This window comes from Cerasicoccus sp. TK19100 (assembly GCF_027257155.1).
In the GTDB taxonomy this organism is placed as follows: Bacteria; Verrucomicrobiota; Verrucomicrobiia; order Opitutales; family Cerasicoccaceae; genus Cerasicoccus; species Cerasicoccus fimbriatus.
Genome location: NZ_JAPWDU010000001.1, coordinates 1 through 57,671 on the forward strand (window position 1 = coordinate 1; position 57,671 = coordinate 57,671).

The following is a 57,671-nucleotide window of genomic DNA, read 5'->3' on the forward strand; positions in this document are numbered from 1 at the left end:
CCGCCCGGGCTCCAGTCGAGCAGCCAATGCGCTCCAGGGCGACGTCGAGCCAGCCCGGCTTCGGAAAATGACGCTTCCTGCGACGTGTTAGTTCTACCATTCTCGGAAGCATCATTTTCCTAAATAATGCCAAAAAAGGAAGACAGAAGGGCGACGCTCCGTCGTCGCCGTGCGCTGGAGTCAGCATTTGCCCAATGGGCAAATCTATCGGTCCAGGCTTCGACAAGCTCAGCCCGGGGCAGGATGCTGACGGCGGTGACGAAGCACCGCCCTCCAGTGATATTCACGCCCTATTAAGGCTTACCTCCCCCAGCGCTCCAGCGCCAGCCCATCCGGGCGCGTGTGCGGCAGGTAGAAATTGAGCGGGCTCTCGGCATCGCCGAGTAACTGGCGCTGAAATTCATCGGCCTGTGCGAGTAGCGCTTCGTCCTGCGCGCTGAAATCGATCGGGCGGAGGTATTGCCAGCAATAGCCGTAGTAAAGGTTCTTGCGGGATACCGTAGAATAGTTCGGGCCGACGGCGTGCAGGACGCGGTTCTCGAAAATGACAGCGTCGCCAGGCTTGAGCTTTACCTCAATTGCGCCGTTGGGCTCGTCATCCACCGAGGGCGCTGCACCACCGTAACGGTGGCTACCGGGGACGACTCGCAGCGCGCCGGCGTCAGGGATGGTCGTGTCTGTCAGGAAATAGCCGATCTTGGTGTAGAGCCAGGGCTCGATGCCGTGGACGCCAGCCGGGCGCGGGTTGGGTCCGTCGCGATGCCAGTCAATCTGCTTGTGACTGCGGGCGGTGTTGGGCGGCGAGGGCGGGCGGATAAACATGTGGCTTGTTGTGAGCGTGATTGCGGGCCCCATCAGGTCTAGGATCAGCGGAAATGCCGAGGGGTGCGTCAACAGCGCGAGCAGCTCGGGAGCAAAGGTGACGGCGTTACGCAGCTCGAGTGGGTCACCCGGGTTGCGCGTGCCCTTGAAATGCTCAGCCAGCGTGGCGTCTGCGCGGTCGACCACGGCGAGGTATTGCTCCACTTCGGCAGCGCTCAAGGCCTGCGGAATCACGAAGAATCCATTGCGCTCGAAGGCGTCTTTTTGCTCTTGAGTGAGGGCATGGCAGCCGGGCAGGGGCGCGGGCGAGTTGGTGGCGGGGGTGGGGGGATTTGAAGTTTCAATCATGCCGGTATTCTAGCGTATCTCGCCGATTTCTACCTTGAAGAACTTTCGCTCATACCTTTAAAAATCAAAGCTATATGGCTGAGCGCGTTACTGAGTTTTCCCGTCTGCTGGATCGTGTGGCCCGTGCAACGGGCAGTGTGGTCAACTTTGCAGACCTGCGGGGAGTCTCTTTGCGATTGCCAGAATTGCAACTGCGCGGCGAGCAGTTCTACCACTATGGTTCCTTTTGCCTGCATGCGAAATTCCATAACCGCAATGTCGACTGTGCGCAGAACAAGGAAAAATCAAAGCAGCGGGCCGCAGCGCAAAACAGCCCGTTCTGGGGTTGCTGTCCCTATGGTTTGTGGGACCTCGCCTACCCGGCGACATGGAATGGCGCGCTGGTGGGCATTTTTTACTTGGGGCATTTTCGGGGCGAGGAGCCGCTTAAGCCCGTGGCGGGCAAGGCGTTTTCGGGCCCCTTGCCGCCGCGAATCACCGATGAAAAGCGCGACGAGTTGCTCCGCTACGGGGACTTTTTAACCGACTATCTACGACTCGTGCTGGATGAGTCTCTCGGCGAACTGGAGGGGCTCGACCGCGGGCAGTCACTGGTTTTTTACCGCGATGCGACCAGCCAATACATCGCGTTTCACTACCACGAGCCGATCAACCTGCAAACCTTTGCGACAAGCCTGGGGCTGCACCCCAATTACCTGGGCCAGCAGATCAAGCAGGCGCACGGCCGGACTTTCTCCCAACTGCTCAGCCAATATCGCATCGAGCGCGCGCGGACGCTGCTGCGCTCTACTCAAAAGACCGTTACCGAGATCGCCTTTGAGTGCGGCTTTCGGGACTCGAACTACTTCAGCACGGTGTTCCGTGTGGCTGAAGGTGTGGCCCCGCGGGCGTATCGCGGGCAGGGGTGAGTCCGCCTAACGCGCTGAAAATCGTTGCTTGCCCCGCGCCGCACGTGCGCCACACTGGGCCGTTTCAAAATTTTGAGCCATGTCCGATCTAGCCAAAGCTTACGAACCGAAAGCCGTTGAAGAAAAGTGGTACGCCCAGTGGGAAGAATCCGGGTGCTTTAAGGGTGTCCTGCCCGAAAAGGAAGGCGTCGAGCCTCACTCGATCGTCATCCCGCCGCCCAACGTGACGGGCGTGCTCCACATGGGCCACATCCTGAACAACACCATTCAGGACATCCTGACGCGCCGCGCGCGCCAGCAGGGCAAGGCTGCGGTTTGGGTGCCGGGCACGGACCACGCCGGCATTGCCACGCAGACCCGCGTCGAGAAAAAGCTCCGCGAGCAGGGCAAGACCAAGTGGGACCTCGGCCGCGAAGCATTCATCGAAGAAGCCAAGCAATGGCGCGACGAGCATGGCGGCATCATCCTCAAGCAGCTCCGCAAGCTGGGCGCCTCGTGCGACTGGGACCGCACCGTTCACACGCTGGACGAGGGCTATTCCCGCGCCGTGCTGACCGCCTTCGTTGAGCTCTACCACAAGGGCCACATCTACCGCGGCAAGCGCATGGTCAACTGGTGCCCGAAGAGCCTCACCGCGCTCTCGGACGAAGAGGTGATCATGAAGCCGCAGAAGGGCTTCCTCTTCAAAATGAAGTATGCCATCGCCGAGCGTCCGGGCGAGTTCGTGGAGATTTCCACCACGCGCCCTGAGACCCTCATGGGCGACACCGCCGTGGCGATCAACCCGAACGACGAGCGCTACAAGCACCTGCATGGCCTGCACGTCATCCGCCCGTTCCCGCAAGCGAAGATCCCCTTTGTCCTCGACGAACACGTCGACCTGGAATTCGGCACCGGCGTGCTGAAGGTCACTCCGGCGCACGACCGCGCGGACTTCGAGATCGGCCAACGCCACAACCTCGAGGTCATCGACGTGCTCACGCCGGACGGCAAGATCAACTGCCCGGAATGCCCGGAGCTCCATGGCAAGGACCGTTTTGAAGCCCGCAAACTAGCAGCCGATATGCTGGACGAAATGGGCCTGCTCGTCGACCGCGAGAAATACGAGAACAACGTCGGCTTCTCCGAGCGCGCCGATGTGCCGATCGAGCCGCGCCTGTCGGACCAGTGGTGGATGAAGTACCCGAAGATCGAGGAAGCCAAGCAGGTGGTCCGCGACGGCAAGATTAAGTTCTACCCGGAGCGCTGGACGAAGACCTATCTCCACTGGCTGGAAAACATCCAGGACTGGTGCATCAGTCGCCAGCTGTGGTGGGGCCACCGCATTCCCGTTTGGTATGCGAAGGGCATCGACCGCAACGCGCTGAGCGACGAAGACCTCAAGGACCCAAGCAAGGTATTTGTCGGCGTCGACGGCCCCAGTGACCCCGAAAACTGGGAACAGGAAGACGACGTCCTCGACACCTGGGCGAGCAGTTGGCTTTGGCCGTTTGGGGTGTTCGGCTGGCCGAACTTTGTTGACGGGAAGTTTGCTGGTCAGACTCAGTTACGCCTCACCAAGCCGCACAAGCATCTTGCGCCTGGTGAAATGCTTGCGATTGTTGATGATTTTCCTGAAAAGCAAACTTACTTTGCTGAGGATTCAAGTGGTAGAACCTGCGAAGTTTGTTATGACGAAGTTGAAGTCGTCAAACTGATCACGGACGATGAACTCGACTTCTGGTATCCCACACAGGCGCTCGCGACTGGTCCGGACATCATCTTCTTCTGGGTGGCGCGCATGATCATGGCGGGCCTCGAGTTCATGGGAGAAGTGCCGTTCAAGAACGTTATTTTCAACGGCATCATCCGTGACGCGCAGGGGCGCAAAATGTCGAAGTCGCTGGGCAACTCGCCCGACCCGCTGGACCTCATTGAGAAGTTTGGCGCGGACGGCCTCCGCCTCGGCATGCTGATGATCGCTCCCAAGGGCGCGGACATTCTCTTCTCCGAAGACCGCATTCAGCTGGGCCGTAACTTCTGCAACAAGCTGTGGAATGCGTGCCGCTTCCGGCTTATGCAAGAGGGTAGGGCGCAGTCTCTAGACAAGCCGCCCGCGTCGGATGGTGCGTCCGATGAAGCATCGAGCCAATCCAGCGTTGCGGCTTGCGTAGACGCTGCGCCCTACCTTTCTTTGGAGTCCATCATTGGCCGCCTGGAGTTCGACAAGTTCGATGCCGACGACCACGCAATTCTCGCTAAGCTGCTCGACGCGCTGGCGGGCTACGATGCGTCGTTTGAGACCTACGAGTTCAACCGCACGACGGACACGCTATACAACTTTTTCTGGAATGACTTCTGCGACTGGTATGTCGAGGTGTCGAAGTCCAAGGCTCAGTCCGACGAGCTACGCGGCAATTGCCTTGCGATTCAGGACCTCTGCCTTCGTAGCGTGATTCAAATGCTGCACCCGATCACGCCTTTCATCACTGAAGAGCTGTGGTCGACGCTGGGCTTTGGCGAAGGCTTCATCCACGAGACGAAGATTCCGACCGCCGACGACCTCCGCGCGCAGCTTTCCGCTGCCGGGGTCAATCTCGACGCGGCTGCGATTGCGGAGGTCGCCAAGTTGCAGGACTTCGTCAACCAGGCGCGCGCGCTCAAGGCCCAATACTCACTGGCCGCGAGGAACGACGTGACCTTCTTCCTCGTTGCCGACGAGGCCGACAAGGCCGTGGTCGATTCGCACCTGTCCAAGCTGCGCAAGCTCGCGGGCGCTGGCGCAATCGAACACCGCGATGACGTGCAGAACATGCCAGCCATGGTGTCGCAGCTCGGCACGCTTTACCTGGACCTCGCGGGTAGCGTGGATGTCGAAGCGGAAATCGCGAAGATCGACAAGCAGCTCGTCGGCCTCGACAAGGCGATCAAGGGTGCGGAATCGAAGTTACAGAACGACAAGTTCGTGAACAACGCCCCGGCCGACGTTATTGACGGCGTCAAGCAGACCCTCGCGGACAACAAAGCTAAGGCCGAGGAACTCCGCAAGCTCAAGGCCGGTTTGGCGGGTTAATCTACCCACAGAAATTTAGCCGCGGATGATCGCGGATGTTGCACGGATGCCATCAGCGCGAAACTGTTGGCATTTGTTTTTGAAGGTGTAGGCGGTGATCGAAACACAAGGGGATAGTTTTCGAAAAGATAACCACTGTTGTTGAGTCAACACATGGGGATGTGTTGGGCCACGACGTGGTAATCTGTTACCTTAACACATGGTAATGTGTTGGCGAAACCGATCGGTATGTGTTTTGAAAAACGATTATGATCATTTTATCAAAACGATGGTAGTCGTTTTTAGCCGGGCTCCCCGACGGGTGCCCACGTGACGGTGAAGAACATCACTGCATCGCCAAAGAGAAAGCCCGTAAAATATCGCGGGTTGATCTTTACACCTTTCCAAAACCAGGCTCCGGGTATGTTGCCTAGGTCAAGGTATTGCGTCATCATGAGCAGGGGCTCCCGAAATGCGAATTGCTGGCAAAGTCGGTCTGCGATGGCATCATTATCTGTTGCGAGTGCGGCACCGATCGCGAGCCCGGTCGCGCTGAGTCCCATGTCCATGACAATGGGGCCGGAGTCGTTGTCTTCCGGTCCATGTATATCGGGCGGGTACTCGTCGAATCCATAAAATGCCCCGGACTCACGCTCCAGCACGGGGCGAATGTTTCTAAAGAGAGATTTGGAGGCTGCGGGGTCGAGGTACCCAAGCATCATCACGCGCATGAGAACATCGCAACCGCGCGGAGGCTGAGGTACCTCGCTATAGCCAAATCCGGCGACACTGCGTGGCAGCTGTGTTGCTTCGTCGAATGCATACTTTGCAATCCAAAGTTCATGCTTCTTCCAAAGTGAGTCGACGGAGATGTCGGGCGTTAACTCAGGGGCGAGCCGGAGTCCGTAGAGACTGGCCACGGTATCGTAATTCCAGGAGTAGTTGGGGTAGGAGTGGATGGGGGCACCATCGGCACGTTGCAGGGCGTCGGCCAGCAGTTGGTTAATATGCTGGTGATAGCGGCTCAGCTGGGGGTCTTTGCCGCCGGCTCGCAGGTAGAGCCCGAGCGCGATGGAGACCGTGCTCAGTGTCGTGGCTTGGCGGTCGTAGTCTTTTAGGTTGAGCAAATCGTCGTTGCGCGCGTTGACGATTTTTCCCGCGACCGGTATCCCGAGCTTTAGGTATTGGGCGGCTAGCTTTAGATTGGCTGGGCGGTTGTCGGGCTCACTGGCGGCGAGATGGGTAAAGGCGATTGCTGTGAGGAAATACGGGTATAGCTGGCCTTCGGGGAAGAGCCCGCACTCGCGATTTACCCGTTCTTGCAGAGTGGCCGGGTCTTGCGCCCAAAGTGCGAAGTTGTCCCGCATCATGCGTATGGCGCGCTCTCGCTGCTGTGCGCCGTCCACGTTTTGCAGGGTTGGCAGCGCCGCGAGTGGATCCATTTGCTCAGCTTTCAGCGTTAATGACAGGAGTAGGCAAATGCATACTAATAAGCTTCGGCGCATGGTGTTAAGATATAACATCGGAGGGGCTTTTGCCTCGGTGCCATGTATCCCTGCAATTCGCTTCTCGCAAGGTTTGCCAAAAGGTGATGTTTCGCTCTAGCCTATGTCCATGATTCGGGGGCTGTTACGAAATTTCCACTTGGGGTGCTGGCGTGGTGGTGCGGTGCTGGTGGCTGTGCTGTTATGGTGGAGCGCTGCGCTGATGGCACAGAACCCGGTGGCGGATGTTCTGAAAACTGCCGTGACGCCTGCGCCGGCTGCGGCGAACAAGCCAGCGGCGACGCCGTCTACAGACGCCCCGGCAGAGGCGGAAGCCACCCCCGAGGAAGCCGATGAAAGTATGGTCAGCGGGGATTCGAATGAGCTGACCATTGAAGACGTGCAGGCGGCTTTGGCGAAGCAGCCGGAGCCGACGGCCGACCAGCCTGCCACGCGGGAATACAACGATCTGCAATCCGCGCTGGACCTGCTGAAGGAGCAGAGGGACTGGGAGGACAAGCTGGCCAAGCTCAAGAAAAGTGCCAATGGCAAGGAGTCCTACGCCGACGATTTAGCCAAGGCCAAAGCCGAGGCGCAGGCGCTCGCCGACAAGCCTTTGCCCGAGACCAGCGAGGCCACGGAAACCGCGATCAAGGTGCTGGCTCCGCAACTGGACGAGGTGAACGACCGCGTGAAAGAGCTCAGCGCGCTGATCTCCAATGCGCCGCAGCGACGGCTGGAGCAGACTCAGCGTCTGAACGAACTGAAGACCAAGATTAATGATTTAAAGACCGATGGTGCGGGTACGGGCGTCGAGGCCATGTTGAACAAAGCCAAGGTTCAACGGGCGGAAGCCGAGTCAGATTTTTTAGATTTGTCCATCGCCTCGACCGATGCGCGCAAGGACTCGGTGGCGAGTCAGTTGGAGATCGCCAAGACGCGGCAGACCGCGCTCAAGGAGCGCAGTGAGCTGCTGACCGCTCACCTGAAGAAGCTCCGGGCCAACGACCTGAAAAAGCAGGAAGCCGCCATGCGCGAAGCCGCGCGCAAGGCCGCGATGCAGTCTCCGGCTTTGCAGGCCCTGGCCGCGAAAAACGAAGACCTCCTACAGCGTCGCAAGGATTTGAACGGTTACTTGAACCACATCGGGCAGCGCTACAAATATTATCAGGAGCAGTCTGAGTGGATTAAAAAGCAACTAGCCGAGATCAAGGAGCGCGTGAGCATCTCGGGCTTTTCGCAGACGGCGGCGGCGATCATGCTCAAGGAACTGCGCCGCCTGCCGCACGAGAAAGATCTCGAAAATGAGCAGGACGACCTCGAGGAAGAGGTCCGCGCGACGCAACTGGAGCTGTATGATTTGCCGCAGGACTTAAGCGATTCGCTGACCGTTGAGCAGCAGTTTGCCGCGCTCGGCATCCCGCTGACGGACGAGGAAAAGGCCTGGCTGAAAAACAACGGCGAGCTCGACGTGCTGACCGACCTGCTCACGCAGAGCCGCGAGATTGTCAGTGGTTTGCGCAAGGATGCCAATGCCTACTTCGAGGCCTTGCTCGCGACGGATTCCGAGATCCTTACTACGATGCAAGCCACGGAGGATTTCCGCGACTATGCCTCGGAGAACATCCTGTGGATTCCGAGCCGCGACGTGATGTCGGCGCAAGATATTACCTCGTTCCCCAGCTTGGTGGGGACGGCCTTGCATGAATTTACCTCGATCCTGGATGTAATCGTCCGCGGGCCTGTTTTGCGTTCGCTGGTGTTTTTGATCATCGTGTTGGGGTTGGGCGCACTGACCCGATTTTGGGCAAAGTCGACCCATACCGAGCGCCAACTGCCCGCGAGCATTAACAAGATTGGCCGCACCTTGCGGCTCACGGTTTTTGAGGTGTATATCGCCTTTTTGCCGCTGACGTTCCTGCACCTGCTGGCCTGGGTGTTCGATGATCCACAGTTTAATGGCAACCTCGCCGCGGCGCTTGAATACACCGCGACCACGGTGGCCACGGCGACGTTCTTCCTGGTGTTTCTCTACCGGATAACGGGGACGAACGGGCTCGCGCAAAATCACCTGCGTTGGCCGCGCTTCGTCTGCGTGCGGATTAATATGGCGGTGAAACGCTTTTTAGTCCCGGCGCTGCTTTTTGCGTTCTTCTCGATTTTGCTGGATAACTACGCGCAGTTTATCGACACGATTTCGGGTACCCGGATTATGCTGTTGCCGTCGTTCATCCTGTCACTGCTGGCGCTGCATACCATTTTCTCGCCCAAGCATGGCATCCTTTCGCGCGGGGATACGGTGTGGACGCGGACGCCGTCGCTTCGCTGGGGGCTGTATATTTTCTTCATGTGCTGGCAGCTGTTTCTGTGCTCTTTGATTGTGAGCGGCTACATGCTGGGGGCAGTCATGCTGTGGGGACATACGTTCCGCACGCTGTGGATGCTGGCGCTGATCTTTATCATTAAGGGGCTGGTCGAGCTCTACCTGGAGATCCAGCAGTGGCGCGCCCATCAGCAGGAGCGGGAGGAGCTGGCCGCCGGTCAGCTTGGCGCGACGCAGGAGAAGTTTGGCTTCGACCTCGACGACTCAACGCGGCAGGTGATCGGCTTTGTGCAGTGGATGTTTATCCTGCTGGGCGTCAGCGCGATCTGGGCCGACGCCTTTCCCTCGCTGCGCAAGCTCGGCTCGTATCCGCTGATCACTTTTCACGAAGAGCCCTTCCTTACGCTGGGGCAGTCGGGCATGCTTACGCTGTGCATCATCACCACGGTGCTGTTGGCGCGCAGTTTGCCACGGTTATTTGAGATACTCCTGCTACGCCGTATCGCCTCGATCGATCCCGGCAGCCGCCATGCCTTTTCGACGCTCATCGCGTATGTCGTCGTGGTGATCGGCGTCATCTGGGCGAGCCAGATTTTGATGATTGAATGGGGTAATATCCAATGGTTGGTGGCGGCGATTTCGGTGGGGCTGGGCTTTGGCATGCAGGAGATATTTGGCAACCTGGTGGCCGGCATTATCCTGTTATTTGAGCGGCCGATCCGGGTGGGCGACATCATCACTATCGGCAACACCACGGGTAAGGTGACCCGCATCCAAATGCGCGGCACGACGATCATGGAATGGGACCGCCGCGAGCTCATCGTGCCAAACAAGGAATTCGTCACCGGACAGCTGACGAACTGGACGCTCAGCGATACGCTGACACGGCTAACGCTCAATGTTGGCGTGGCTTACGGCAGTGACATCACCCAAGTGAAGGCGCTGCTTTTGGAAGTCGTAAAGAGTGACCCACGTGTTTTGAAAGACCCGGCACCGGCTGCATTTTTCAAGCAGTTTAACGAGAGCTCACTGGACTTCCTGGCCTTTGCTTATCTGGGCACGCTCGATGATCGGCTGGGGGTAACGAGTGATTTGCAGCAGGGCATTTACGAGGCGCTTAATGGTGCCGGTATTAAGATTCCGTTCCCCCAGCGGGACATCCACGTTATCGATATGCCCGCCAAAGATTGGGGCGCGCGAGAGAGCAGTTAAGTTACGATGTTGCTTGCTGTTTAGCGAATATCGGTTAACGATTTATGCACTCTACACAGCAAAATTATCCTAACCCGGAACTGCATTTATTTAATATGGCGGAAAATTATTCTGCTCTTGTTGTCGACGACGAAGGCCACCTGCGCAGCATGCTGCGCGCGCTTCTTAAACGCATGGGCATCACCAATCTCTACGAGGCCAGCAACGGCACGGAGGCTTGTGAAGTTTATAAACAAAAGAGCCCCACGCTCGTCCTGATGGACGTCAATATGCCGGGGATGAATGGTATCGAAACGCTGCAAGAGCTGCGTCGTACCGATCCCAACGCGACCGTGGTGATGATGACCTCCATGACCTCGCGCAAGATGGTCGAGGCGAGCATCGATTCCGGTGCCGCGCACTTCATTCGCAAAGATACCCCGATGAAGGAAATCGAGAGCATTCTGCGTGACATACTTGCTTCCTGTGAAGGGACCTCATCATGAGTGACGGGTCACTTGCTCCCAGCCAAAAGCTATACTCGCTGAAAGAACTTTGCGCGGGCGTGGAGAACGAGCGCCGTAATTCGGCGTTTGCCGATGAGCAAGTCGACCAGCTTGAAATCAATCGCCTGTTTACCGCGCGGCGCGGTCGGGCCAAGGCGCGTCCTGTGCCGCCGGCATATCGGGAAGAGCCGCTTGAGGCCGAGGCGGCCAAAATGTTGGACGACGCCATTAGCGCCAAAGATGTCATGGCGCTGGACCGCCTGGTCAGCGAAGGCATCATCAATAAGAACATCGCTTCGCGCAAGTGGAGCGAGGCCATCGATTTCCCTTACGTCGATCCTTTTCAAAGCATCGTTACGCCGGATGCCGTAGCGAGCATCCCGAGCGAAATTGCCGAGAAGGCGATGGCCTTGCCGCTGTATGTTTTCGACAACGTGCTGACGGTCGCCATGGCCACGCCGCAAGACGAGTCGCTGGTCAGACGCATTGCCGCGATCTGCGATCTGGAGATCAGCCCGGTGTTCTCGCTGCCCACGGATATCAAGGCGGGCATTGCCATCCACTTTGCGCCCAACGAAAGCATCGAGCAAAGCATCGAAGCCTTTGAAAATGTCCACGGCAACATCGAGCACGCGCTCGAAAGCATGGGTGAACTGGAGATGGCCGATGCCAAGCCGATCAGCGCCATTCTTGACGCCGTGCTGCACCTGGCCATCCGCGAGCGCGCGTCGGATATCCACTTGGAACCTTTCGAGATCGGGGTGCGTATTCGCTTCCGCGTGGATGGTAAGCTGCACGAGGTTCGCTACTATTCACATGCGGTGCACCGCGCCGTGGCTGCACGTTTGCGCGTGCTGTGTAAGGTGAACGTAGCCGAATCACGCTTCCCGCAGGACGGGCGCTTCTCGATGCCGTTGGGCACGGGCACGGCGAACTTCCGCGTGTCGATCCGCCCCGTCGCTAGAGGAAGTAACGTTGTTATCCGTATCCTTGGAGGCACCGGTCGGCGCAAGCTGATGAGCCTGGAAAGCATGTTAATTTCCTCGGACATTATCACGCCGTACAAGCAAGTTGTTCAAAGCCCGAATGGCCTGATCTTTGTCACCGGCCCAACTGGATCGGGTAAGACTTCGCTACTTTATGCCTCGTTGGAGAGCATCAACAACGGCGAGATTAACATCACCACGATCGAGGACCCGATCGAAGTGGAGATACCGGGCATTGCGCAAAGCCAGGTCAACAGCCATATCGATCTCAGCTTCCCGCTCCTCTTGCGCTCCATGCTGCGACAGGACCCGGACGTGATTCTCGTTGGTGAAATCCGTGACCTCGAAACTGCCCGTATCGCCACCGAGGCCGCGCTGACCGGGCACCTGGTTTTTGCAACGCTGCACACGAATAACGCCATCCAGGCCGTGGTGCGCCTGATTGAGATCGGAATCGAGCCATACATGGTGGCACCGTCGATCAATGCGGTGGTTGCTCAGCGCCTGGCCCCGCGCCTGAACCCGCGCTTCCGCGAGCCTTACGTGCCTTCTTCCACCGTGCTAAATGAGTTCTTCAACGATTGGGAGCAGGTGCAGGACTTCACCTTCTACCGTCCGCGCAACGACGACGATGGCCTGCGTTTTGGCTTCCAGGGGCGCATTGCTTTTCACGAAATCGCAATCGTCAATGATCGCATGCGTTCGCTAATTGGTGCCAACGCTGGCGTGATGGAGCTTCGTGAGGCCGCCGAAGAAATGGGCTACCGCCCGCTGCGCTACGATGGCCTCAAGAAAGCTTTACTTGGCCTGACTACGATCGAGGAAATTGCCCGCGCCACTCCGCAAGAGTGGGAGTCGAAGTAGGCGTTGAGAAGGAAAAAGGAAAAAGATTAAAGGAAAAAGTTGAATCAGGAATGCGAAAATTTATCGCGTCCATTACTTACTTTGCTGGCAAAAAAACGAACCAAACTAGCTGGACTTTTTCCTTTAATCTTTTTCCTTTTTTCTTCGCCCTACACATACCTCGGGAACTCCGCGATGAAGCGGCTGCCTTTGCGGTCGGTGCGGTTTTCTGCGTAAACATTGCCGCCCATTTCTTCGATCATCAGCTTGACGATCGATAGGCCCAGGCCGGTGGAGCTTTCGCCGCCGGTGGGCACGGCGCTGCCGCGTGAGAATCGGCCAAAGAGTTTGCTCAAGTCCGTATCGGTCAGGCCGGGGCCTTCGTCTTGCACGATGACTTGGAGCATGTTGTTCGCCTTTTCATACTCCAGCAGCACGAGGATCTCGCCACCGTTGGAGGTGTACTTAACGGCGTTGTTGATGAGGTTATCGAGGATTTCCCGAACACGGCCCAGATCGCCATGGGTGGTCGGCGATTCGACGTGGTTCGCGTATTTGAGATTTAGATTCTTTTTCTTGGCGGCGAGGGTGTTGAATTCCACGACATCCTTCAGCACGTCGTTTAACTGGACCGTTTCGCTTTCGCCAGGCTCCACGCCACTGTCGAGCGCTTCGACATCGAGCAGCTCCATGACAAGCTCCAACATGTGGTCGGATGCGCTGCGAATGGTTTCGAGGCTTTCGATTTGGTCGGTGCGCAGGGGGTCCTCGCCAGGCATGGCTTCGAGGTCTTCCTTCATCATTTCCGCGAGGCCGCGGATGCTCCCCAGCGGGTTTTTAAGGTCGTGCGCGGCGATGCCGAGAAACTCTGACTTGCGCTCGTTGGCCTCTTCCGCGCGAGCTTTGGCAAATTCCGCTTGTGCCTTGGCACGGTCCGCCTGGCTCTTGGCGAGGATGATTTGTTCTTCGATCTTACGGCGTTTGCGGATCTGAGTTTTGAGCGAGAAAATCCATGCGATGGTTAAGCCAATGACAACGAGCATCGCGACGCCGATTTTGCCAAAGATCAGGTATTTTACCTCCTGATAGCGGACGGCGATCCATTCCTGTTCCAGGTTGTTGCGCTTCTCCGGGCTGACGTTGGCCAGGACCTTGTCGATGATGCCAATGAGCATGGGGTCAGTCGATGCCATGCTGAGGCCGATGCGGTTAAAGGGCGTGGGCGCAGCGATTTGGACGTTGTCGAAATTTTCCGAGCGGATCAGGTAGCTGATGATGGCCAGGTTACCAATGTAGGCAAAGGCTTCACCGTGCGAGACTGCGTAGAGGGCTTCGCGGCGGGTCGGGTAGGTGACGAGTTTGAGCTCGGGGTAGTCGTTGCGCAGCAGGTCCTCTTCGAAAAAGCCTTCCACGACGGCCACTTTCTTGCCGATCAAGTTACGCATGGAGCCGACGAAATGCGCGTCATCCCGCGTGGCGATCACCGAGGGGAAGACCGCATAGGGCGTCGAGAAGTAAAACTTGTCGCGACGTTGCTGGGTTGCCACGGCACCGGACATCAGGTCGATCTTGCCTTCGCTGGCCTCGGTCATGAGGTTCTGCCAAAGGTTGCTGTGGCGGATATCAAATTTAATGCCGGTCTCTTCGGAAATCAGGTCCAGATAGGCGATGGCCAGACCGACGACTTTACCGTCCGCATTCTCGTATTCAAATGGCGGAAAGTAGTTGTCCGCCCCCACGGTGAGTGTCGGGTGTTTTTTGATCCACTCCAGCTCCTCGTGGGTAAAGACAACAGGCTGCGGGCTGTTGCTGACCTCCGCAAGGGGGTCGATGTTGGTGTCCTGCGCAGCCACCCGACAAGCCATCAAGGCTATGCAGGTCAACAAGCATAATAGGTTGTTGATGTTAAGATGTTTAAACAATCCAGACTACATAACGGACTTTATGTGAATTTGTTTAGTCAAATATTCAAATAATTACACATGCTCAAATGATCAATTTGCCCATGCCTTTATTGGTTTTTAAGTGCTGGTGTGAGGCTGTGCCTGATCGCTTTTTCCAGTCACCAACGTAAAAAAGCATGCCTTTATGGGACATGCTCAAGTATTGGGGATGGTTCTCCTTCGGCTGGATTTGCTGCGTCGATTCTTAGCGTGAGCGGCGACGATATATGGCCAGTGTCAAGCAGGCCAAACCGGCCAGCATGGCGTAAGTTTGCGGTTCGGGTACGGCGGCAATGATTACCGGATCGACGGTAGAACCGCTGCTACTGCTGTTGAAGGTGAAGCTGGTAACGGATTCACCCAGGGCGACGCCGAAGTCAGAGAAATCAATGCCCACACCCATGATGTTTTGGGTGATGGTTGGTGACCCCAGGGTGGCGCTAAGGGTCAGCAATTGTGTCAAGTTGCCCGGCGTGCTGGACAGTGACAAAACGTCGTCGTTGAAAGTATTCGCGCCGCTGTCGCCATAGTCGCTGGAGTTAACGGTCAACTGGACACCGTTGATGCGTATTTCGAACCCGTCGGCCCCAGATGAATTGATCTCGTAAAAGAACATATCCGGGCCGTCGATATTAACAACTGGTGATTTGAAAATGGCCGCGACACTGTCATTCGTGATGGTGGGGTTGATGATGCCTGTGTCCCCGCGCCAATCGGTTTCAAGGAAATCCCGACGCTGCTGTTCAGTCGGGTTGGAGGGGCCGCCATCATTTTGCAAGAGGACCGAAGAGCTGGCCCCCGCGAATGCCGTCAGCTCGATTTGTGTGAGCTCGCTAGTCGAATAGGTTTTGCCGTTTAGCGTGACTGAGTCGAGCACCGAGCTGGTAAAAGTGCCGTAGTTATTGGGATCGTCACCTTGAGTGCCGAGGGGGGTGAATGCAGCCTGAGCCGAGCAGGCTACCGAAATGGTTAGTAAGAAGTGGGGGTATAAACGCATAATCTTATGGGAGATATTTATAATGCAAATACTGCTGGGAGGTCAAGCCGAGAGGGATTTCTATCTAAGGCTTTCCTTCGGTTTAATTGCTGGCGATTGCCTCAAATGATTGCGACGCAACAAAGCTGCACAGGTATTTTGATCTTCCGTTTCTTTTCATTAAAGAAGTCGGGGAAGGCGGGCGCTTCTAATCCACAGTGCTTGGTAAGATGGCAGCGTGTTCTTCATTTTAAGGGGCGTCATGAAGTTAGGCTTTTCACCGACGGGTTGTTGGGGAATGATCATGGCGAAACTTTGAAAATACCCCAATGGCCAAGCCCAATGATCAAGCGAAAGCGCCGACGTTGAAAAGCATTGCTCATGCATTGGGTATGTCGGTTTCCGGCGTATCCATTGCGCTGCGCAACGATCCATCGATTCCCCAGCATACGCGCGATCGCGTACAGCGAGAGGCGGCGCGGCAGGGCTACCGGCGTAATCCACTGGTGTCGGCTTTTTGCGCGAACCGCCGGCCCCGTGAAACGAACAAGCTGACAACCTTGGCCTACCTGCGTTATGGTGCGACGAAGTTTGCGAAGGACCCGCACTCGACCAATAAGCAGTTCTTTGAGGGAGCGGTGGCGGGCGCTGAGGCACTCGGCTATCAAGTCGATGTTTTTGATCCGGTCAACCAAGGCATCGATATGCAGCGCCTGGACGATATCTTATACGCACGGGGCATCCGGGGCTTGCTCATCGGCTCGCCATTTCCGCCAAGTGACTGCATGAATCTGCGTTGGGAGCGCTATGCGGTGGTCAGCCTGGGGCAGGGGATGGTTGGACCGGAAATTCATAATGTCTCCAGCGATAATTTCGAAACGTTGGTCAGGGTTTTTCATTCTCTGGAGCGCATGGGCTACTCTCGCCCGGGGATGATTCTGGACGACGCCTTTGATGCCCGGGTGAACCACCACTGGAGCGCGGCTTGTCATTCACTGCGCGAGCAGCGCGGGGACGCGTTTCCCAGCGTGCTTTATCAGCGAGTCAAGGAACTGGACTACGAGGCGATTGTCGATTGGGCCAACCGCAAGCAAGTGGATGTCATCATGGGGAACCGCCATGATTTAATTCCGGGTTTGCGGCAGCGCGGGCTGAAGATACCGGAAGAGATCGGCTTCGTGGCGATGCAAGGCGTCCACCTGGACTCCCGTATCGCCAGCGTGCAGCGAAACGCACGGAAAATTGGCGAGATCGCGGCCGAATTATTGGTGGATGAACTGCATCGCAATCAGCGCGGTATTCCCGAGCTGGCAAAGCGGGTTCGGGTGCTTGGAGGGCTGGCACCGGCCGCCAGTTTGCCAGAGCGGTAAACCAGTATTCGTGAGCTGATTCACTTCTCGCAGCATTCGTTTACGAGCTGGGGTCTGGGATTAGCGATGGCTTAATCGGCAATCAAATCGCCGGTCGCTTTGTCCTACTAAACCATTTCAGTAATGGATGCATTGATTGGGTAGATCCGGCTGCATAGGTTGTGGCGAAATTCACCCTAATCCAATTCTACCGACAATGAAATTTACCCTTTCGCCCCAATTTGCTATCGCTGGCGCAGCCTGCCTTTTGATCGGAACCCTCAGCGCACCGGCAGCGGTGGTTGTCTGGAATGGCTCGATCAGTGACGACTGGTCCACTGCCGATAACTGGTCTCCCTCGGGCGTGCCCGGCAGCTCGGACCAAGCGGTCATTAACAATGGTGACTCAGTTAACCAAAACGGTAGCATTACGCTGAATGATGTTAACGGCACCTCCGACGATGGCCTCCAGCTGACTAGCGGTACCCTCTATGTGACCGGTGATTTTACCTCCTTCACCAGTGGCGGTTCAAACAGCAGCCCCATTAACAACGTAGGCGTTGATGGGGGTGCGACGACAGCCTCGCTGACGGTCGATGGAACCTTGAGCATTGGTAACACCAAGAACACTTCGGGCTCGGCATCCAGTTTGAATATTTTCTCGGGTAGCTCAGTCGTGACCAATATTTTCCAAGGCCGCCATGCTGGTAGCAGTAGCTCTGACAATACCGGTGGCTGGAACCTCAACGTGACTGGCGGTTCGATGTTCGCGAGCACGTTTTCCTGGTCGACGGTGGCGGCCTCCGATCCCGACCCCCGAGGCGTTATCACGCTCGGTTCCACGAGTTCAGCGGAGGGCGGTAGCTTGACGGTTACCACCATGTCGGCCGACTGGGACGATCGCTCAAATCAGTATGTTCTCTTTAACGATGAACTCGGTTCGCTGACCTTCGGCAAAACGAACTACGAGAACATCGCTGACGTGGAGAACCTGCTTTTCAATGACTTTATCCGCAAGGACGCATCGATCACCAATCCTTTCGAAGTCACCGATAATGGCGACAGCTGGACGGTGTCCATCGTTCCCGAGCCGTCGACTTACGCGCTGATCTTTGGTGGGTTGGTTTTGCCGCTACTGGCACTGCGCCGTAGGCGCTAAAACTTTTTGGGAAAGCACAAGCGTGTAACGTTTGTTGGTCACTCAATCAAAGAGACGCTTGCGGGGTTGAGTCTCCCCCGACATCAGGGTTCCGATAGGGTAAGCAATCCTGGTGATGGCCCAGCTCCGCAAGCCCTTTGATTTGAACAAAGCCAATGACATCGCTCGCGAATAAGCACGCATGCTTATTTTATTGAGCGCAAGTAGCTATGCTCGAATTGACTTTGTCGTATATAACTTTGCAATGCAAAGTTTACTGCGCGCGCTAGTCCGCTTTGGCGTGCTGCTTCCGGCGACGAATATAGAGAACGGCACCGATCATGGTAAAGCCAGCTATGGCCAAGTAGGTCGATGGCTCCGGAATGGCGGACGGCGAGTAATCGTAGGTAAGGGTCACACTGGATCCCGGATCGATGGTGACGAGCGCCGTGCTAATGCCCGAAAGACTGAAGGTGCCCAAAAATCCGGTGCCGAGATCGCCCCACGTCAGGGTAAAGGGACTACCGCCGGTAATAGTGGCCAGAATGGCTGGATCGTAACTAACGCCAGCGTCTGCGGGCAGAAAGGTGATGCTTTGTGCGAGGTTGCCGGTGGATGCTGACACAGGCGAGTTGGGCCCATTGCCGCCGCCAAATCCACCGCCATTACCGTTGTAACCAAAGGTGTCGACTGAGTAGCTGCCGGAGAGGCTGGCACCAATGCTGCCGCCGCTGGCACCCGTGGTTGCGTTGGTCGTTAGCGTGTAACTCCAGGCAATGGTAAAGGAATTTAGTGTGCCTAGCCCGCTGTCGAAGGGGTTAAAAACCGCCGATACATTGTTGACGTTTTGAACAAACGGTGAGGAACCGGGGGTTCCGTTAAACAGAGTCGTATCGAAATTTTCGCTTTGGACGACAAGCGCGGCGTTGGACAAAGCAGGCATGCAGAGTAGAGCCGCGAGAGAAAATTTTGATGTCATATAAGTCTAGTAGTAGGATTTATTAATCTGGTATCCGATGCAAATTTCCCGGTCAAGCACGATGTTTGAAGGTAATGATGATTCTTTCGAAGGGGCGTGGTTATCGCTTTGGTTAATGAGTGTTTTCAACTGAGCTATACCGACAAAATACAGTCGCGACTGTGTCCTGGCTACAGGATGTCTGCTGCTAATTCTGCTGATTCAAACTCAGGAATTAGCAGTGCTGAATGGATACCCAAAATGGGCCGTTTCAGCAATAATTCTGGGAGGAAGGAGCGGGGGTGACCGGCCTATTGCCAGAGCGGTCATCACCGTAGCCATCGCCCACTCTCCAGAGGGTGACAGGCCAGCAACCCTGTTGCTTTCCTCGGATTCGCACGCCTGATAACCCCTTATTCGCCATCGCCCATGAAATTATTTCCGCACCATCTATCCAATGCGTCGCCGACGCCTAAGAAAGGCCTCGCATGTGGGGCTTAGCATATACCGTTGCCACGTGCCTGCTGGATATCCTGACTGAGCTGCGGTTTTTCTTTAAATATCGGCTGCGGGAATACCCGATTGATGTTCTGTGCTTCCTCCAGTACCACGCGACGGCCGTCGACCAATGGGTAAAAAGCCGTGGCGTGGCACGTCGGGTCAAGCAGGAGGAGCGGCGCCACAAGCTGTCTCAGATCATGTCGCTGTTTGATTATTAGGGAGTGTTTTGGAGCCTGCTTATACTAAAAATAAGTCCGGCAGCTCGGCCCACTCGGCGTCGGGGTCTGCCGTGATGCGGGCTATCTTTTCGTCGAAAGCAGTCCATTGTGCTTCGGTGCAAAGTTCGTAGCTGTGACCCCAAAAGTAGAAAACACCACAGTCGGATGCCTTAGCCTGCTCATAGCGTTCCCAGAATTGCTCGTTGTGGAAATGGCAGTCGGCAGCGAAAAACATCGCGTCGTCGACGGGCCAGCAGGGGGTGGCGTTTTTGGTGGTGCGCGCGTAGCAATGCCCGGCTTCGCGGACGACGTCCGCCGTGGCCGCATCGCAGTCTCCAAAGGGATAAACAAAGCCATGCACCGGCTGCTGAAACCAGTCCTGCAAAATCTTGCGGGCGTCGACCACTTCAGCGCGCCAGTCATCTAGGGCAATGCGGGTTGGCCAGGGGTGGCTCATGCTGTGATTGGCGATGGTGAAGCCCGCATAAACCTCGGCCAGTTCGCCTTTGGCCAGGCGCTGGATTGTTTTATTCCACTTCTCGCTGTGGCCGCCATGACGCTCCGCATGGTGCGTTTGCGGATTGAGGTTGAAGGACGCTCTTGCGCCGTGCTTGCGGAGGATTTCGATGAGGCGGATGTCGTCATTGACGCCGTCATCCCAGCATTGGATAACTTTCATAGCGATGCTTTGGGTAGGTTAAGAGGCATAAATCAGACTGCGAAACTGAGCACGGCTCCGCATATTGGCAAGTTCGTAGAAGTGACGATGCCTGCACTCTTCTGCCTCTCTCTGGGAGGCGGTTGTAGCCCGGTGTCCAAACCGAGCTTGTGCCATCCAGCAGGCCAGTTCGCAGGCACTGCATCCTGCTCGGGACAGCAGGCTCCACCTTAGTCTGGTGGATTGGAAATCAACACATGCCCGCAAGGGGCGAGCTCAAGTGTGACAAAAAGGCATGGTAATCGTTTTTGGAAAACTATCCTAATCATTTTCGAAAAAGCATTAGGTTATGTTGCGTCAACAGATTAGGATGTGTTGGAGCAAAAGATTACAGTGTGTTGCTCCAGCCGATGGTAATGTGATGCCTCAACCCATTAGGTTGTGTTGGTCCAACACATGGGGATGTGTTGCTAAAAACGAAGGCCCAAAGGCTAATAATACCTCACTGCGCCAAGAAAACAAATGATCGTCGCACCCTCAAGGTGACTGAAATGATACACGACTTATCGCCAAATCTTAGCGCCATTCACGTCTGACCCCTTTCCCTCTAACCGCGCTGATGCGCCCTGACCTTGCGCCGACGCCACACCAGCAGGCCGAGGCCCGCGAAGCCCGCCAATGCGATGTATGTCGAGGGCTCAGGGATGACGGAGGCGGGAATCACGGTCAAGGTTGCCGAGTCGGCGGTGGCGCCGCTGCCCCACGTCCACACATACGTGCCGGGCGTTAACCCAATCGAGGCGAGCGATTGCCCTGGAAAAGTCGCGGTATTAAAGAGAGGACTTCCGCTGACGTAGCCATTCGGCAAGTAAACGATCCCCGCGCCGCCGCCATAGACACCGAAGGCATCTCCAGTGTCTGCGACGGAAAATAGACCGCCCCCCGGCCCAATACTCGTTGGGCCTGAAATAACACTGTATACTCTGATTGTCCCCGTTTCAAAAAGGAAGAAGGCTGCACTCGCTGAAATTCTGGCGCTAGATGCGCCAGTCGTTCCTCCTGTGCTCAAAGCGGCGGTATTCGCCGAACCCGAACCAGTGAACACCACATCGGGTCCGACTTCCTCCAGCGTGAAGACTAAAGCCGCCTGACAGGTGTTGATCCCCAACAGCAGAGAAAGAAGCAGTATTGGTCGCATGATTATCACAAATTTCCCGCCACTACGAATGTCAATTCACATTACAGCAGTAGGTAAAAATTCCATTGCGGCATGAGGAGCATTTACCAGCGCCGACGCCACAGCAGCAGGCCGAGGCCCGCGAAGCCCGACAGCGCAATGTACGTCGAGGACTCAGGGATGACGGAGGTGGCGCTAGCGGTCAAAGTCGCCGAGTCCACGGTAGCGCAGCAATGGGCCTTTTCGTGTTCAACCGTCGCCGCAAGCGCGCGAAAGAGTCGGCGTTCTTCGCGGTTCAGTGAGCGTTCGCTGAATACGATGCCACTTCTATGTCGGGGCCAATATTTAAATTCTACGTTCGACCCTTTCTGTCGGCCCGACCCTTTCTGTCGGCCGGTCGGCCGCGACCCCGTGAATTGGGAAATGATCTTTTTTACTTGTAACATTTTTGATCTGAATTTAATGCAATAAATATGGCTTGTTACAACATTACCCTATAGCTCATATGAAATCAGAACACGATATCATTGATGCTACGCCAAGTAAGAGAATTTATCGCTCTATTATTGCTGATTACGGTCTAAATACTGCCATTTCTGAATTGATAGACAATGTTATCGATTCACGAAAACGGCGTAAGTTTAAGCGAAAAATTAAAGTTATCATTCAGATCGGTACTGATGATCAAACGATTCTGATACGTGATGATGCAGGTGGTATCCGTGAGGAAGACCTTTCTAAGCTTATTAGTCCGGGACAAAGCCATTCTGATGGGGAGTCTCCATCAATTGGCATATTTGGCGTTGGCTCTAAGCGAGCGGCAGTTGCGCTAGCAAGAGATATAAGGATTTCAACACGCTATTCTACTGAGGATACAAGTTTTTCAGTTGAGTATGATGACGAATGGCTGAAGGTCGAAACTTGGTTACTGCCTTGTTACAAAATTCCTGATTTAGCACCAAATACAACAGAGATTCTGCTGTCTAGGCTCAGGCTTCACATCTCAGAAGAAGACTGCAGTAAGTTGCATGAGCACCTATGCTATACTTATGCACATTTCATTAAAGATGAAGTAATCGAAATAACTCTCAACGGTGCCACCGTTAATCCCTTGTTTTTCGATAAATGGGCATATCCAATTGGCGCGGAACCAAGGGAATTTACAAGGCGTTTTAAACCAGAAGGGCATGACCTTAGAATCTTATTTAAAATCACTTCTGGCGTTACATATGAGCAAGGCTCAGTTGGAGGAAACTACGGAGTTTATATTTATTGTAATGAACGCCTGATTGTGTCTGCATCCAAAGCACCTGAATATGGATTCCAAACTGGAGTAGCTGGAGTACCACATCCAAGGATGTCCAATGCACGTATCATTGTCGAATTGACTGGAGGGGCCGCTCGTTTGCCCTGGAATAGTAGCAAGACAGGGTTAAATTATAATCATGAAGTATTTAAAGCAATACGAGAAGATATACACACGGCTGTAAAAAATGCTACAGCACTAAGCAAAAGATTGCAGCCTGACTTTGAAACTTCAGTAGAGCCTTATAAAGCAGGAACTGTTATATGTTCAAATTTAAGAGATGATGAGCACTTGAAGCCTAGTAAATTGCCAGAAATACCAAAAGCTAGGAAGACGATTCAGGTGACGATTTCTGAGTTAAATAAAAAGGTTGGGATTGAGAAACCATGGACGGTTGGAGCATACGAATCGGTGATCGCTGTTGAGACTATAAAAAAGCAGCACAACCTGAAGCAGAGAAATCGCATTTTGCTAATTATCTTGGATTCTACGCTCGAGATTGCCTTCAAGGATTATCTAGCACATGAGGTTACACAGCCAATGGGACAAGGGCAATTAACTGCTTTGTTTAACAACAGAATCGATGTTAATTCTCGAGTTAAGCAAACTGTGCTTCCGAATGACGATATTCTGTGGAGCAAGGTTGATTACTTTTATAAGATGAGATGCGAGCTAGTTCATAAGCGAGTTACCGTTGGTATTTCCGATCAGGATATCGATGAATATGAGAAGCTGACAACAAAACTACTCACAGAAATGTACGGGCTTAATTTTCCAGGAATCTAGTGTCGCGCTGAGAAGTATCGTCGCATGCTTGAGACAACTTGGCTCAATCTTATTTCCTTATTTGGTGGATTAGGGTTTTGTAAGGTTCTCTGCATCATTTGGTTAAAGTTTGATGGCTGTCGAGTATGCCACCGGCACGCAACCTGCCCTTAAATGGGCATGAATATCGATTTTAACCGCTTTACCGAGAAGGCCCGTGAGGCCGTGATGGGGGCGCAGAATGATGCCCGCACCCGACACCACCAACAGATTGACGGGTGGCACTTGCTGCAGGCGTTGTTGGAGCAGCAGGGGGGCATTGTGCCGAGCTTGCTCAACAAGCTGGAGATTACGCCCAACGCGGTGCGACTCGCCAACGAGCGCGAGCTCGACCGCCTGCCGTCCGTGACGGGCAGCACCAGCGCCAGCAATGTCTACGTGACGCAGGCGCTGCAGGATGTCTTTACCTACGCCGAGAAGCAGGCGCAGAAGCTCAAGGATGAATACATCTCCGTGGAGCATCTGCTGCTGGGCCTCGTCGCGAACAAGGACGACAAGCTGCGCGCGTTTTTTAAGTCCTTTAACCTGGACGAAAAGCGTGTGTTGGAAGCGCTCACGCAAGTGCGCGGCAATCAGCGCGTGACGTCGCAGAACCCAGAGTCGACCTACGAAGCCCTGGCCAAATACGGGCAGGACCTCGTGGAGCTCGTCAAGCAGGGCAAGCTCGACCCGGTCATTGGCCGCGATGACGAGATTCGCCGCGTGATCAGGATCCTTTCCCGCAAGACGAAGAACAACCCCGTGCTCATCGGCGAGCCCGGCGTTGGCAAGACCGCCATCGTTGAAGGCCTCGCCCAGCGTATTGTGCGTGGCGACGTGCCCGAGGGCTTGAAGGACAAGACCGTTTTTGCACTCGACCTTGCGAGCCTCGTGGCTGGCGCGAAATACCGCGGCGAGTTCGAAGAGCGTCTCAAGGCCGTGCTGAACGAAATCAAGTCCAGCGATGGCAAGGTGATCCTCTTCATCGACGAGCTGCACACGATCGTAGGCGCGGGCAAGACCGAGGGCGCGATGGACGCGGGCAACATGCTCAAGCCCATGCTGGCCCGTGGCGAGCTGCGCTGCATCGGCGCGACCACGCTCGACGAATACCGCAAGTATATCGAGAAGGACGCCGCGCTGGAGCGCCGTTTCCAGACGGTCATGGTCGACCAGCCAACGGTCGAGGACACGATTTCGATCCTGCGCGGCCTGCGCGAACGTTTCGAAGTGCACCACGGCGTGCGCATTCAGGACGCCGCGCTGGTGCAGTCGGCGGTGCTGAGCCATCGCTACATCAGCGAACGCTTTTTGCCGGACAAGGCCATCGACCTCGTCGACGAAGCTTGCGCGCAGATCCGCACGGAAATGGACTCCATGCCCGCCGAACTCGACGGCCTCAACCGCCGTGTCATGCAGTTGGAGATCGAAGAGCAGGCCCTCAAGAAGGAGAAGGACGAAGCCTCGAAGCAGCGCCTCGAAACGCTGCGCAAGGAGCTGTCCGACATCCGCGAGAAGGCCAATGCGCTGCGCGCCCGTTGGGAGGCTGAAAAGGCCGAGCTGGGCAAGGCGCAAAAGGTGCGCGAGGAGATTGACCAAGTCCGTCAGCAGATGGCCGAAGCCGAGCGGGTTTACGACCTGCAAAAGCTCGCCGAGCTGCGTCATGGCCGCCTGCCTCAGTTGGAGCAACAGCTGAAGGACCTCGAGGTCAAGGAGCACAAGCAAGTCGAGAAGGGTGATACCCTCGTGCGCGAGGAAGTTTCCCCGGAAGAAATCGCCGAAATCGTGGCGCGCTGGACGGGTATCCCGGTCACGCGCCTGGTCGAAGGCGAGCGCGACAAGCTGCTTAACTTGGAGAACGTTTTGCACGACCGCGTGGTCGGCCAGGATGAAGCGGTGACGCTCGTCAGCGAAGCGATTTTGCGTGCGCGTTCGGGCATCAAAGACCCGCGCCGGCCGATTGGTTCGTTCCTCTTCCTGGGGCCGACGGGCGTCGGTAAAACCGAGCTCGCGAAGACCCTGGCAGAGTCGCTCTTTGACACCGAGGACAACATCGTGCGCATCGACATGAGCGAATACATGGAGAAGCACAGCGTGGCTCGCCTGATCGGCGCGCCTCCGGGATACGTCGGTTACGATGAGGGCGGTCAGCTGTCCGAAGCCGTGCGTCGCAAGCCGTATTCGGTGGTGCTGTTCGACGAAATCGAAAAGGCCCACCCGGACGTCTTCAACGTGCTGCTCCAGATCCTCGACGACGGTCGCATCACCGACAGCCAGGGGCACGTGGTGAACTTTAAGAACACCGTGATCATCATGACCTCCAACGTCGGCAGCCGCTACCTCATCGAGGGCGTCACCGGCAGCGAGATCCCCGAGAGCGTGCGCGAATCGGTGATGACGGAACTGCGCGCAGGATTCCGACCGGAATTCCTGAACCGCATCGACGACATCATCCTGTTCAAGCCGCTCAAGCTGGAAGAGATCACGCGCATCGTGGACCTCCTGGTCGCCGATTTGAACACGCGGCTCGAAGACCGCCGCGTCACGGTTACTTTGGATGACAAAGCTCGCGAGTGGGTCGCCGAGCGCGGCTACGATCCGGTCTACGGCGCCCGCCCGTTGAAGCGGTTCTTGCAGAAGCGCGTGGAGACGCAGTTGGCCCGCAGCCTGATCGCCGGCGACATCGGCGAGGGCGACCAGATTAGCTTCACGATTGCTGACAACGAGCTGCAGATGCAGCAGGCCCAAGCAGTTTCATAGTAGAGTCAGAGTAGAGAGAATAGTAGTAAAGGCAGAGCCCCGGTCAGTTGGATGGCCGGGGCTTTTTATTTGGGTACTGGCAATATTATTATGGAGCGGTTCGGTATGTCCGCAGGTTGGGCTGGCGCACATCCTGCATATTTGGAATGCCTGTTAGGCTAATTTGGCTGTAAACATTTCATGCACGTAAAGAGGCAAGATATTCACCAAATGAAAATCTGAAAACTGGAACATTTGCCAAGTTGGGCAGTCCAAAATAAACATAGGAGTTTAGTAACAGAGTAGTAGTATATAGCAGAAGTAGTAGCAGAAGCCCCGGTCATTGTTTGGCCGGGGCTTTGTGTTTACTGAGAGGGGGTGCCTCTAGTTGCCAGATTTGTCCAGGATGTCGGCGAGCTTCTCGTTAAGTCCGCCAACTTCCTTGATGATTCGGGCGAGGACTACCTTGTTGCGGTAGGCCACGGACATCAGTGACAGATGCTGACTCGTTTCGGTAATAACGTAATGATTGCCAGTGGTCGTGGCCATATTACTCGTTTGCTCTTTGGCCGAATGTTTATGCAGCTTGTGTAGGTATTCACCGACATCATTGCTAGAATCTGTCGTATTAACCGTTCGCTCACCGTTGACCGAAAGCAGCATTTTGTGGCCCGGCAGGTATGCGTAGATTTTATCCATCGACATGCTGGATGCGCAATTGATGAGCAACTGCTCGATTTGCGCCTGCGCATCGGGGTTGAGTTGGGGCACCTTGGGCTCGACCTTGGGTTGCTTGAGGAACGCACTCAGGACGCGAGCGCCGATGGTGCTACGATGGATGCCGTGCTCAACAGCTGCCTCGGGGTGAGGCATCATGCCGAATACGTTTTCATCTCGGTTGCGAATGGCGGCGATGTTGCCTACGGAGCCATTGGGATTGTTGGCGTAGCGGAACAAAATCTGCTGGTTGGTCTGTAGCGAATTAAGATCGCGGTCGTCCACCCAGTAGCGTCCGAAGCGGTGAGAGACGGGTAGCTCAATGGTCTCGCCAAGGCGGCGAATACTGAAGTTCTTCGTGCTGTCTTCAACGTTTAGCGACTCGTAATCGCAGTAATGCATACGACTGGCGTTTTCGGTAAACGTGCCAGGCAGAAGCTTCGCTTCGCAGAGGACTTGGAAGCCGTTGCCAATCCCAAGTATGGGGCCGCCGCTTGTCGCGAAGTCTTTTATGGCTTGGAGTATCGGTGTAGATTTCGCCAAGGCCCCTGCGCGCAAATGATCCCCGAAAGAGCATCCCCCAGGGATAATGATAGCGTCTGCCCCCGCAAAGCTTTTGCTCTTGTGGGGAAAGAGTCTGGCTCGCACATGCAGCTCACCAATGAGCGCATGTAGCAAATCACGATCTCCGGTGGACCCTGGCAATTGAACTACGCCAACTTTCATTTCCCAATCTTACTCCGCTGGATTGAATTCTTCGTTGATGGTCAGGCAAATTTTATCCAGTCGATTTAGGATGAGGCCGAGGTTGGTTGCCTTCGGAAAAACTGCCATTACCGACAGTGTCGGGGCAAGAAAGCGGGCGACGTAGAAAGTGTCGCCCCAAGTCATGATCAATTCTTGGGGGCCGCCGTCCTGTGCATCTTGCTCGGGGATTCGGCCGACTAGCTTTTTAAAATTTTTAATGAAACGAGAAAAACCTCGATGGTCCCTCTTGTGGGGAAGCATGAGCAACGGACTCGTGTCCTTGCGGTAAACGATGAAGCACTGGCACGAGGTCAGTTGGATAAAGTTTTGGTAGAGTTCTTCGTTTTCCATAGAAAAAGCACATCTTGCATGGAAGCAAGATGTGCAGTTTGAAAGTGAGGAGGTTTAGAGTTCGACGCCTTTTTCGAAAGTGCCGAGTGATATACGAGCCATGGCCAGGTTTGCCTGTGCGCGATTTACGGCAATGTAGAGGAAGATCGCATCGTTCTTCGCCAAGGGACGAATGATGTGATATTGGGTTCCGAGGGTGATCAGGATGTCCTCGATATTATCTTCCAGGCCGAGGGTGGCCATGGTAGCGCGCTTTGCCTTTACCACTTCTGTGTTCCCAGCTGCGGCAGCTTCGAGGTTTAGCGAACCGCCGCCGGCCATGCCGAGGACCATGCCGCTATCGGAATCAACGAGGCATGCGCCAATGAAACCTTTAATGTCGCTGAGAGGATTGAGATCTACTTCTTTCATCGTTTGATTTTCAGTTATTTAGTGTTTTTTTTGGGGATAAAAGCCTGTAGGAAGCATGCAGAAAGTCATGCGTAGCATGGGTTTCGTGATGTATCTTTTTGATGCAGGCAAATCCTTAGGCTTTAACGTTCTTTGCTGCTGGAGATTAAGACTTTTTTTTACAAGGACTCGTCGCCATGCAAATGATCGGACCTTTGATTGATTCATGGTATTTATTCGGTTCGGTCATTGGATAATTGAGTATATCGGCATGCATTTAGTGGAATATGCTTGTTGTTGAAGAGCTTAGCGTGAAATGACTTCGCTGAGCACTGCTTAGATTACTCTTCAGGAACGCTCGGGTTGTTTTTTCGCGAAAAAAATTCATTTTAGGTGGCTTAATTGTTTCTTCGGAACTGATTTTCGGCATCTTTGAGAATGCAGTCTTACTAATCTGGCCGATTTTTTGTAAATTCCGTCTCGCAAACTACTTAGAACTTGAGGAAACCTAGCTAAGTGAAGTGGTTTTTATTGATATTGCTGCTGGGGGCGGCTTCGGCGGGCCTTTATTTTGCACAAGATTTTGATCTGGATGACTGGTTGTTGCCAGCGGAGGAGAGCGCGTTCGTTGAGGATGCGACGGAAGGCTTAACGCGCGAGACGATGACGCTGGTTGATCGGGATGGCCGTGAGCTGGTATGCCAGCTCGTTTCCGTGGACGGTCAGATGGTGACGGTTATTCGCAGTGTGGACGGGCAGACATTTTCCTTCGGCATGGATCGGCTGAGTCGCAAGAGCCGTCAGGAACTGGAGCAATGGCAGGCCCAAAATGGAGGAAGAACCATCAGTGAATTCGATGAATATGAATTGGCCAAGGCCAAGGTGCGCGTGGAAATTGTCGTTTCTGAAAACATTGACGCGACGCCCGATGTGAAGCGCTTCCTGAATGCGCATGACTTCAATTACGTGGTTTACGACGCCTTTAAATCCACCAAAGGGCGGCGTTTGCTGGAAGAGCACGGGCTTACGCGCGGACCGGCTTTCATCATTGGCGATGAGGTGGTCGTCGGCTTGCAGCTCAGGCGTATTCAGGAGCTGATTATCGAGGAATACCGCCGACAAAACGGCGGTTAATCCCCAACTCCTTGGCGGTGACGTTGAGCTTTATCCGTTGAAGTTGCCTGGCCAATGGGCACTAAGCGTTACCTTGCCTGGAGACTTGCCGTGGTGAATGGTTTCTGTCATTTGTTTAGCCTATGTCATGCGGTGGACTTAGATGGCTAGTGGTGCTTGGCTTAAGTTGGGTATGGATGCTCTGCGCGACGGCCAGTGTCGATCTGCCTTCTGCCAGCTCGGCGCAGGGCTACGTCGCGCGGCTGCTGATCAATGAAGCGCCATTCCCTGGCGAGCGGGGGTATGTCTCGGAGGCTGATACCCAGGCGGCCATGGAGGCAATTCTGCTCACTTTACATGCCCGGAGTGTGGACCTGCCCAAGCCTTACACCCGCGAGCAGGTGGCCGATACCCAGTCGCCAAATATTCTCGATGTGATTACCGCGGGAGGCGTGCGCGGGCAGGTGGATGGTTTTTATCGCGACCCCCAGGGAAATCTCGCCACGGAACCGCGTGTCAATGAGCGCGTAAATTATCTGATGGGCATTGCGGGGCAGGGGAAGCCGGGTCGTTTTGCGCGTCTGCTCAATCACGCCATCACGATCAGCAACCAATACTTCGCCGGGCAGTTGCGGGTCGTCGACCGCTACGGGAATTTGACCTACATTGGCACGACGCCGGTCACCGGCGGCAGCTACGCCTGGATGACGAATCACCCGAAATTCCACCCGCGCGGCTACTTCGTCAAAATTCCGGATGGCAACCAGGGCGCTTTGGGCGGCAATCGCTTTTTCACGCTCAAGCGGATTGATTAAGCCGCCGGATCGGCCTTGTTGAAGTTTGGTGGCAAAGAAATTCTACACGCGGAAACGAATCACGCGGTAGGCACTGCCATCGTCCTCGGGCAGGAGCAGGAACACGTAATGGCTGCCTTTGCGCACGGTTTGTGAGCCGGAGTAAACCATGGACCAGCCGTCCGCTACTTGGGCGGCGCATTTGATTTCGAACTGCAAGTCCGAGCCGACGGGCCGGAGGGGCACTTGCTTGGATTCGAGCGGCTTCAGGGTAAATTTCTGGTCGCCCGCCAGGCAGGCAACGGTGAGGTTTCCGAGGTTGAGCATCAGGGCTGCGTCGCGCACTTGCGACGCGCGGCTTAGATCGATGGGAAGCATCGCGTAGCGGGAGCCTTGATCTAGCAGCGTGAGCATGGTGCGCTGTTCGTTGGGCTTGAGGGCGAGGGATGCGGCTTCGGCATAGGCTGGCAGGCCGTCGGGCCCCACGCCGGTGCGGCGGTATAGCTTGAAGTCTGTCGGCCCGGCGTACTGAAACTCCGGTGTGCGTTGGCCGGAGTTGACCGTCACTTCCTGCGCTTCGCCTTTGGAAAAGTAATACAACTTTTCCGACTTGCGCGTGGCACCTTGGGCAACGGCTTGAGCGCCTTTGGCCTTGCCGCCAACCAGGTAGAGGCTGATCTTGCATTTGACGGCTGGCGGCGCTTCATCGGCGCGTAAGTAGACTCCGGAAAAGAGCATTAGCAAGGTGAGGCAAATGATGGTTCTGCGCATGGTGGGCTTAGTGGATACGGGGTGAATCGAGCCAGCGGAAACTGGTGATGACAAAACGCCGTCCTTGCCCATCGATAGGGTCGCCCGCCGTGATGTCTTCGCTCGGGTTAATTTTGTTGGGCGTTCTCTGGATGATGGCCTCGGCCCAGGCTTCGCCATTGCTCTCGCCCAGAGGGTTAAGCGATTCCGCCCAGACCCGAATGCGGAAGGTGTCGGACCTCACCGTCAATTGGCTGCCGAAGGCCGCCAGCAGATCGCCTTGTGTGAGGAATGCGGGGGCGTTGGCGGCGAGGGCACCCCGCATGGCATCGCGATTGAATTCGCGAAAATAGCGGGTGCTCATGATGTTGTCTTCGTAAAGATTTTCGGGGTCCTCAATGCTGTAGGCGTAGGTGTCGTCGTCACCGTCGCTGGCATCGTTGGCGTCGTAGAAATTGTCGTTGATACCGGACGCGTCAATGGCGGCCTGGAGCGCGCCCTTTGCTTGCCAGTCTTCCGGTGAGTCGATGGTGCGACCGAGGTGGCTGGTTGGCGTGGGGGAGCGATTAATGAACTCAGCGACCGACATGAAGGGCCCGCGGATTTTTACCTGCTGAACGATTGCCTGGGCCAGCGCGTCGATCTCAGTGGCGTTCAGAGTGCGGAAGCCATTGTAGGACTCAGTGTCTTCGGGGAGGCTGGTGGATTGTGGATCCGCCTCGCTGCTGAGCGGGTAGGGGTGGCGCAGGTATGGGGCCTGGGCCGCATAGCTCTCGGTCGAACCATCGGCGATGGCCACCTCGGCACCGAAATTGGCAGCCAGAAGGGCTTTCCATGCTTCGACAGAGGTTGAGTTTACGTTGAACGCGCCGTGGACATAGAGCTCGCCTGCGGCTTCGGTGGCGGAATCCAGATTGGCGTCGATGTGTTCCATCTTTGAGTAGATGCGCGGGTTCTCGGCGAGGTAGCTGCCCTCGCGTAGCTCGCTATCGACGACGGTTGAAAAGAAGTAATCGTCCCAAAGGGCGGTGTTCAGATTCCAGGAAAGGTCGTAGTAAACGGGTGGCCCGGAGTCGGGGCTATTGAAGTCGGGCCACTGCTCGCGGTAAACGGCATCGGGGGCCAGGTAAGGGCTGGCGCTGCTGCTGCCAATGGCGTAGGCGGGCGCGGTGTTGCTCCACTTCCAGTATTGCTGGGCCTGTGTGTAGTTTTGTGCGAGGCCGAGGCGGGCGTGCCGCAGGTCTCCAATGGAGTAAAACTCGCGGCTGGATCTTGGCAGGTGAAACAGCGGTGCGCTGAGGCTGCCCGAGGCGTCATCGGTGAAGCCGACAAAGGCGTTGTCGCCTCTGCTGGGGATTTCCGCATCGTCGGGTGCTGCGGCGAGCTCGGTTGTGTAAAAGAAGTCCGCGATCCATGACGGGTTGTCGCCGGTGCCCCCGTTGCTGCTTGAGCCGGTTTCATATTCCAGCGGCGAACGCCCCACATACGGCGCGGCTGGGTTGTAGTCTTCCAGCCACTGAATGCGGAAATATTCCGCGCCCGAGCTGCTGGTGGCTTCGTGCTCTTCAAGGCGGCTTTGCGCGAATTTCTGACCTGCTCGGTAGGAGAAGTTGGCAGGAATGTCCTCAATGAGTGGGCCCGTTGCCGAGCCGAGTGGACCGTAGGTGCTGAGCTGGGGGCCGGTTGCGAAAAGCCGGTCCCAGCGGCTACTGGAGTTAAAGCCGGAGGCGTTGAGACGCTCAATGTGTTGCAGGGGTTGCTGGCTCAGCTCGCCTGCGTTGCGTGCTAGCCGGACGACGCCCGAAACGCGCTGCTCGGATATGGTTTGAATGGCGGTTAGCTCGTGCTGAGCGGGATCCACCGTCATGGTTGAGTTGGGCACTTTGAAGGCAAAGGAGAAACCGCCGCGATAGCCGGGGTAGAGGTCCAGCGGTGCGGTGGCGTCTGTTATCACCTGATCTGGCGTCAGGGGGGTGAAGACGATGGCTTCGCCGGGCTGGAGATTTGTATTGAGGTTGAGCCTGAAGGCCATGCGACCGTAGGCCGGCGTATTGAGGCCTATGTATTGGAAGGCGTGCCCGTCGTGAGTCGCGCCGCTGCTGGGAAAATTGATCGCCGCTTCGCTGGAGCCCGAGCGTGGGCTCCACTCGACGCGATGGAGCCACTTGAGCTCGGTTGCGCCGCTGTTGGAGAGCTGGGAATCGACGACAAATGAGCTGGCGTCGATCTCGGCGTCGTAAGGGTTCCACAGGACGAAGGCGGGCTGGAGAAAATACCAGATCGCGTATTGGTTGGCGGTGGGTTCTTCCAAAACGAGCACATTCACGTGGAGCTGGACAAGCGTCAGCACGGGGGTGATGCCCGGACGGTCGCCTGTGTAGGGGATCGGGGCATAGGCCGCGTCGGCGTTGAGCGATCCGTTGGTGGGCGTCAGGTTGACCCAGGCATGTAGCTGGTCCCACGTCGGGCCGCCGTTGTCACCGGCTTGGTTGGTGGCCGCAGGAAAGATGGGGTTGCCGCTCAACGCAGGGTTCAAGCCATCGGCACTAAGGCCGTTGGTTAAGTCAAACTTCAGGCCGCCCCAAAGCCCGCTGGCGTTTTGGGTTGTTTTGGAGAGGACGCCCGCGCTGTTAAACGTTGCGTGGTGGAAGATTTCAGCCGCGAGGGAGTCGCTCGTTGCGGAGAAGGTGTCGAGCGCCGCGATGTCGATGGCGCGTTCAATCTGGGCGCGCTCTGGGCTGTCGCTGGTGAACGCCGTCAGGCCGGGAAGCAGCTCGATGCCCGCTGAGGCCGGGGCGACGAGGGCTTGGTTGGCAAGCGGGACTAATTCGGTGGGCGCGCTGGCTGGCGACCGGACACTGAGGTTCGCCTTCACGCCTTCATCGATGACGGCCCAGGCAAAGCGACCCGTGGGCACGCCGTTTGCATTGGTGATGGTTTCCTTGGGCGCGAGGATGTTGTTTCCCGGATTCCGGGCGTCCTCGTAGAGCAGCGCGATGGTGGCATCGCCATTGGGGTCGGGGAGGGGGTCGCTGAGTGCGTTAAGATAGTTGCCGGGGTAGGCGGTGTCGGTCTCGGGGTTGAATGTTGTCTGGTCGTTGCCGCTAATCAAGGTGCGGGGTAGGCGCTCGGGGTAGGCGGCGTTCCAGACTGTGGTCAGCCACGGGTTGCCGACGCTTTCGATCGCTGGCGTCACGGGGTCGGAATCGTAAAGCTCGTGGCGGGCGCTGATGCGCGCATCGGGCCCAAGAAACTGCTGGACCTCGCCCATTGCCTCTAGAATGGCGAATCGGGTGACTTCCCGCGTCTGCGCGTCCTGGACATTCTGGCTGGAGGTGGACAGCTCCACTTTGGTCAGGGTGGTGAGGCTTGTCATCAGCAGCACCATCATGGCCATTAATATCAAGGCAATGACCAGTGCGAAGCCGCTGTGACGGGATGAGGCTAGACGATATCTCATGTGGGGTGGGGTAAAGCTATGGTTCAGAAGAGGAAATTAGCGATTAATATATATTAAATATGACGTCAATTATTTTCTGTAGTCAGAGATGTTGGAGCAGTGCATTACTGATTGTTATCGTCTTTATAGTAATGATTAGAGAGGAATTTGCTTATGTGGGCCACTCTGTAGGATGTGTTTGTTAAATATTAAATTTTTTCTTTGGTTATCGCGAAATGCAAACAGGCAATCACCAGCAGCGAACTCCGGGCGACGACTGCGTGGTTGCGGTGGGCTGCTGTCGGGTTGTATGGGCTGGACACCTCCTTTGCCGGTGCCGGATTGGCCTGGTCTGGCGAAAATGTGATCCCGGTGTGCAATTACTAGCTTGTCAGTGCTTCGTGTCAGTTTACGGTGAGCAGTATGAAGCGAATTATTACGTTAGTTTTCCTCTGCGTCTTTCTCTCAGCCTGCTCCAGCAGCAAATCCAGTGGTATCAAGGCCCTGCACTTCGGGATGTCTCCGGACCAAGTGACCGAGGAAATGGGGGATGACTACAATGTCGTCGCCAATTCGATCAACCAGGACGGTAAGAAAGTCACCGGTTGGCGTTACCAGGGCGACAAGGATCAGCCCTCATACATGGTGTATTTCGTCAATGGTAAGCTCGCGCAATGGGGCGAGGCCGGCGCGCTGCAAAACATCCCCACACTGGGCGATCCGGACGCGAAATAAGCGACCGTCAGTAGTAAATTCATTTTCAGGCGCAATGTCCGGTCGGGCGTTGCGCCTTTTTGATATTGGCCGATCAGCGACATTCGCCGTTGCAATCTGCATCGGGGCGTCGAATAACTGGAGGATGGAAGAAATACTCCGCACGATTCCCCATCGTCCGCCATTCCTCTTTGTCGACGAAATCGTCGAAATCAACGAAGAGCGGGCTCTTTGCCGTCGCACCATGCGCGCGGATGAGAATTTTTACGAGGGCCATTACCCGGGTAACCCGATTACGCCCGGCGTGCTGCTTTGCGAGGCGGTTTTCCAGACCGGCGCGATCTTCCTGGCGAAGCGCCTGGAGGCGGCCGGGGTAGACCTGGCCAATAAAACGCCGGTGCTCTCACGCATCCAGGACGCGCGTTTCAAACGCATGGTCAAGCCCGGTGACACCATCGACATTGAGGCTATTTTCAAGGAAGAAACGCGCGGCTTCAACTTCATGCGCGGCGCGATTAAATTGGATGGTAAGACGGCCCTGACGATCGACTTTGTGCTAGCGCTGGTTGACGAAAGCCAGTGATTTGGTGCAACTTGTGCTAAGGGCTGGTGACTATACCTCCAGACACGCGAGTGTGGAATACAAATCAAACCCTTATGCGTAACGATTTGGTGCCGATATTGAAATGTATCGGTAATTAACAAATTAGGAAAATTATATGGCAAAGCCACCGGATTGCAGTCACTGCCAGAAGCAGGCCACCATTCACCTGACGCAGATCGTAAACAACGAAATCAAGAAGTTGGACTTCTGTGAGGATTGCCCTCACCAGAAGGGCGTCACGGACCCGGCCGGTTTCTCCCTGGCAGACCTCCTCTCCGCAGGAGAAGGCTCCACCGCCCCACTGGAGCGGGATCACGGCGTGTGCCCCTCGTGCGGCTTCAGTCCCAAGAATTTCAAAAAGCTTGGCCGCCTCGGCTGCCCGGATTGTTATGAGTCGCTGGGTTCGTTTATCGAGCCCATGTTGGCCAAAATGCACCGCGGCACACAGCACGCGGGCAAGGTCCCGGACGCCCTCGTATCGCGCATCCGCCACGCCCGTGAAATCAAGGAGACCGAAGAAGCGCTCGAGGCTGCCATTGCCTCGGAAAATTATGAGGAAGCCGCCAAACTTCGCGATGAGTTGAAAGCCTTGCAAAGCACCTCTGAGTCGGCTAACTTTTCTCATGGATAGGGCAGCGTCGTTGCCCCCGATATTGTTCTTTATTTTCGATGTGCGCCTCGCCAGTGCACGAATCTCCCATGCCCAGGACTTTTTACGCAAATATGCAAATACAACCGCTAATTGACGGCAAAAGCGAACTCACCCACGCTGCCGAACCGCCACAGGAGGTGGTCATCAGCACGCGGGTGCGCTTGGCGCGCAATATACAGGGACACCCATTCCCCGGGTGGGCCAAAACGGCGCAACGACGTGACGTGTTGACCGCCTGTGAGCAGGCCATCGCCTCCTTGGCGCAGATGCAAAAGAGCGCTGTGCTGGAAATTGAGAATCTTTCCGACCTCGAAAAGCAGGTGCTTGTGGAGCGCCACTTGATCAGCCGTGAGCTCTCCGCGCATGGCGTGGGGGCCGGGGTGGTCGTCAGCCCGGATCAGGCCGTGGCGATCATGATTAACGAGGAGGACCACTTGCGCATTCAGGTGCTCCGCTCGGGCTATCATTTCAAGGATGTCTGGGACTGCATCGACGCAATCGACAGCTCACTGGAGCAAAAGCTGGACTTCGCTTTCTCCGAGGATATCGGCTACCTGACCGCCTGCCCAACCAATGTGGGAACGGGTTTGCGGGCTTCGGTGATGATGCACCTGCCGGGGCTCGTCCTCGCCGGACAGATGGAAAAAGTCGTCCGCGCGGTAAACCAGCTGGGCATGGTCGTGCGCGGCCTGTTTGGCGAAGGTTCGGACGCTTCGGGTAGCCTTTTTCAGATCTCCAACCAGCAAACCCTGGGCGAAAGTGAGGCCGACATCCTTCGCCGTCTGGGCAGCGTGATCGAGACGATTAAGGAGCAGGAAATCAACGCCCGCTTGCGCCTCGTGGAGAACGATCCATCGAAATTGGCGGATAAAATTGGTCGCGCCTACGGAATTTTGCAGCATGGGCACGTTTTAAGCTCAAGCGAGGCTATGAATTTTCTTTCGCTCATACGTCTGGCGGTCGACCTGGGTCTACTGCCGGTTGAGCAGAGAGCCCAAGTGGATCGCTTGATTCTGGAATGTCAGCCGGGCCACATCCAGTTTGCCGCCCGGGAAAATATCGACACCGAAGGCCGCGACATCGCGCGTGCCCGCCTCATGCGGGAAGAAACTGGGCAAATGCCGCCTCTCAATTTTGACAAGCTGGCATTTTCATGATTTTAATAGAGTCACTAACACCAAGGAACTGATAACTGAATGGAGCCAATGAATAATTTCACCCCCAGAGCCCAACAGGTCCTCGCCCTCGCACGCAAGGAGGCGGACCGGTTTCACCACAATTATGTCGGCACTGAGCACTTGTTGCTCGGATTGATCAACCTTGGCCAGGGGGTGGCTGTAAACGTCCTGCAAAAGATGGGACTCGACCTCGATACCGTGCGTGCGGCTGTCGAAAAGCAAGTCGGCACCGGTCCGGAAAGTAAGCCAACCGGAAGCATCCCCTACACCCCACGTGTGAAGAAAGTCCTCGCGCTGGCGGGCAAGGAAGCAAAGTCGCTCAACCACTCTTACATCGGCACCGAACACATACTCCTCGGCCTCCTGCGGGAAGGCGAGGGCGTTGCCGCGCGCGTCCTGAAAAGCCTGGACGTGGATATCGAGCGTTGCCGCAACGAAATCCTTTCCGAGCTGGACCCGAATTTCTCCGGCGAATCCGAAGACGCCCCGCTGGGCGGACCGCAACCGGCGGGCCCAAGCGGTGGCCCTGGTGACGACAAAAAGGAAGTCAAAACACCGGCGCTGAAGGCCTTTGGCCGCGACCTGACCGAGCTTGCCAAAAATGGCGAGATGGACCCGGTTATCGGTCGCAAAAAGGAAATCCGCCGCGTCATTCAAATTCTCTGCCGCCGCACCAAGAACAACCCGGTCCTGATCGGGGAAGCCGGCGTGGGCAAGACGGCCATCGTCGAAGGCCTTGCCATGGAAATCGCCTCGGGCGTCGTGCCGGAGATTCTGGCCGACAAGCGCGTGATTACCCTCGACCTCGCACTGATGGTTGCGGGCACGAAATACCGTGGCCAGTTCGAAGAGCGCATTAAGGCAGTGATGGATGAAATTCGCCGCGCGAAAAACATCATTATCTTCATCGACGAGCTCCACACCATCGTGGGTGCCGGTGCCGCTGAAGGGGCGATGGACGCCTCCAACATCTTTAAGCCGGCCCTGAGCCGCGGCGAACTGCAGTGCATCGGTGCGACCACGTTGGCCGAATACCGCAAGTATATCGAGAAGGACAGCGCACTGGATCGCCGTTTCCAATCCGTGAAGGTCGAAGCGCCGAACATGGAGGATACGCTCCAAATCCTGAAGGGCATCCGCGGCAAATACGAAGATCACCACAAGGTGACCTTTACTGACGCCGCGCTCGAATACGCCGTGAAGCTTTCCGATCGCTACATCACGTCCCGCTTCCTGCCGGACAAGGCAATCGACGTCCTCGACGAAGCCGGTTCCCGCGCGCGCATTGATTCGCTCAATCGTCCGCCGGAGATCGAAGACCTCGCGGGCAAGATTGACGAAGTCTGCGCGCAGAAGGAAGACGCGATCAGCAAACAGCATTTTGAGCAGGCCGCGAAGTTCCGCGACCAGGAGAAGCAACTGCGCGCCAAGCGCGAGCAGATGATCGAAGACTGGAAGACCAGCCGCGAAGAGCAGGTCATCATGGTCGACGAAGAGCAAATGTGCGCGGTCGTCTCCGACTGGACGGGCATTCCACTCTCCCGCATGGAGCAGACCGAAAGCCAGAAGCTGCTCGGCCTCGAAGGGGAACTTCAGGAATACATTATCGGCCAGGACGAAGCCACCAAGGTCATCGCGAAGGCGCTACGCCGCTCACGCGCCGACCTGAAGGATCCGCGCCGTCCGATTGGTTCGTTCATGTTCCTCGGGCCGACTGGTGTGGGTAAGACTCACTTGGCCAAGATGCTCGCCGAGAAAATGTTTGGTGATCAGGATGCGCTGATTCAGATCGACATGTCCGAGTACATGGAGAAGTTCGCACTCAGCCGCCTGATTGGTTCGCCTCCCGGTTACGTCGGTTACGAAGAAGGTGGTCAGCTGACCGAGCAAGTCCGCCGCAAGCCTTACTGCGTGATCCTTTTTGACGAAATCGAAAAGGCGCACCCTGATGTCGCTCAGATTCTCCTTCAGGTCCTCGAAGACGGTCGCTTGACCGACAGCCTCGGCCGCACGGTGGACTTCCGCAACACGATCCTCATCATGACGTCGAACGTTGGTGCCGATGTGCTCCAGAAGAACACGTCGATGGGCTTTGATATCGGACTGGATGACGCCCGCGATTTCGAGCGCATCAAGGACAAGATTCTCGACGAGACCAAGAAGGCCTTCAAGCCAGAGTTCCTGAATCGCCTGACGGAGATTGTGATCTTCCGCCAGCTGACCAAGGAAAACATGACCAAGATCGTCGACCTGGAGCTGAGGAAGGTCAGCAAGCGTCTGAAGGACCACGACATCAGCTTCGTGGTTACCGACGAGGCCAAGGACTTCCTCATCGACCGTGGTTGGGACGAGAAATACGGTGCGCGCCCATTGCGTCGCGCCGTCGAGCGTCACCTCGAAGACCCGCTGGCCGAAGCGATCCTTCGCGAGGAGGTCAAGCGCGGCGAACCGATCAAGGTCGTGGTTCGCGACGACGCCCTGTTCTTCGAGCAAGAGGCCGCCGTCGGGTAATCGCCGAAAACAACTTAAAACAAAAGCCGTCCCAAATTGGGGCGGCTTTTTTGTTCTGCCAATAAAGTGTTCTAGGCTTGGCAGATGCGAAATGGCTTGGCCCTTACCGCTTGTTGCGGTGCGTATCCATGCCCTCTGGCTGATTAACCTCCTGGACCGGGATGGGCTCCTTGGGGTTCGCGTCGAACGTTTCCCAAGGCATGGGCTCTTCTTCCTTTTTGCCTATCTTCATTTCGACCGGGCCGCTGTCGTTTTCCGGGGCCGGGCCAGCTTCACGGAGGAAGAATTTGATGTAGGCCTTCTTGCGTAGGCGCTCGAGCCAACGCTGTTGCGCCTGACGTGCGAGTTGCGTGGTGATGGCCTGCTCAATTTCCTGGCGAACGGCTTCCAACTGCTTCACGCCGGATTCACGCTTCTCTTCGACCATCACGATATAGGTCACGTTTTCGATGACAACGGGCTGGCTGTATTGGCCGACGTCCAGTTGCATGGCGGCGTTGGCAAGTTCGTCGCGCAGGTCACCAAACTCGCGCCATCCCCAGTCGCCACCGTTGGCGGCATTCATGTCCTGGCTATATTTGCGTGCCAGTTCGGCGAAGTCACCGCCCTGTGCCAGTTGCTCGATGATGGTGGCGGCCTGCTGCTGCATCAGGTCTTCACTTTCGCCCGTCATGGGCATCAGGGTGATCATGCGCAGCTTTACGCCTTCGTCTTCGAAGAACTGGCTTTTGTTCTTCTCATAGTATTCCTTGATCTTCTGCGGGCTGACTTCGGTTTGGGACTTCATCATCTGGCCACGCATGTAGCCTACGATGATGCGGTCTCTCAGCTCCTCGCGGAACTGCAGGTCTGTCTTGCCCTGCATGCGCAGGTAATCGAGAAATTCCGGGCGACTGCCGTTAAATTCTTTGGTGATGTAGTCGTCGTATTCGTTGTCCAGGTAGGACTGGGGGATCATGTAGCCCTTCTCATTGAACTCATCGATGATCAGGATCTGGTCGATCATGTTTTGCAGGATTTCGCGGGTGATCGACTGGATGTTGCGATCAAACTCCATGCGCGAGCGAGAGCTGCGGCGGACTTCTGGCACCAGCGGTGCGACTTCCTTGCGCAGTGCTTCCAGCGTAATGATTTCATCGTTCACCTGCGCGGCAATGCCGTTGGTGTATTTAATGTCCCAATCTTCCTTGGGCTGAGCCTGCGCGTTGAGCGCAATGATGAAAGAGAAAATGATGAGCAGGTATTTCGTCATGTCAGATTTGGTTCCTGTCGTTTCAGGAATGTCAAAATTTCGCGCATTCTGGTTATGGCGTCCCTGCCGGTCAAGCGGGGAAACCGATTACCGATCAATAGGAATTCCGATGCCTTTTTGCGCGCGTATTTGCATTTAAGTTTGTTGCCTTCGGTTTCGACTGTGGAAAAGCCACAACGTTCAGCCCAGACGCGAATTTCTGTCAATAAAAGCAGGGTTTTCACTTCGGCAGGCAGTTTGCCAAAGCGATCTTGCAGTTCCTCGCCGATCTCCGCCACCGCCTCCGGGCGGGAGGCCAACGCGAGCCGGCGGTAAAAATCGATGCGAAGCCGGGCCTCCGGCAGATAAACTTCGGGCAGGAAGGCCTCTACTTTTTCCACGGCGTCGCGGTCGCGGTCGATCTTCTTCAGCGCGTCGTAGCCGATCTTGACCTCGCCGCCGACGGCCTCGTCCACGTAGCGGCCCACGAGCACGAAATCCAGCTTCACGTTGGCGCGGATGACGGCCGCGTGCTCATCCCCCTTGAGCCGCGCGATGCTCTGGCGCAGCAGCTGGCAATACAGGTCGAAGCCGACATTGGCAATGTGGCCGTGCTGCTTCAGGCCGATCAGGTTGCCCGCGCCGCGTAGCTCCAGGTCGCGCATGGCGATGCGGAAGCCCGCGCCGAGTTGGTTGAACTGCCGGATCGCGCCCAGCCGCTTGCGGGCCAGATCGAGCAGGCGCCCGTGCCGGTGCAGCAGCAGGTAGCAATACGCCTGGCGGTTGAAGCGCCCGACGCGCCCACGCAATTGATACAGCTGACTTAGGCCAAAGCGATCGGCACCTTCAATGATGATCGTATTGCAGTTGGGAATATCCAGGCCGTTCTCGATGATCGTCGTGCAGACGAGCACGTCGTAGCGCCCGCTGACGAAGTCCGTCATGACTTTTTCCAGGGCGCGTTCGGACATCTGGCCGTGGCCGACGCCGATGTTCAGCTTGGGCATCATCTTGCGCAGATGGGCGGCGACGGCTTCGATGGTTTGCACCTGATTGTGCAGATAGAAAACCTGGCCGCCGCGCTCGATTTCCCGCTCGATCGCGGTCTGCACCAGCTTGGGCTCGTAGCTTTTGACGATGGTTTCGATCGGGCGGCGGTCGCGGGGCGCGGTCTCGATGACGCTGAGGTCGCGCGCGCCGACCAGCGCAAAGTAGAGCGTGCGCGGGATTGGCGTGGCGCTCATGGTGAGCACGTCAACGTTGCGCTTGAGCTGCTTGAGCGACTCTTTTTGCCGCACGCCAAAGCGGTGCTCTTCGTCGATGACGAGCAGGCCGAGGTCCTTGTATTTTACATCTTTGCCGAGCAGCGAGTGGGTGCCGACGACGATGTCGATCTTGCCCTCCTTGAGCTGTTTGATGATCTCGCGCTTCTGCTGTGGAGTGCGAAAACGGGACAGCATTTCCACGGTGACCGGGTAGTTGGCGAAGCGGTCGCGTAGCGTTTGAAAATGCTGCTGGCAAAGGACGGTCGTTGGGGCCATGAGCGCGACTTGCTTGCCGTCGAGCGCCATCTTGAACGCGGCGCGAATCGCAACCTCGGTCTTGCCAAAGCCGACATCGCCGCAGAGCAGGCGGTCCATCGCGAGTGGCTTTTCCATGTCGCGCTTGGCGTCTTCGATGGCCTGCTTTTGGTCGCGCGTTTCCTCGTGGATGAAGGCATCCTCGAAATCGCGGAGCCAGGGGTGGTCGGGCGCGCAGGCATGGCCGGGGCTCGTCTCACGCTCGGCCTGCAGACGGAGCAGTTCCCCGGCAAAGTCCAGCGTGGCGCGCTCGGCGGCGGCCCGCGCCTTGAGCCAAGCGCTGCTGCCGAGTTTGCCCAGCTTGGGCGTGGCTTTGCTCAGGCCGACGTAGCGGCTCAGCAAATGGCTTTCGTGCAGGCGCAGGTGAACGGTGACGCCCTCATCGAACTCCAGCGAAATGACTTCCTCCTCGCGCTGGCCGACCTTCAGCTTCTGCAAACCGCGGAACATGCACACGCCGTTTTGCAGGTGGACGAGGTAGTCACCGTCGGCGAGCTCGGAGAAGTCCAGCGCCTGATCGACAGCCTGCCGGTGTGGCATCTTGCGCTGGCGACGACCCACGCGAATGCGCTTGCGACCAAACAGCTCAGCCTCGGTGACAAAGACTTCCTGCCGCTCTGGCAGGGCCAGGCGAAAGCCTTCGCTCAGGCCGGCAATGATGCAGTTGGCCTTGAGCTGCTTTCCCGACGGGTCCTCGGTCAGCATCTCACGCAGGCGACGCTCCTCGGCCTCCGTTTTGAGCACGAAATGCACTTGGTGACCGCGCTTGTGCCACTGCAAAATCTGGTGGAGAAAGTCGCGCCGCGAGCGTTGCTCGGACTCCTGACGAATCACGCCCAGCTGGTTGCTTTCGGCAAAGGTTACGTAGGGCTCCAGGGCCTCACTCACAACTTCTTCGCGCTGTGGGGAGTCGCCGAGCAGCGGATGATCGAGGTCCAGCTCGGCCAGGGCAAACCACTGGTCGGCTTTGCCCGCACGGGCGTCCATCAGGTGTTTGAGGTTGCGCGAGGGTGGGGGGATGTTCTCCGGATATTGGAAAAGCTCGGGCGCGTCCTCGGCCAGCTGACGCGGCTCGCGGATCAGCCACGTGACCTTCTTAGGCAGGTAGTCGAGCAGTGTGGACTGGTCGGTTGAACTGCTCTCAATTGCGGGGGAGAGTAGCGCTTCCTTTACCGAGTCGCCCGAGCGCTGGCTGGTGGGATCGAACTCCTGAATGGCGTCAATTTCGTCGCCGAAAAAGTCGATGCGCAGTGGGGCCGTGGCGTTGAGCGGATAGATGTCGATCAGGCCGCCGCGCACCGCGAATTGGCCCGGCGTCTCGCAGATGGCCTCGGAGTCATAGCCAAGCTCGTTGTTCAGCTTGTCGATCAATCCTTGAAAATTCACCTGCTCGCCAACTTTCAGGCGGACCGACGCTGTCTTGAGCTGCTTGGGTTGCGGCACGTGCTGGAGCAGGGCACCCGGGTGGACCGCCAGACAAATGTGCTCGCCAGGCTTGGGGGCGACGAGCGCCGAGAGCGCTGCCAGTCGGTCGCAACTGAGCTCGAAGGCGCGCGCGTCGTCTTCCTCAAAATCGCCGAGGTTGGGGAGGCTGAGGACGCGCAGATTCGCCTTGGGTTTCTGTCTGCGGAAAAAGAACTCCAGGTCCTCTGCCCAGGCTTCCAGCGTGCGCCCGGCTGGGCCAAGCAGGACCGTTACCTGCGGCGGTTTGCCATTCGCCGTGAGCAGGTTGGCGCTGACCGCAGGCACAGCGGGACCGGCCACCCCAAAATAAAGGCGGATATCTGCATCGGTTGGCAGAACGACCGGTTTCATGACTTCAAGCGCGCAGGAGTGCGACAGGCAAACGATTCAGAGAAATGGAATTTCGAGGAATGGCAACCGCGCAATGGTGGCAAATGGATACCTCGCTTACTCCAACTGACTGAGGAAGCATCTAACCGCGTTAAATCACGCAGGATACGAAGTCTTTTCGAAGTGTCATTGTCCGTCGATACTTCGCACTCCGAAACTATACTAAGTTAGACTTCGTGGGCTTCGTGTCCTTCGTGGTTTTAACCAATGCAGTATTTGAAAAAGCACACATTAGATTTGATCATCAAATCCCTAACTGCTCAATTGCGCTGCGGGCGGCAGCCTCTTCAGCTTCTTTTTTGCTGAAGCCAGCGCCGGTGCCGAGGGTCTCGCCCGAGACGATGACCTCGGCCTTGAATTCCTTGGCGTGGCCGGGGCCGGTTTCGTCGACAATGTTATAGCTGGGCTGATCGCGACCGTTGGCTTGAGTCCACTCCTGCAGGCGGCCCTTAGGATTATCCCGAGCGAGGCGCTTACTCAGGCGAACGTTGAAATCTCCAAACCACAACATCAGGCAAGCACAGGTTGTGGCGTAATCACTGTCCAAATAGATGGCACCAATGAGCGCTTCGAGTGCGTCTTCGAGGGCGGCGTCGCGGTGTTGGCCGTCCTGAGAAATTTCTGCTTCGCTCATGCGCAGATGGGCCGGTAGCTCCAGCTCTCGCGCGAGCTGAGCGAGGAAGTCCCCCTTCGCGAGCACCGATCTTGCCTGCGCTAGGTGGCCTTCGCGCTCATCGGGAAAGGTATGGAAAAGCGTTTCGGCGAGGAACAACCCGAGCACGGAGTCTCCTAAAAACTCCAAGCGCTGGTTGTCTGACGCTTCCGGCGTTTCCTGCAAGCGTGATGAGTGGGTCAGCGCCTGCTCCAGTAGAGCCGGATTGTTGAAATGGTGACCGATACGTTGCTCTAGCGAGCTGGCTCCTGCCATGGACGCAAAATGGCTAGAGGCTGCGCACGACGGCTTTGGCGATACCCTGGATCAGCAACTCGGATACGGGGTGCAGCTCCGGGTAGTCGGCATTTTCGGCCTTGAGATAGGGGGCGCGGCCAGCGGTTTGCACAAAGCGCTTGAGGGTGGTCTCGTTGTCGATCAGGGCGGCGACGATATCACCATTGCGCGGTAGGCCAGGCTCCAAAACGACGACATCGCCGTCGAAAATACCCGCATCGATCATGCTCTCGCCACGGACCTTCAGCGCGAAGGCGCGCTTGTTGCGGCGGACGCCTGCGGTGCCGATATCCAACTGGAGGCGACCAACTTCACCACCGGATTCCACGCCTTCCGGGTAACCGGCGGCAATGCTGCCATAAATCGGAATATCCACGACGTCTTTGGCGAACACGGGCTTGTTGGTGCCGTCATCATAAGTGACGCGGAAAGTGCGGGCTTGGCCGGGGGCGCGGCTGATGTAACCCTTGCGCTCCAAGGCGCGGAGGTGGCCCATCACGGCATTGGTGCTTTTGAAGCCAAAATGTTCCTGAATTTCGCGAATGCTGGGCCAGTAGCTCTGCTCACGAAATTGTTGCTGAATGAAGCCTAGAATCTCGTGTTGACGGGTGGTAAGTTTTTTCATGATCGTTCGATAGTTGTGCAAATGAGTATTAGATTAATGTTCACTGTGTCAATTCTTTTAGTGCACAAAAAAGCGCAGGGCCGCGTGGGCCCTGCGCGAATAGCGGTCAGGTAAATGGTTGTCGCAGTGCTCCCTTTAGGCGCCGATTTTGATGTTGGGCACGATTTCGAACTCGCACAGATCAGCGGTTACATTGAGCAGGCGCTCAAGGTCGCGCGTGCTGCTTAGCGAGCCCGCCAGGTAGAGTTTGTTGTCGTTGACGCTGTAGGTCATGTCCGAGATTTGACTGAGCAGTTTTACATCTTCATGGGACTGCATGATCATGGCCATCGTCATGGAGCGCACCTCGAAGGCGGCGTCTTTGGCGGCATCGGTTTCGCTGGCAGGTGTCTCGGCGTGGTTAAGCACGTAGCCTTGGTTATTGCGGGTGAGCGCACTGGCGTTGGTGGCCTGGACGCTGCCGTCGTGGAGCCTGATCATCACCGTGGGCGCGACTTTGGCGTTGCTGCGCAGCGGTTCGACGAGCACGCCGATTACCTGGCCTTCAGGATTGGAAACGGAAACGCCGGATTCGGCATTTGCGGATGTTAAAGTGGCCGCCAATACAAAGAGGGCCATGTAGAAGCCCCGTAAGAGGCGAGCGTAGTAATATACATTTTTCATGACGCGATTGGGTTAACTGACTAGTAATAAACTAGACGAATCGCGTCCATGCAGGCAGTATTCACTGCCTTACAGATTCATATTTGGAGTTGTGGGGGGTTCTCCCATTTTCAGGCAGGGGCATACTCAGGGCAATGCGGGCCACCGCGAGCAATGCGCCGCGATTCCTTTACACTCCCTTTACAGAATTCGCGATATTTGGGTAACTTCTCCTAAATAAGACCGCTTTCTCAGGTTGGGCAGTCGCCGCAATCGTCGCGATAAAAGGCTTTAAGCCGTCGGTCGGATGGCTTTTATTGCGGTAAATCTCCGCATGAGCGCTCCATCCTTAGACCGTCAAATCACCGCCTTGTTGTTCGGCCCCGATCAGCCTGGTATCGTCGCCAATGTCTCCAGCTGGATTTATGCGCGCAGTGGTAACATTCGCCATGCCGACCAGCACCGCGACGACGCTGCCAATGTATTCTTCCAACGCCTGGTATGGAACCCGGCTGAAGACCACCATGCCGAGGCCGAGAGCCAGGCCTTCAAACAATATGCCGAGACCGAGCTTGGCATGAGCTGTAATGTGTCGCTGGGCATTGAGCAGCAGCGCGTCGGCATCATGGTATCCAAGATAGACCACTGCTTTCACGACATCGCGCTACGGTTCAAGTCGGGTGAGTTCCCGGGCAAGGCAGTCGTCGTGGTGTCAAACCACCCCGACATGGCCGAGGCCGCGGCGTCCTACGGGTTGCCGTTTCACCACGTGCCGGTGACCCAAGCGAACAAAGCCAGTGCCGAGCAGGAGCAGATTCGCCTGCTGCAGGAGGCGGGGGTGGACCTGGTGGTCATGGCGCGCTACATGCAAGTCCTGTCGGAAGACTTTTTGGCCAACATCGGCTGCCCGGTGATTAACATTCACCACAGCTTTTTGCCGGCTTTCGCGGGCGGGCGTCCTTACCACCAAGCCTACGAGCGGGGGGTGAAATTGATCGGGGCGACGGCGCACTTCGCTACGGCCGACCTCGACGAAGGGCCGATCATCGCGCAGGATGTCGCTCGCGTGACGCATCGTCATGGGCCCAAGGATTTAATCCGCCGCGGCAAGGATTTGGAAAAGGCGGTCTTTGCCCAGGCGATTCGCTGGCAGCTCGAGCATCGCATTCTTGTTTATAATAACAAAACCGTCGTGTTTGACTAAGCGGGGCACCCGCCATTAGCTAACGATATGAGCTTCAACCCTGACGATTACGGCCCGGTGTTGGCCGAGTGGCTACGCATCAAGCACCCCGTCAACCTCGGTCCCGGCCAGCCCGATGAATCGCTGCGTACCCGCTTGGGCGAATTGACAATCGACCACGCATTTGCGCACGCAGAAGTTCGCGATGCTGAGATGGCCAAGGCATGCCTTAGCGGCGTGCTGCTACGCCTCGATTTTCTGGATGAGTCGCACACGATCAGCCAGGGCATCGACAACTCTACCGGAAGTTTTTGGCATGGTATCATGCACCGTCGCGAGCCGGACTACGGCAATGGCAAGTATTGGTTTCGCAGTGTGGGACGCCACCCAGTCCTGGCCAAACTCGCCAACGAATATCCCGGCTTCACCGCGGAGGGTTTCATCGACGAAGTGGCCCGCTGCACGGGCACGGGCGTCACCGATGAACAGCGCTGCCAGCAAATCCAGCAACGGGAGTTCGAGCTACTGTTTGACTTTAGCTATCGCGGTGCGGTGGTGTAGGTTTTATATTCACAACAGCGTTATTTTTACTAAAGCTGTTGCCACTTATTAAAGGTAGCGCGGAGCGTCCTCGCTCCGCAAGGATTGAGGCACTACATTAGTAAGTTCGTTGATGCTCTTTGCGCTAATGTGATGCTTTCGGAATGATTTTATGTATTGCCACCGCTTGCGGAGCGAGGACGCTCCGTGCTACATTTTCCTTCCACTCGGTTTCAGTTAGCCTCGTCGCTCTATCATCGGCGCGCGTAGAATGCCCGTCGGCTTGAGTTGCCAAATGCGGTTGTGGCATTCGTTTTGGACCTGCCATGCCGGCGGGCCAAACCAATCGTATTCCGGCAAGTTATTGTGCACCGCGCCAAAGGTGTTGTGGCGGTTGCCGTAGCAGCGAATGCGCACGGTGTGCTTGCCTGCGCTCAATGTTCCGAGCGTGGCGCGATACGGGGCGAAGGGGACCGGGCCGCGGTCCTTGCCATCGACCCAGATCCGCAGCAGGTGCCCGGCGAAGGTTGGGCAACGCAGCGCGTAGTCACCGGCTTCAGCAATGTCGATCTCGCAGGTGTAGTCGAGGTTGCCGCCGTAAAAGGGAAGCCCCTGCGATGCCACATTGCCCCAGAACAACTTTTCGTTGTTCGTTAAGAAGGCATGGGCACCGCGAATCTCCACGGCGAAGTCTCCCAGCAAATAACACCACTCCAGATAGCGCTCCACGGCGTGTAGCTCTTGCTCGATTTCGAGAATGTGGTCGCCGGCGGAAAGCGTCGGGAGCTCCATCGTCGGCAAGTCGCGGTCGACCCACCAGCCGGTGGCCTTGGGGACCAATACTTTGCCATCCAAAGTAAGTTTGGATTCTGCCAAACGCTCGCACATTAGGCGGGCGTTGGTGATGTCCACTTTGCAATGCAAAGTAAAACGACGAGTCACGCGATGCCTCTCGCCGAGATCAGTGATCGAGTAGGGCTGGCGCATCTCAGGCCAGTGGAAACGGTCGGCGAGCTGCATCTGCGTCATGCGACTGTCTTGCGCGGGTTGCCTCGGTTCGTCATCCACGCGCCACTCAGGCATGTCGAGTAGCAGGCAGTTGGGCTCTTCGGTGGTCACGCTTTGCGGCTCGGGCAGGTCGTGGAGGTAGTCCCATTGCGGTGTCGGTAGTTTGTGCTCACCGAAGCCAGGGCTCAGGCGTAGCAGACGGTGCGACTGCGGTTGGAAATCCCAGGGAACCAGTGTCCAGCGACCTTGCTGAGAGTAGGCGCAGTCGACTTCCTCGCCGGTGGAGGTGTCGAGCTCTCGCACTTGCCAATGCCCCTTCAAGCGGATGGTGGCTTCGGTAATAGGGATTGGCCAAGGGCGTTTTTGCAGACGCTTTTTCTGGCGGTTGCAGCAATAAACGATGCGTTCTTCGCCGACTTGCCTAATCTGGTGATTGATCGAATTGATGGGCTGGCCATCCGTAACGGTGTGCACGGCTATTTCGCGCCACGGCTCCAGAGCCTCGCGCAGGGAAAGCACATCATTGCTGATTAGCTTTGCATCGCAAAGTATGTCTTTGGCGGCGGAGCTTTTTTCGCCGTTAACGAATCCCGGAAGGCTACCCAATATGAGCACCATGCCGCCGCGCTCAGTGAATCGCTTCAGGCTGTCGAGTGTGCTTTGGCGGATCGAGTCGAGGTTGGCCAGCAAGATGACATCGTAGGCCATTTCGCCGACCTGTAATTGCGCGGCTTCGGTCTCGCGTTCCTGCGTGGGGAGCAGTGACTCGGCGATGTAATCGAAGTCGAAGCAGCTCTCGAGCAGCCAGTTGGTCGTTTGCTGAAAACGCACCTCGTGCTGGTTGCGGGTAAAGTCTTCCAGGCTGCGCACGCCATGGCAGAGCCAGATGCTTTCAGCTGGGTGGATGTAGCCAATGCGGACCAAGGCCTTGCCGGCCGAGAGCGCGCAACCAACGCGAGAAAAGTGGTCTTCAACGAGTCGATACTCTTGGTACCAGGGCGACTGCGGGCCAATGGCGGCGGGGTAGTCCAACTTACTGCGGCCCTCCATACTGAGCCACGCCAAGTGGGGGATGCGCAGGTTGATACCGAGTGCCGCCTGCCAGTCACCTTGTGTCTTATGTCCGGCGAAATCGAAGTCCCAATTGGTCACCCCATAGAGCTCGCTCATCACGGTGGGGCGGCCATCCTGTCGCGCCACACTCACGGCTTGCTTCGCGGTGGCGGGCTTGTAGTCATCGCAAAGTATGTCGATGCCGGGCAGTTGAAAGCCGCGATAGTGCCGCATGCATTCGCCGAGGCTGTTGACTTGGCCGGGCAGGTTATCTTCGTTGAGCATGTGGCCGGTCGAGGCGATGCCGTGCTTTTCACACCACGCGCCAAGCTGGTCACTGTAGGCCTCGGCGAAGCGCTCGGAAAGGTGGTCCCACAAGCGCCAGCGCCACGGGCTGGGGCCATCGGGCGTCGGCCAGAAAAATTCCGGTAAGATGTCCAGCAGCTCGGCACCCCAGGCTTCGCGGAAAGTGTCGGGCAGGTCGCCGGTCCAGGCCAGCGAGCCTTTACCGCTGAAGGGATTGGGTAAATTTGTATTGAAGCCGATGCTGGGTTCGTCGGTAAAGATCGACGGAATGTCGGCGGGAAACTTTCCGCCAAAAGCTTTAAGATAAGCCTCGTGCGTGTGCTCAATGAAGGCCTGCGTCGCCGCTGGGCTCAGCATGTCCAAATGCGAGCCGCCGTTATGCCGGTCCATATCCTCCTGGATGACATGTGTGAGAAACCAGTCGTCGTCGCGGCCGTCTGCGTAGTCAATGCGTTTGCTGCCAAGTAGGTAGCCCTGCGCATCTTGCTCAATGCGGTAAGCGCACACCGGACTGCGATATTTGGAGTCTGGCTGCGCCGGGCGGCCTTTGGTGATCTCCATCCAGTTCTGGCGATGCGTCAGCTCGCGTGTGACGACACCTCCGCCAAAGCCCGACGGCCAGGTGTCTTCATCGTAAAGGTAGCTGAGCATCCCTTTGCTCGCACCGTGCTCGCGGGCTGCCTTGATCGCATCGAGGAAGTCCTCGCTCATGTAGGGCGTTTTCAGACCGAAGCGAACGTGTAAATGATAGCCGCCCATGCCCATTTCGGCAAACGCATCGATCTGCTCGCGCAGGCGATCATGGTCGGTCAAGTCGTGGTTCAGCGCCCAAAACGGAGCGCCGCGAAACTGCACAGGAGGTTTACGGAAGGGGGCCAGGTCGAAGCTCATGACGATGGGGGTTATTGCATCAGCATATCGCTTTATGTCAGGTATAAAATGCTGACGCTGGGAGTGTTATTTCCTGTAGGCAAAAAATAACAGCAGACGCCACCCAGGCGTTTGCTGTTATGAGAAAAAACGATTTGCGCTCGTGCGTTTAGCGGCGGCGCTTGATCCAGCAGAGGCCAAGCAGGGCCATGGCACCAAGGCCTGCGGCGTAGTGGCCTGGCTCTGGGATGACCGATACATTGCCGTTCAGCACTACGTTGTCGACTCGCACGTTGTTGCTGTTGGTCGAGTTCGTATCATCCGAATAGGAAATGCGGAAAGTGATCGAGGACAGTCCCTGATACTCGGGGGCGCTGAGCGAAATAGCTCCGCTGCTGATGGTTTGGGTGCTGTTTTCGACAATGGTGTTGCCCTCGCTAAACAGAATTGCCTGAGTGCTGCCAAATCCGTCAACGCTGGACTGCAAATACACATTGTAAGCAATGGCTCCGCCGGCGTTCTTATACATGCCGTAGTTAAAGCCAACGGAGCTAAGATCGAGCTGAAAACCAGGGTCGGCATTCACCGTAAAGGTAAAGTAGCTATCACCGTCCAAGGCTTCGGCTTGCGTGCTGCCGGTGGCATTCACGAAGATGTAAGCGGCATCGCTACTGGACGAAATGGCACCGCGGCCCGCCGGGTCGGTGATTACTTCAAAGTCCAGCGCATTGGCGTTGCTGGTGATCGTGGTTGGCGCGGCCGCGCCACCGTCAAAATCATAGGTGACTATCTGGACTTGTGCCGCTGCGGTGGTAGCCGCAAGGATTGCAAATGGGATCGTGAGTTTCATGGACTGATCGAGGTTATTGGGTTGTTGAATGGGGTGAGTGAACTTTGCGATTACTTTAGCTATTGAAAACGCTGGCGCAAATCGGCAGAAATGTAATCGATTACAATTATGGCGGGCTCACGCAAAAATACCGAGGATCAATCTGGGCGGTTAACCGTTCAGGAGGTCGCGCGTGAGGCTGGCGTGAGCACGGCGACGGTTTCGAGAGTCACCTCCGGGCAGGGCAGCGTTTCGGCAAAAACGCGGCAAAAGGTGGAGGCCGCGATTGAGCGTTTGGGGTATCGGCCGGACTTGACCGCTGCCTCGCTCCGGCAAAGCGGGGCACGTCGAAACCATAGCCTGGTTAAGGTGGCGGTGCTCACGAATTACCAACGCTATGCGCCTTACAAAACACCCGCCGTTCGTGCGACGGTAGAAGCTGGCAAACTGCGGGGGTTCCAAGTCGAGCATTTTGATCTGACGCATGACGGCCCCGCTGAAAGCCTGCTGAACAAGCTCTACAATCGAGGCTACGACGCGCTGATTTTTGAAGCGTTGTCCTGGGAAACTTCGCTGGACGTGGAGGCGCTGTCGCGGTTTGCCTTGGTGAGCTATGATCGGCGGGTGCAGGAATTTCCCTGCCACATCGTGCGCTACGACATCACTGAGGTGCTTGAGCGAACGTGGGATATGCTGACTGAGCGAGGCTATCAGCGGATCGGCTTGATCAAGGCTCGATTCGATCACACTCACCCGGACGAGCGGGTGATGGGCGAAGTCTCAGCCGGCTTGCTCGAGGGTGTGCCAAGCGAGCGCCGCATCCCTTTGTTCAGCGATGTGTCGCTAGAGAAGCAAGCGCGTAGCGCATCCTTTTTGCGTTGGTTAAAGAAGTATCAACCGGATGTTGTTGTGGGGTATGGTTCATGGCATTTGGACTGGTTGGCCGCTCGCGGCTTATCAGTCCCGGAGGATGTGGCGTTCGTGACGCTGCAAGATGCCGAGGCTCCGGTGTGTGGTTGGCGTGCGAGTATGCAGGTGATGGCCGACCACGCGCTTGATTTGATCGAGCAAATGCTGCGGCGCGGCATTCGGGGCCCGCATAAGAATTATTTGGAGACGATCATTCGCCCCGAGTGGGTGGATGGGGAAACTTTGCAGGACAAAGTTAAGGCCGCGCCGTCGCCACCTGTTTAATCCTGAGCCAGACTTGGTAATTTTCGCCAGCCTTCAAGCGGTATGGCCTCAGGGCGAGTTGTCTCGGGGATCTCCATTTGCGCGAGTTCGGCGAGCCAGGGCTTTAGCTCGTTGCTGCGGGGGTGCTTGTTCACCAGGCTGCCGATCTGCTTGCGGCGCTGGGTAAAAATGCTGCGGATGGTTTCGCGTTGCGCGCGGTTGAAATGAAACGCATCGGGCAGCCGCTCCAAATGAAGCAATGTGGAGTCGACATCCGGTGCCGGGTAAAAACATTGCCGCGATACTTTATGCCCGGGTTTACGCTGGTAGGCCGCCTCGATAAAAATAGATATCGCGCCGTAGTTCTTTTGTCCGGGCGCGGCGGTAAAGCGGTCGGCGGCTTCTTTTTGCAGCATCAGCACCATGCAGTCGGGCAGGGGACCGGCGAGGACCTTTTCCATCCAGGGAGTGGAGATCGCGTAGGGTAAGTTGGCGACGATCTTGAAATTACTTTGCAATGCAAAGTCTGCGCGCGGGTGGTCCACGGCGTCGCCATGCAGTAGGTGGAATTGCTCCGGGTTTTCCTGGGCGAGTGTCGCGTCGAGGTTGGCATGCAGACGCTGGTCAAACTCGACCGCCCACACTTCGGCACCGGCAGCCAACAGCGCGGCAGATAGGGTGCCGAGCCCGGGCCCGACCTCGACGACTTTGTCGCCGGCTTGGACGTTAGCCAGCTCCAGGGACTTGCGCACGATGTTGCCATCGACCAGAAAGTTCTGGCCGAGGCGTTTATTGGGCCGATGCCCGAGGCTTTCGAGCAGGGTGCGCGTTTCTGAAGGCGACAATGGCATGACGGCATTCAGCAGCGCCACGCCATGTCAGGCGAGCATTTTTCTGTTTAGGCTGTCACCGCGTTACACAACGGCTTTGCAAAATTGCAGAGCGGGATCTTGGCGTTGTCGTGGTATTCGTTGCGCTCGTAGAAGGTGGGCGGTTCGTAGGTCCAGCCGCTGGCCAACCGCTTGGCCTCTGCTTTAATCAGGTGGGAAACATACGGGCTGGCCAAGCCGGACAAGCGCGCCTTCAACCCAAACGTATCCTGCAAATCCTTGAGCAAGGCGCGCAGGCGATCCTGCACCTCGACATTGCCCTTGAAGTGCTTGATCGCCGCCTTGATGACGGGCGGGTAAGTCGTGGCCAGGCTGGAGGCCTCCTGCTTGAAACGGCGCACGATGCGCTGGTCTGCGTGCTCGGCGTAGCGCTTCCAGCCCGCCAGTGTGGTGCGCGCGATGCGCAGGATGCTCGGGCCGTTGACAGCGAAGTCGTGGTTAAATGCGCGGATGACCCAGTCTCCTTCCGAGCCGGCGGGGATGCTTGGGTGGTGGTAATTGAACTCCAGTTGCCCGTGGATATCAGCCGGATTGAACGTGCTCTCGTCCTTCATGCGGCCTTCGCTGGTGAGCTGGCGGTGAAGCGCGGTGCCGGGGATCGGCGTGTAGAGCATGAACTGGTGGAAGTCCGTATCGTGCGCGGCGGCGTAGTCGAGGGCGGCGGGCAGGTTTTCCGGGGTGTGTTCTTCCAGACCGATGATGGTCGACCCCAGGACGCGGATGCCGTGCGACTGCAGCTCTTTGACGAGCTCGAAGGTGTCGATGCCCTTGGTCTTTTTATACTGGCTGTTGCGCCCTTCGATGCCCATCCATACCCAGCTGATGCCGAGGCGCACGAGCTGCTCGATCTTGTAGCTGCGCAGGATGTTCGCCGAGGCAAAGACGTACAGTGACCACGCCTTGTCGTGCTCTTCGATCAGCTCCAGCAGTCGCAGTGCGCGCTTGCGGTGAAAGAGGAAATTCTCGTCCATCACGAAGAAACTATTCGTCTGCAAGCGCTCGGAAAGCTGGCTCATGATGGCGAATAATTCATCGCCCTGATTGTAGAAATTGATGAACTTGCCCTTGCCGCCAAACATGGCCGACGTAGAGCAGAAATTACAGCCGAGCGGACAACCGACTGAGGGTATCAGGGTCGCGGCGGTGTCGCCCGGCTTGGGGTTTAAACTCAATCCCGCAGTGCGTGCGCCGAAGCCGGATAAGGTCGCAGGGTGGTTGACGGGGCGGTCGGGATCTTCGCCCAGGTATTCGCGGAACCAGCGCACGCCGTCACCACGGGAAATCAAGTCGGCGTCTACACGCTTGCGCAAATCCGGGATGTTGGAAATGTGCCCGCCGATGACGATGGTCGCCTTGGGCTGATGCTTCCGGATCAGCTTGCACATGTGTTTTACCTTGAGGATATTTGGTGTGATCGCGGTGATGCCGATCACGTCGTATTCGTTGTTTTTGATCTCTTCGATAAAGCGATCCTGGACTGGGAAATCCAGCAGTGTGCACGGTGCCTGGATGTTCGCCTGGATGATCATGATGCCCCAGCTGCGGTGAAACATGCGCAGCGAAAATGGCCCCTGCGTGCGCGTTACCTGGTTGTGGTAAAGCTCCATCGGGTTCAGCTTGCGGCTGCCGTATTCGTCGTCCTGCGCGTAGGGCCCGAAGACGGAGGTTAAAAGGATTCGCGCTTTGCCGCCGAGCGGGTGACGCGGAGTGGGAATGAGCGGCTTACGCGGCTCTTGAGAAATTGCTGCTAATGTTGGCATGAGAGCCTCAGCAATAAGCCTCCTGCCGGGAAATCCCATGATAAACCCAGGGAGGCCAACGGATAGAAGCAGCCGTTGCGCGCCCTGCAAGCTCCGCAACTAATTATTCACCAGGTGTACTTTTCAGCAGGGCTGATCGCGGTCAGTAGGAAAGGTAGGGCGCAGTCTCCTGACAAGCCGCCAGCATCCTGCTGGACCGTCAGATTTGCCATTGGCAAATGCAACCACTCCTCTGGGCGGCCTAAGGCTAAGCCGAATGAAACTCCTCCACCAGCTCAGTCGGATCGTCCTGTTTCATCAGGGCCTCGCCGACGAGAATCGCTTTGGCACCGCAAGCTCGGGCGCGTGCTGCGTCGTCGCCGCTGAAGATGCCGCTTTCGCTGACGGGGATGACGTCGTCGGGCATTTGCGGAATGATCTTTTCAGAGATGCCGATATCGGTCACAAAACGGCTGAGATCGCGGTTGTTCACGCCGACAATCTTTGGGCTGAACTCGAGCGCGCGGTCCAGCTCGCGTTCGGTGTGGACCTCAAACAGTGCGTCTAGTCCCGCGGCTTGGGCGGCGTCGTAAAGGCGGTCGATCTCGTCGTCTTCCAGCGCGCGGACGATGATTAAAATGCACTTCGCGCCGGCCTCGGCGGCTTCGACAATCTGCACCGGGTGGATGAAGAAATCCTTGCGCAGGCAGGGGATGTCGCGGCGGTGGTCGCTGAGGAAATCCGTGACGTTGCACAGGTCTTGCAGGCTGCCGCCAAAGTATTTTTCATCGGTCAGCACGGAGAGGCAGTCGACCTCGGCGTTGTGATACTTGCGGGCTTGCTCGGTGGCGTCGGGCAGCTCAGCGATTTGCCCAGCCGACGGCGAGCGCCGCTTAATCTCCGCAATCACGGCCAGCCCTTTTGGCGCGAGCAGTGCCTCCGCAAAGGTCTTGCCGGTGTGGTTGCGCGCCAGGCGGCTAAGCTCGCTCTCGCGCACCGGGCGGATGCGGTGTTCCATTTCGAGGCGCTT

The 57,671-nt window shown here is 56.8% G+C and carries 43 protein-coding genes (1 of these 43 running past the window's edge); 20 read left to right on the forward strand and 23 right to left on the reverse strand.

The window, feature by feature from the left end:
• Positions 1 to 300: 300 nt before the first annotated feature.
• On the reverse strand, positions 301 to 1,170 hold the full coding sequence (locus tag O3S85_RS00005) for a phytanoyl-CoA dioxygenase family protein (protein ID WP_269536896.1): 870 nt from the start codon (positions 1,168 to 1,170) through the stop codon (positions 301 to 303).
• Positions 1,171 to 1,244: 74 nt separating this feature from the next.
• Between O3S85_RS00005 and O3S85_RS00010 the strand changes: the two genes are divergently transcribed.
• Positions 1,245 to 2,078, forward strand: coding sequence for a helix-turn-helix domain-containing protein (locus O3S85_RS00010; protein WP_269536897.1), 834 nt, complete (start codon positions 1,245 to 1,247; stop codon positions 2,076 to 2,078).
• A 79-nt stretch (positions 2,079 to 2,157) separates the two neighbouring features.
• On the forward strand, positions 2,158 to 5,130 hold the full coding sequence (gene valS / locus O3S85_RS00015) for a valine--tRNA ligase (protein WP_269536898.1): 2,973 nt from the start codon (positions 2,158 to 2,160) through the stop codon (positions 5,128 to 5,130).
• Positions 5,131 to 5,411: 281 nt separating this feature from the next.
• Here the strand turns inward: valS and O3S85_RS00020 are convergent, their stop codons facing one another.
• A complete protein-coding gene (locus O3S85_RS00020) occupies positions 5,412 to 6,551 on the reverse strand; it encodes a hypothetical protein (protein ID WP_269536899.1) in 1,140 nt (379 codons plus the stop codon).
• A gap of 166 nt (positions 6,552 to 6,717) precedes the next feature.
• Here O3S85_RS00020 and O3S85_RS00025 point away from each other — a divergent pair, with 166 nt between their 5' ends.
• The 3 genes from O3S85_RS00025 (at position 6,718) to O3S85_RS00035 (ending at position 12,463) form a co-directional block, all read left to right on the forward strand.
• Positions 6,718 to 10,128 (forward strand): mechanosensitive ion channel domain-containing protein, encoded by a 3,411-nt coding sequence (locus O3S85_RS00025; protein ID WP_269536900.1) that lies wholly within the window; start codon positions 6,718 to 6,720, stop codon positions 10,126 to 10,128.
• 95 nt (positions 10,129 to 10,223) lie between these two features.
• Positions 10,224 to 10,613, forward strand: a complete 390-nt coding sequence (locus O3S85_RS00030) for a response regulator transcription factor (protein WP_269536901.1) — start codon at positions 10,224 to 10,226, stop codon at positions 10,611 to 10,613.
• Positions 10,610 to 12,463 (forward strand): GspE/PulE family protein, encoded by a 1,854-nt coding sequence (locus O3S85_RS00035; RefSeq protein ID WP_269536902.1) that lies wholly within the window; start codon positions 10,610 to 10,612, stop codon positions 12,461 to 12,463. Before O3S85_RS00030 ends, O3S85_RS00035 begins: the two co-directional genes overlap by 4 nt.
• Positions 12,464 to 12,612: 149 nt before the next feature.
• On the opposite strand, the gene O3S85_RS00040 is transcribed toward O3S85_RS00035, so the two are convergent.
• Positions 12,613 to 14,307 carry an ATP-binding protein gene (locus O3S85_RS00040; protein WP_269536903.1) on the reverse strand — a complete coding sequence of 565 codons (1,695 nt, stop codon included), beginning with the start codon at positions 14,305 to 14,307 and terminating at the stop codon, positions 12,613 to 12,615.
• A gap of 283 nt (positions 14,308 to 14,590) precedes the next feature.
• Complete coding sequence (locus O3S85_RS00045; protein ID WP_269536904.1) at positions 14,591 to 15,382, reverse strand: hypothetical protein; 792 nt, start codon at positions 15,380 to 15,382, stop codon at positions 14,591 to 14,593.
• Positions 15,383 to 15,690: 308 nt separating this feature from the next.
• On the opposite strand from O3S85_RS00045, the gene O3S85_RS00050 reads away from it, so the two are divergent.
• Positions 15,691 to 16,731, forward strand: coding sequence for a LacI family DNA-binding transcriptional regulator (locus tag O3S85_RS00050; RefSeq protein ID WP_269536905.1), 1,041 nt, complete (start codon positions 15,691 to 15,693; stop codon positions 16,729 to 16,731).
• A gap of 196 nt (positions 16,732 to 16,927) precedes the next feature.
• On the forward strand, positions 16,928 to 17,869 hold the full coding sequence (locus tag O3S85_RS00055) for a PEP-CTERM sorting domain-containing protein (protein WP_269536906.1): 942 nt from the start codon (positions 16,928 to 16,930) through the stop codon (positions 17,867 to 17,869).
• A 265-nt stretch (positions 17,870 to 18,134) separates the two neighbouring features.
• Here the strand turns inward: O3S85_RS00055 and O3S85_RS00060 are convergent, their stop codons facing one another.
• Positions 18,135 to 18,791, reverse strand: a complete 657-nt coding sequence (locus O3S85_RS00060; protein ID WP_269536907.1) for a PEP-CTERM sorting domain-containing protein — start codon at positions 18,789 to 18,791, stop codon at positions 18,135 to 18,137.
• 503 nt (positions 18,792 to 19,294) lie between these two features.
• Between O3S85_RS00060 and O3S85_RS00065 the strand changes: the two genes are divergently transcribed.
• Complete coding sequence (locus O3S85_RS00065; RefSeq protein WP_269536908.1) at positions 19,295 to 19,525, forward strand: hypothetical protein; 231 nt, start codon at positions 19,295 to 19,297, stop codon at positions 19,523 to 19,525.
• 19 nt (positions 19,526 to 19,544) lie between these two features.
• On the opposite strand, the gene O3S85_RS00070 is transcribed toward O3S85_RS00065, so the two are convergent.
• The 3 genes from O3S85_RS00070 to O3S85_RS00080 all read right to left on the reverse strand — a co-directional run bounded on the left by O3S85_RS00070 (position 19,545) and on the right by O3S85_RS00080 (position 21,806).
• A complete protein-coding gene (locus tag O3S85_RS00070; protein WP_269536909.1) occupies positions 19,545 to 20,204 on the reverse strand; it encodes a polysaccharide deacetylase family protein in 660 nt (219 codons plus the stop codon).
• Between the two features lie 586 nt (positions 20,205 to 20,790).
• Entirely contained in the window at positions 20,791 to 21,381 is a 591-nt protein-coding gene (locus tag O3S85_RS00075; protein WP_269536910.1) for a PEP-CTERM sorting domain-containing protein, read from the reverse strand.
• An 83-nt stretch (positions 21,382 to 21,464) separates the two neighbouring features.
• Positions 21,465 to 21,806: a hypothetical protein gene (locus tag O3S85_RS00080; protein WP_269536911.1), complete on the reverse strand. Its 342-nt coding sequence runs from the start codon at positions 21,804 to 21,806 to the stop codon at positions 21,465 to 21,467.
• Between the two features lie 59 nt (positions 21,807 to 21,865).
• Here O3S85_RS00080 and O3S85_RS00085 point away from each other — a divergent pair, with 59 nt between their 5' ends.
• Together O3S85_RS00085 and clpB are read left to right on the forward strand one after the other, a co-directional pair.
• Complete coding sequence (locus O3S85_RS00085; protein WP_269536912.1) at positions 21,866 to 23,452, forward strand: ATP-binding protein; 1,587 nt, start codon at positions 21,866 to 21,868, stop codon at positions 23,450 to 23,452.
• Positions 23,453 to 23,611: 159 nt separating this feature from the next.
• The gene (gene clpB / locus O3S85_RS00090) at positions 23,612 to 26,230 is read left to right on the forward strand and encodes an ATP-dependent chaperone ClpB (RefSeq protein ID WP_269536913.1); all 2,619 of its coding nucleotides are present in this window, start codon (positions 23,612 to 23,614) and stop codon (positions 26,228 to 26,230) included.
• Between the two features lie 363 nt (positions 26,231 to 26,593).
• Here clpB and purQ read toward each other — a convergent pair whose 3' ends face one another.
• Genes purQ through O3S85_RS00105 form a run of 3 tightly spaced genes read right to left on the reverse strand, consistent with a single transcriptional unit; the run spans position 26,594 to position 28,435 of the window.
• Positions 26,594 to 27,652 carry a phosphoribosylformylglycinamidine synthase subunit PurQ gene (gene purQ / locus O3S85_RS00095; protein WP_269536914.1) on the reverse strand — a complete coding sequence of 353 codons (1,059 nt, stop codon included), beginning with the start codon at positions 27,650 to 27,652 and terminating at the stop codon, positions 26,594 to 26,596.
• 9 nt (positions 27,653 to 27,661) lie between these two features.
• A complete protein-coding gene (locus O3S85_RS00100) occupies positions 27,662 to 28,024 on the reverse strand; it encodes a hypothetical protein (protein ID WP_269536915.1) in 363 nt (120 codons plus the stop codon).
• A gap of 54 nt (positions 28,025 to 28,078) precedes the next feature.
• Positions 28,079 to 28,435: a hypothetical protein gene (locus O3S85_RS00105; RefSeq protein ID WP_269536916.1), complete on the reverse strand. Its 357-nt coding sequence runs from the start codon at positions 28,433 to 28,435 to the stop codon at positions 28,079 to 28,081.
• 495 nt (positions 28,436 to 28,930) lie between these two features.
• Here O3S85_RS00105 and O3S85_RS00110 point away from each other — a divergent pair, with 495 nt between their 5' ends.
• Both O3S85_RS00110 and O3S85_RS00115 read left to right on the forward strand, forming a co-directional pair.
• A complete protein-coding gene (locus tag O3S85_RS00110; RefSeq protein ID WP_269536917.1) occupies positions 28,931 to 29,548 on the forward strand; it encodes a thioredoxin domain-containing protein in 618 nt (205 codons plus the stop codon).
• Between the two features lie 176 nt (positions 29,549 to 29,724).
• A complete protein-coding gene (locus O3S85_RS00115) occupies positions 29,725 to 30,342 on the forward strand; it encodes a hypothetical protein (RefSeq protein WP_269536918.1) in 618 nt (205 codons plus the stop codon).
• Between the two features lie 42 nt (positions 30,343 to 30,384).
• Here O3S85_RS00115 and O3S85_RS00120 read toward each other — a convergent pair whose 3' ends face one another.
• Together O3S85_RS00120 and O3S85_RS00125 are read right to left on the reverse strand one after the other, a co-directional pair.
• Positions 30,385 to 31,092 carry a hypothetical protein gene (locus O3S85_RS00120; RefSeq protein WP_269536920.1) on the reverse strand — a complete coding sequence of 236 codons (708 nt, stop codon included), beginning with the start codon at positions 31,090 to 31,092 and terminating at the stop codon, positions 30,385 to 30,387.
• A gap of 7 nt (positions 31,093 to 31,099) precedes the next feature.
• Positions 31,100 to 34,531, reverse strand: coding sequence for a hypothetical protein (locus O3S85_RS00125; protein WP_269536921.1), 3,432 nt, complete (start codon positions 34,529 to 34,531; stop codon positions 31,100 to 31,102).
• Between the two features lie 402 nt (positions 34,532 to 34,933).
• Here O3S85_RS00125 and O3S85_RS00130 point away from each other — a divergent pair, with 402 nt between their 5' ends.
• From O3S85_RS00130 to O3S85_RS00150, 5 genes are all read left to right on the forward strand, one after another.
• Positions 34,934 to 35,245 (forward strand): hypothetical protein, encoded by a 312-nt coding sequence (locus O3S85_RS00130; RefSeq protein WP_269536922.1) that lies wholly within the window; start codon positions 34,934 to 34,936, stop codon positions 35,243 to 35,245.
• 124 nt (positions 35,246 to 35,369) lie between these two features.
• The gene (locus O3S85_RS00135; RefSeq protein WP_269536924.1) at positions 35,370 to 35,807 is read left to right on the forward strand and encodes a 3-hydroxyacyl-ACP dehydratase FabZ family protein; all 438 of its coding nucleotides are present in this window, start codon (positions 35,370 to 35,372) and stop codon (positions 35,805 to 35,807) included.
• 136 nt (positions 35,808 to 35,943) lie between these two features.
• Positions 35,944 to 36,459, forward strand: coding sequence for a UvrB/UvrC motif-containing protein (locus O3S85_RS00140; RefSeq protein ID WP_269536925.1), 516 nt, complete (start codon positions 35,944 to 35,946; stop codon positions 36,457 to 36,459).
• A gap of 92 nt (positions 36,460 to 36,551) precedes the next feature.
• Positions 36,552 to 37,637, forward strand: a complete 1,086-nt coding sequence (locus O3S85_RS00145; protein ID WP_269536926.1) for a protein arginine kinase — start codon at positions 36,552 to 36,554, stop codon at positions 37,635 to 37,637.
• A gap of 39 nt (positions 37,638 to 37,676) precedes the next feature.
• Positions 37,677 to 40,169 (forward strand): ATP-dependent Clp protease ATP-binding subunit, encoded by a 2,493-nt coding sequence (locus O3S85_RS00150; RefSeq protein WP_343218936.1) that lies wholly within the window; start codon positions 37,677 to 37,679, stop codon positions 40,167 to 40,169.
• 103 nt (positions 40,170 to 40,272) lie between these two features.
• On the opposite strand, the gene O3S85_RS00155 is transcribed toward O3S85_RS00150, so the two are convergent.
• The 5 genes from O3S85_RS00155 to O3S85_RS00175 form a co-directional block, all read right to left on the reverse strand.
• On the reverse strand, positions 40,273 to 41,421 hold the full coding sequence (locus O3S85_RS00155) for a peptidylprolyl isomerase (RefSeq protein ID WP_269536928.1): 1,149 nt from the start codon (positions 41,419 to 41,421) through the stop codon (positions 40,273 to 40,275).
• Positions 41,418 to 44,795 carry a transcription-repair coupling factor gene (mfd, locus tag O3S85_RS00160; RefSeq protein ID WP_269536929.1) on the reverse strand — a complete coding sequence of 1,126 codons (3,378 nt, stop codon included), beginning with the start codon at positions 44,793 to 44,795 and terminating at the stop codon, positions 41,418 to 41,420. The genes O3S85_RS00155 and mfd overlap by 4 nt, the downstream gene beginning before the upstream one ends.
• Positions 44,796 to 45,078: 283 nt before the next feature.
• A complete protein-coding gene (gene rnc, locus O3S85_RS00165) occupies positions 45,079 to 45,762 on the reverse strand; it encodes a ribonuclease III (protein ID WP_269536930.1) in 684 nt (227 codons plus the stop codon).
• A gap of 13 nt (positions 45,763 to 45,775) precedes the next feature.
• Positions 45,776 to 46,408 carry a transcriptional repressor LexA gene (lexA, locus tag O3S85_RS00170; RefSeq protein ID WP_269536932.1) on the reverse strand — a complete coding sequence of 211 codons (633 nt, stop codon included), beginning with the start codon at positions 46,406 to 46,408 and terminating at the stop codon, positions 45,776 to 45,778.
• A 135-nt stretch (positions 46,409 to 46,543) separates the two neighbouring features.
• The gene (locus O3S85_RS00175; RefSeq protein WP_269536933.1) at positions 46,544 to 47,071 is read right to left on the reverse strand and encodes a hypothetical protein; all 528 of its coding nucleotides are present in this window, start codon (positions 47,069 to 47,071) and stop codon (positions 46,544 to 46,546) included.
• A 313-nt stretch (positions 47,072 to 47,384) separates the two neighbouring features.
• On the opposite strand from O3S85_RS00175, the gene purU reads away from it, so the two are divergent.
• Positions 47,385 to 48,254, forward strand: a complete 870-nt coding sequence (purU, locus tag O3S85_RS00180; RefSeq protein ID WP_269536934.1) for a formyltetrahydrofolate deformylase — start codon at positions 47,385 to 47,387, stop codon at positions 48,252 to 48,254.
• A gap of 27 nt (positions 48,255 to 48,281) precedes the next feature.
• Positions 48,282 to 48,794 (forward strand): hypothetical protein, encoded by a 513-nt coding sequence (locus tag O3S85_RS00185; protein WP_269536936.1) that lies wholly within the window; start codon positions 48,282 to 48,284, stop codon positions 48,792 to 48,794.
• 216 nt (positions 48,795 to 49,010) lie between these two features.
• Here the strand turns inward: O3S85_RS00185 and O3S85_RS00190 are convergent, their stop codons facing one another.
• The gene (locus tag O3S85_RS00190) at positions 49,011 to 52,031 is read right to left on the reverse strand and encodes a hypothetical protein (RefSeq protein WP_269536937.1); all 3,021 of its coding nucleotides are present in this window, start codon (positions 52,029 to 52,031) and stop codon (positions 49,011 to 49,013) included.
• A 148-nt stretch (positions 52,032 to 52,179) separates the two neighbouring features.
• Positions 52,180 to 52,860 (reverse strand): hypothetical protein, encoded by a 681-nt coding sequence (locus O3S85_RS00195; protein WP_269536938.1) that lies wholly within the window; start codon positions 52,858 to 52,860, stop codon positions 52,180 to 52,182.
• 108 nt (positions 52,861 to 52,968) lie between these two features.
• On the opposite strand from O3S85_RS00195, the gene O3S85_RS00200 reads away from it, so the two are divergent.
• Positions 52,969 to 54,033: a LacI family DNA-binding transcriptional regulator gene (locus O3S85_RS00200; protein WP_269536939.1), complete on the forward strand. Its 1,065-nt coding sequence runs from the start codon at positions 52,969 to 52,971 to the stop codon at positions 54,031 to 54,033.
• Here the strand turns inward: O3S85_RS00200 and rsmA are convergent.
• The 3 genes from rsmA to trpC all read right to left on the reverse strand — a co-directional run.
• Positions 54,030 to 54,863, reverse strand: a complete 834-nt coding sequence (rsmA, locus tag O3S85_RS00205) for a 16S rRNA (adenine(1518)-N(6)/adenine(1519)-N(6))-dimethyltransferase RsmA (RefSeq protein ID WP_269536940.1) — start codon at positions 54,861 to 54,863, stop codon at positions 54,030 to 54,032. The two genes, O3S85_RS00200 and rsmA, sit on opposite strands and share 4 nt — an antisense overlap.
• 47 nt (positions 54,864 to 54,910) lie before the next feature.
• A complete protein-coding gene (locus tag O3S85_RS00210; protein WP_269536942.1) occupies positions 54,911 to 56,662 on the reverse strand; it encodes a B12-binding domain-containing radical SAM protein in 1,752 nt (583 codons plus the stop codon).
• Positions 56,663 to 56,909: 247 nt separating this feature from the next.
• Positions 56,910 to 57,671, reverse strand: partial view of an indole-3-glycerol phosphate synthase TrpC gene (gene trpC / locus O3S85_RS00215; RefSeq protein ID WP_269536943.1) — the 3' portion only. Its footprint extends 30 nt past the window's final position; 762 of the gene's 792 nt are visible here — the last part of the coding sequence; its start codon lies off the right edge, out of view; it ends in the stop codon at positions 56,910 to 56,912.

What these genes read in the sequence shown, in the direction of transcription:
- O3S85_RS00005 (WP_269536896.1), bottom strand. Translation starts at nt 1,170, where the DNA reads ATGATTGAAACTTCAAATCCCCCCACCCCCGCCACCAACTCGCCCGCG.
- O3S85_RS00010 (WP_269536897.1), top strand. Translation starts at nt 1,245, where the DNA reads ATGGCTGAGCGCGTTACTGAGTTTTCCCGTCTGCTGGATCGTGTGGCC.
- valS (WP_269536898.1), top strand. Translation starts at nt 2,158, where the DNA reads ATGTCCGATCTAGCCAAAGCTTACGAACCGAAAGCCGTTGAAGAAAAG.
- O3S85_RS00020 (WP_269536899.1), bottom strand. Translation starts at nt 6,551, where the DNA reads ATGGATCCACTCGCGGCGCTGCCAACCCTGCAAAACGTGGACGGCGCA.
- O3S85_RS00025 (WP_269536900.1), top strand. Translation starts at nt 6,718, where the DNA reads ATGTCCATGATTCGGGGGCTGTTACGAAATTTCCACTTGGGGTGCTGG.
- O3S85_RS00030 (WP_269536901.1), top strand. Translation starts at nt 10,224, where the DNA reads ATGGCGGAAAATTATTCTGCTCTTGTTGTCGACGACGAAGGCCACCTG.
- O3S85_RS00035 (WP_269536902.1), top strand. Translation starts at nt 10,610, where the DNA reads ATGAGTGACGGGTCACTTGCTCCCAGCCAAAAGCTATACTCGCTGAAA.
- O3S85_RS00040 (WP_269536903.1), bottom strand. Translation starts at nt 14,307, where the DNA reads ATGGCTTGTCGGGTGGCTGCGCAGGACACCAACATCGACCCCCTTGCG.
- O3S85_RS00045 (WP_269536904.1), bottom strand. Translation starts at nt 15,382, where the DNA reads ATGCGTTTATACCCCCACTTCTTACTAACCATTTCGGTAGCCTGCTCG.
- O3S85_RS00050 (WP_269536905.1), top strand. Translation starts at nt 15,691, where the DNA reads ATGGCCAAGCCCAATGATCAAGCGAAAGCGCCGACGTTGAAAAGCATT.
- O3S85_RS00055 (WP_269536906.1), top strand. Translation starts at nt 16,928, where the DNA reads ATGAAATTTACCCTTTCGCCCCAATTTGCTATCGCTGGCGCAGCCTGC.
- O3S85_RS00060 (WP_269536907.1), bottom strand. Translation starts at nt 18,791, where the DNA reads ATGCCTGCTTTGTCCAACGCCGCGCTTGTCGTCCAAAGCGAAAATTTC.
- O3S85_RS00065 (WP_269536908.1), top strand. Translation starts at nt 19,295, where the DNA reads ATGTGGGGCTTAGCATATACCGTTGCCACGTGCCTGCTGGATATCCTG.
- O3S85_RS00070 (WP_269536909.1), bottom strand. Translation starts at nt 20,204, where the DNA reads ATGAAAGTTATCCAATGCTGGGATGACGGCGTCAATGACGACATCCGC.
- O3S85_RS00075 (WP_269536910.1), bottom strand. Translation starts at nt 21,381, where the DNA reads ATGCGACCAATACTGCTTCTTTCTCTGCTGTTGGGGATCAACACCTGT.
- O3S85_RS00080 (WP_269536911.1), bottom strand. Translation starts at nt 21,806, where the DNA reads ATGTTACAAGTAAAAAAGATCATTTCCCAATTCACGGGGTCGCGGCCG.
- O3S85_RS00085 (WP_269536912.1), top strand. Translation starts at nt 21,866, where the DNA reads ATGAAATCAGAACACGATATCATTGATGCTACGCCAAGTAAGAGAATT.
- clpB (WP_269536913.1), top strand. Translation starts at nt 23,612, where the DNA reads ATGAATATCGATTTTAACCGCTTTACCGAGAAGGCCCGTGAGGCCGTG.
- purQ (WP_269536914.1), bottom strand. Translation starts at nt 27,652, where the DNA reads ATGAAAGTTGGCGTAGTTCAATTGCCAGGGTCCACCGGAGATCGTGAT.
- O3S85_RS00100 (WP_269536915.1), bottom strand. Translation starts at nt 28,024, where the DNA reads ATGGAAAACGAAGAACTCTACCAAAACTTTATCCAACTGACCTCGTGC.
- O3S85_RS00105 (WP_269536916.1), bottom strand. Translation starts at nt 28,435, where the DNA reads ATGAAAGAAGTAGATCTCAATCCTCTCAGCGACATTAAAGGTTTCATT.
- O3S85_RS00115 (WP_269536918.1), top strand. Translation starts at nt 29,725, where the DNA reads ATGCTCTGCGCGACGGCCAGTGTCGATCTGCCTTCTGCCAGCTCGGCG.
- O3S85_RS00120 (WP_269536920.1), bottom strand. Translation starts at nt 31,092, where the DNA reads ATGCGCAGAACCATCATTTGCCTCACCTTGCTAATGCTCTTTTCCGGA.
- O3S85_RS00125 (WP_269536921.1), bottom strand. Translation starts at nt 34,531, where the DNA reads ATGAGATATCGTCTAGCCTCATCCCGTCACAGCGGCTTCGCACTGGTC.
- O3S85_RS00130 (WP_269536922.1), top strand. Translation starts at nt 34,934, where the DNA reads ATGAAGCGAATTATTACGTTAGTTTTCCTCTGCGTCTTTCTCTCAGCC.
- O3S85_RS00135 (WP_269536924.1), top strand. Translation starts at nt 35,370, where the DNA reads ATGGAAGAAATACTCCGCACGATTCCCCATCGTCCGCCATTCCTCTTT.
- O3S85_RS00140 (WP_269536925.1), top strand. Translation starts at nt 35,944, where the DNA reads ATGGCAAAGCCACCGGATTGCAGTCACTGCCAGAAGCAGGCCACCATT.
- O3S85_RS00145 (WP_269536926.1), top strand. Translation starts at nt 36,552, where the DNA reads ATGCAAATACAACCGCTAATTGACGGCAAAAGCGAACTCACCCACGCT.
- O3S85_RS00150 (WP_343218936.1), top strand. Translation starts at nt 37,677, where the DNA reads ATGGAGCCAATGAATAATTTCACCCCCAGAGCCCAACAGGTCCTCGCC.
- O3S85_RS00155 (WP_269536928.1), bottom strand. Translation starts at nt 41,421, where the DNA reads ATGACGAAATACCTGCTCATCATTTTCTCTTTCATCATTGCGCTCAAC.
- mfd (WP_269536929.1), bottom strand. Translation starts at nt 44,795, where the DNA reads ATGAAACCGGTCGTTCTGCCAACCGATGCAGATATCCGCCTTTATTTT.
- rnc (WP_269536930.1), bottom strand. Translation starts at nt 45,762, where the DNA reads ATGGCAGGAGCCAGCTCGCTAGAGCAACGTATCGGTCACCATTTCAAC.
- lexA (WP_269536932.1), bottom strand. Translation starts at nt 46,408, where the DNA reads ATGAAAAAACTTACCACCCGTCAACACGAGATTCTAGGCTTCATTCAG.
- O3S85_RS00175 (WP_269536933.1), bottom strand. Translation starts at nt 47,071, where the DNA reads ATGAAAAATGTATATTACTACGCTCGCCTCTTACGGGGCTTCTACATG.
- purU (WP_269536934.1), top strand. Translation starts at nt 47,385, where the DNA reads ATGAGCGCTCCATCCTTAGACCGTCAAATCACCGCCTTGTTGTTCGGC.
- O3S85_RS00185 (WP_269536936.1), top strand. Translation starts at nt 48,282, where the DNA reads ATGAGCTTCAACCCTGACGATTACGGCCCGGTGTTGGCCGAGTGGCTA.
- O3S85_RS00190 (WP_269536937.1), bottom strand. Translation starts at nt 52,031, where the DNA reads ATGAGCTTCGACCTGGCCCCCTTCCGTAAACCTCCTGTGCAGTTTCGC.
- O3S85_RS00195 (WP_269536938.1), bottom strand. Translation starts at nt 52,860, where the DNA reads ATGAAACTCACGATCCCATTTGCAATCCTTGCGGCTACCACCGCAGCG.
- O3S85_RS00200 (WP_269536939.1), top strand. Translation starts at nt 52,969, where the DNA reads ATGGCGGGCTCACGCAAAAATACCGAGGATCAATCTGGGCGGTTAACC.
- rsmA (WP_269536940.1), bottom strand. Translation starts at nt 54,863, where the DNA reads ATGCCATTGTCGCCTTCAGAAACGCGCACCCTGCTCGAAAGCCTCGGG.
- O3S85_RS00210 (WP_269536942.1), bottom strand. Translation starts at nt 56,662, where the DNA reads ATGCCAACATTAGCAGCAATTTCTCAAGAGCCGCGTAAGCCGCTCATT.